Genomic DNA, 57,369 nt, shown 5'->3' with positions numbered 1-57,369 from the left:
GACCCCTGAGCCGGCGCGCCGTCTCCAGCTCACCATCCATCCGAGTTCGGCCTTGTCGCCGACGGGGTAGACCTGCGGCTTAGCTGCGCGCAGTTCTTTGGGGAAGTGGGCTTCGGCGTAGGTACGGGCGATGCGCAGGGCGTCTTGTTCACCCCTGGGCGCGTTGCCGACTCCGGGAACCGGGTAGCTCGCCGACGTGGTCTCGTTGGAGTTCTCCAGGCTGACCGTGAGCTGGTCGGCGTCGGGCCAGGAGAGTTCGGCGAACCCCTGGTCCAGGGTGATGAGCAACTTGTCGGGAACGTCGTCCACTCCGGACTGAAGCTGCACATTACTGATGGCGTATCGGTCACCGAACGCCTTGTGTATGACCTTCTTCGCCGCCGCCTTCTCCTTGCTTCCGGTGAATTGCAAGCTGGTGGCATCCACTGAAATCAAGGTCACCCACGCCGTGCAGACAACACCGGCGACGAGCAGGGCCACCCCAGCGGCGATTGCGCTGCCCCGCGCATGCGTCCGAGCTGGGGCGACCCGGAACTTGGCCAAGTGCAAGATCCCCCACGAGGCCAAGGCGCCGATGATGCCGCCGAGGGCGTTCATCTGGAGGTCGCTGCTGTCGCACCCCCGGCTGACACCGGGCAGCAGGGTCTGCAGCAACTCCGTCGCCAGGGAGAGCAGCACGCTACCGACCAGCACGGGCAAAAGCGTCCGCAGGGCCATCAGCCCAAGGCAGCCGATCGGAAGAAAGAGCAGAAGGTTCAACAACCCCTGCTGCGTGGCGAACGGTTCGGCGAGGTCGCGGTTGATGACGCACATGCTCGACGCGCCCGAGGCTTCTCCCCCGCTCGGCAGGAAGAGAGTCACAGCCAACTCGGCGCCGACGGAAGCTCCGAGGGCCGCGAAGCACCACGGTCGCCCCAAGGTGCGTTTTGCGAGGAGGAAGCAGATCGCAGCCACGGCGAGCACAGCGGCGGACGCGATGACGATGAAGTCTGTCTGACCTTTGAATATGGCAGTAAACACGAAGGACAGCGTCCCAATGCTGAAGAGAACAAAAGGTTGATGCCCTGGCCCGCAGGACCACATCCTTCAGGCCAGGGAACACATGTCAGTGGGTGCAGTCGGCCGGCGGCGTCTGGAAAGTCTGCTGGCCCTCTACATGCAACATCCCGATAGAGGCGGAACAGTACGAAACACCACTCCAGGAGCTGGTCTTGGTCGTTCCACTGCTCTGACCGAACCAGCCACCCCAGTGGTTGGATCCATTGACGCTGTAGCCCAAGCGCGCCCTGATGCTCGATCCCCCGCTCTTCTTGTACCAGGTCGATGCCCTGTCATTGGTGTACTTCCGGTGGAACAATGCCCCACTATCGAGCGAAGTGCACGTGTAGTTGCGGTCAAGCCGACCGTCGCCCGGGCATCCTGCCGCGTAGGCGACCGCATGCCGCTGAGAGGTGGTCGGCGCTGCATGAGCGGTAGTTGCCGTACTGGCTGCAACGAGGGCCATCCCAGCCACCAGGGTGGTGCGTGCGAACTGCGTTATTTTCATGGTGAGTTGTCTCCTCTAGTGAACATGGTTGGTCGCTTCAGAGCGGGTCGCCACCACGAAAGGCCCCAGCAATGAGTTCACTCGTGGCTGTGGAGGGCCTGAAGCGCCGGGTCGGTGACGCCGACACCCTGGGCAGCTACCTCCCCCGTGGGTAGCTGTCCAGGGTGCGGAGGGTCGCCGACATGGGGCGACGACCGTGGAGGCCGGCACTGGGGCGTCGTCGCCTACCGGAACCGGCGAGGCCGGTGGGCGAGGGAAGCCCCAAGAGCTTCGCCCCGTTCAGTCGTTCAGTTCTGCGCGGTTCCGGTCAGGCCTTCGAGCTCCAATACGTTGCCCTTATAGGCCAGAGCGTTGAAGTTGATACGCCGGTTCTCCTTCAGCTCCCCGGAGAAGTCGCAAGCCGTCCAGCCCGCGTCACCGCCCTTGAAGTCCCTGCAGTCGAAGACGGTCTGCGGGTTGCCCGCGTACATGACCCGCATGTAGATGCTCATTCCGTCGGCCCGCATGTCCTTGACGTAGAACTTGTCGCCGTTCGGATCGAAGCACACCTTGCCATGGGTCTTCCTGCCGCCCTCCGAGTAGACGAAGGTGCAGCGAACCGTCCGGCTCGGCTTCGGCACACCGGCGTCGGCCACGTTCTTGGCGTTCTTGACGTAGGTGGCCCATCCCTGACGGTGGGCATCTCCGGCGTGCTGCGCCGCAGCCGTGGAGGTCGAGGCGGCGGTGGGAGCCGAGGCGGCGTGCGCCGTGTCCGCCAGGCCGCCCAGGCCCAGCAGGGCGGCGGTGGCGACGGCTGTGGCAGTGCGTCGGAATGGCAAAGGAGTCCCCCAGGTCGTGGATGGTGCTGCGGCTGGCTGTGCCGTCGGTTGCCCGGCTGGCTGATCGGGCGGCCCGACGTCATCTAGTTCACGGGCCGCCGAGTTGATTCGCACCCCGCCTGACCTGCAGGAATCAATTCGTCATGCGCCGCCCCGTGGAGCGGCCCACTGTTTGCGGGTGGGGTGAGCTGGTCTTTAGGGTGACGAAGCGAATGGGGACGATGAGGGGGAGTGTGTCGCGTGGGTCGTCCGGAGAAGGCCCTCGATCCGCAAGATGGTCCGGTGCAGCGATTGGCCTACGAGCTGCGCAAGCTCCGTGGCGGGGCCGGTGGGCCGGGATACCGGGCCATGGCCCGGCGGGCCGGGTTCTCGGCGGCAGCCCTGTCGAAGGCGGCAGCCGGTGAGCGGCTGCCGAGCCTGCCGGTGCTCTTGGCCTACGTACGTGCCTGCGGGGGCGACGGGGAGGAGTGGCAACACCGCTGGGAGCAGGTGAACGAGGAGCTCTCCGCGCAGCCGCGCCCGGACGAGGAGGACGGCGAACCGCCGTATCGAGGGTTGGCGCGCTTCGAGCCAGGGGACGCGGAACTGTTCTTCGGTCGCGGGGAGGTGACGAGGCGGCTGGAGGAGATGGCCCGTCGGCATCGGGTCAGCGCGGTGGTGGGTGCGTCAGGAAGCGGCAAGTCCTCCCTGCTGCGCGCCGGTCTCATACCCCAGCTGCGCCGTGTCGATCAGGAGGCTGCCCAGATGCCGTCCGCGGTGCGGGTACTGACCCCCGGCGCGCATCCGATGGAGCACACCGATCGGCTCAAGCCGGCCGACGGCCCCGGAGACACCTGGCTGCTGGTGGATCAGTTCGAGGAGCTGTTCACCCTGTGCACCGACCCCGGCGAACGCGAGGTCTTCCTGGAGTGGCTATTGGCCGCCCGGGAGGACAGCAGCCGCCTGCGGGTCGTTCTTGCCCTTCGTGCCGACTTCTTTGGCCGGTGCGCCGAACACCCAGCCCTGACCGCGGCGCTCAACGACGCCACCCTCCTGGTCGGCCCGATGAACTCGGAGGAACTACGTGCAGCCATCGTGCGGCCAGCCGGAGCCTGTGGCCTGAACGTGGAACGTGAGCTGACCGGCCGGATCCTCGAAGAGGTCGCGGACGAGCCCGGTGCGCTGCCGTTGATGTCCCACGCCCTGATGGAGACCTGGCGCCGCCGACGCGGACGGACCCTGACCAGGCAGGCCTACGAGGCGGCCGGCGGCCTGCATGGTGCCATCGCCCGCACCGCCGAGGACGCCTACCACCAGCTCACCCCCGCCCAGGCCGTCCTCGCCCGCCGCATCCTGCTGCGCCTGATAGCCCCCGGCAGCGGCACCCAGGACACCCACCGACCCACACCCCACGCCGAGTTCGCGACCATCGACACCACCGCCGGGTCGGGTATCGATGCCGACACCCATGCCGTCATCAACCGCCTCGCCAGCAGCCGCCTCCTCAGCCTCGACGACGGACACGTCCGCCTCGCTCACGAAGCCCTCATCACCGCCTGGCCCCGGCTCCACGGCTGGATCAACGACGAACGCGACCGCCTCCGCCTACACCGCCGGCTCACCCGCGACGCCACCACCTGGCACGAACTCGACCGCGACCCCGGAACCCTCTACCGCGGCACCCGACTGGCACCCAAGCCCAAGACACCTTCACCGGCCCACACCACAACGAACTCAACGCCCACGGGAGCGGGACTTCCTCCGCGCAGGTTCCCGGATCGAGCGGTCGCGGCGCAGGCGCGCCCGCGGGATGACGGCAACGCTCGCGGTGCTCCTCGTCCTCGCCTTGGGCGCAGCCGTCACCGCCTACCATAAAGCCGACGACGCCGACCGGCAGCGCCTCCTCGCCCAGTCTCGGCAGCGGGCTGTGCAGTCCAGTGACCTTCTTCGGGACGATCCCGAAGCGGCCGCGCTGGTAGCGCTGGACAGCTACCAAATGGCGCATAGTGTGGAGGCCCGGGGCAGCCTGCTCAGCGCCTCCGCCGCCTACCACGCCAATCAGCTCACCGGTCACACCGCCCCGGTGGGCGCGATGGCATACTCGCCCGACGGGCAGACGCTGGCCACCGCCAGCAATGACCACACGGTCAAGCTGTGGGATGCAGCGTCACACCGGATGCTCGCCACCCTTGCCGGCCACACCTCCAGCGTCTATGCAGTTGCCTTCAGCCCCGACGGCCGGACCCTGGCCACTGCCGGTGAGGACCGCACCGTGCGTTTATGGGATCTGGCGTCCCGCCACACCAGAGCGCTCCTCACCGGACATGTGGGTTCCGTGTGGTCTTTGTCGTTCTCGCCCGACGGCCGGACCCTGGCGACGGGAAGCTGGGATCGCACTGTCCGCCTCTGGTCGGTTGCATCCCGACGAACAATCGCCACTCTCAGGGGTCATACCAGCAACGTGATGAGGGTGGCCTTCTCTGCAGACGGCCACACACTGGCAACCGCCGCCAACGACCACACAGTCAAGCTGTGGGACACCACCCAACGCCGTTTGCTCACCACCCTGCCCCTCCCCAGCGGTATCGAGCTGTCCTATGCGATCGCCTTCAGCCCCGATGGTCGGACCCTGGCCACCGCTGGCGGTGGCCGCACCGTCCAGCTCTGGGACACTGCCTCCCGCCGCATCACAGCCGAACTCGCCGGGCACAAAAACAAGGTGGTTGACCTGGCATTCGTCCCGAACGGCCGCAGCCTGGCCACGGTGGAAGAGGGTGGCGCGGTGCAACTGCGCAAGCTCTCCTCCCAACGGCCCACCACCAGGGTCATTGAGCACGCAGACGCGATGAACGCGCTGGCGCTCTCCCCGGACGGCCGAACACTCGCCGCCTCCGGTGGACAAGCCGGCTCGGTGCGCCTGTGGGATCTGGCATCCGGCCGTCCGAAGGCCGCGTTGCCCAGCCTCACAGACAAACGCACGTCAGTAACGTTCTCACCAGACGGCCGAACCGTGGCCACCGATGATGGCTCGGTCACTTTGTGGCAGGCCCGGCCCCCTCGGCAGCTGACCACGCTCGCTGCCCCTGCCGAGTCGGCACGGAAGTTGGCGTTCACTCCCGACGGGCGCACGCTCGCCACTGCGCACACCGACCACACGGTAAGGCTGTGGAATGTGCGAACAGGCCGGCCGACAGCCACGCTCAAAGGTCACACCACAGACATCACAGCACTGGCCATGTCGGCAGACGGAAACACCCTGGCCGCCGTCGCCGGCAACGGCACGGTCCACCTGTGGAACACGGCGACGCACCAAACCACAGCAGTCCTGAGAGGCCATGACGGATCGGCTGCCTCCCTCGCCTTCTCCCCCGACAGCCGCACACTGGCCGTCACCGGCAACGGCGTAGGCGACGACGGTGTTGTGGAGCTATGGGACCTGGTATCGAACCGGCTCACCGGTACATTGCCCACACGCGCACAAGGCATCCTCACCGCCGCCTTCTCACCTGACGGCACACAACTCGTCACTGCTGGAATAGACCACGTCGTACGCCTGTGGGACGTAAAGTCCCGCCGGGCCACTGCTACCTTCGCCGGCCACTCCGGTACCGTCCTGGCCGTCGCCTTCAGCCCCGACGGCCGCACCCTCGTCAGCGCCGGCTACGACAAGACCGTGCGCCTATGGGACGTCACATCACACCTGACAACCGCCGTCCTCACCGGCCATACCGAAGCCGGTGTCATCGGTGTCCTTCAGTTCAGACGGCCGCACCTTGGCCACCGGCAGCTACGACGGATCCGTACGGCTCTGGGACACCGACGCGGAGGCCACCGCCACCCGCCTCTGCGCCCTCGCCCGCGCCAATCACTGGACACGTTTCCACCGGAATCTTCCCCCGGGCGCACCCGAATCCCCCTGCTGACGGGGCCCTCACGCCGAGGCCACGACCTCCCCGGTCGTGACCTGGGGCGGGTTGGGGAGCAGCGACGCGAGCTGGTCCCGCACGAAGTCCACCGCTCTGGAGACCGATTCCTCGGCGCCGGCCTGGTCGCGGAAGACGCTGGTCGAGACCATGACTCCGTTCCCGGCGTCGATCCAGTAGTAGGCCACGAAGCCGGGGACTTCGCGCATGAGCGGTACGAACCCCTCGTTGACGCGGCGTCCCGCCTCGGCTGGATCGGTAACCCCTTCGTACCGTCGGACTGCTGCGTACATGGCCGATCTCCTCGTGCGGGTTCCGGGACGTGACGGGTGGAACGGGGACGTGATTGCTGGAACGCCGTACCCCTGTGGCGGCCGCCCAGCTCGTGCGGGGTCCGGAAATCACCTGAAGGGCCGTCTTCGGTGGTCCGAACGGCGTGCTGGATCGGTGCTGTCATCGTTGGTTGTTCCGGTGCCAACGGACTCCTGTCTGCGGCCCCTGCCTGCCATCAGCTGTGTGCGGTCAGCGCCCCGGCAGCGTCTCCTGCAACCAGTCGAAGACGATGTCGCAGTGCTGCTGCGGGGCCATCGGGGAGCAGTGCAGCTGCGCGCCGGTGGCCGCGGTGAGCTTCACGTAGTCCTTGGGGGAGGTCAGCTGGTCGAACATCCGGCGCGGCTGTCCCGGATAGAACTGCTCGTCCTCGTAGTCAAGGACCAGCATGGGCATCATGATACGGCCCACGACGCCGGTGATGGTCAGTGACTCGACGCGCTTGGCGGGGGTGTAGAAGTCGGTGAAGAGCTTGCCCTGGCGGGCGGCGAGCATCGCGGGGACGGAGAAGGGCTCGAAGCGCTTCTTCAGCGTCGCGGCGTCGGCCGGGGGCAGCTCGGGGGCGACCTCCTTGTTCCAGATGTCGTTGGTCTCCGCCTTGCTCGGGGTGAGGATCTTCCGGACCTCCGGCGGGAAGCCCAGCCAGGGTTCCAGGCATCCCGGCATCGCCACCAGGGCGGCGATCCGCTTCTCGAAGGCCGCGGCCCGCGGGGCCAGGTCACCGCCCATGCTCAGCCCGGTCAGGGCGATCCGGGCGTCGTCCACGTCGGAGCGGGCGACCAGCCAGTCGACGAGCGGCGTGACCACCGTCTCCCAGCGCGGCGTGAAGACCACCCGGTTCACGAAGAGCAGCTGTCCCTGGCCCGGTCCGTCGTACACCAGGGCGTTCCAGCCGCGCTCCAGGGCGGCCGAGACACCATAGGCCCACATGTCGACGTCCTGTCCGTCGCTGCCGTTCGTGAGGATCACGGTGGGGCGCCGCGTGCCGGAGTCGTCCGGGCGGAAGAACCACACCGGCAGCGGGGTCGTGCCGTACGGAACGTTCGCCGTCACCGGCGCCGGGTCGCACAGCTTGCAGAACGTGTCCCAGGCGCCGCGCCCGTCCCTGTAGAGCCGCTCCTCGCTGCCGGGGTCGTCGGAGCCGAGCACGAAGAACAGCGCCTGGGCGTAGTACTGAGCGGCTCGCAGCGCACGGAAGCGCCGGGTCTGCCGGTCGGGCTCGCTGTCCTCGGGGGCCCGCATCAGCTGGTCGCCGAGCTTCTTGAAGGTCTCGACGTACGTCTGCGCCGACAGGCCGGCCTTGTTGATGGTGTTGACGGCGGTGAGCACCTCGCCCACCTCACTTCCGCTGGACCCGGCCCCGCCGAGGGTCCACAGGGCGCTGAAGTTGTACGCCGGGTCCTCGAAGAGCGTCATCACCCCGGGCGTGGCGCCGGCCGCCGACGCCGAAGGGCCGGCGGTGGGGCCCTGTGCGGAGCTGCTGTCCATGGGCATGCAACCGGCAGTCAGCGCGATCCCGGCGCCGCCGACGAGCCCGGTGAGCGCGGTGCGCCGGCTCAGGCCGGAGGCGTCCTGCGATACGTGCGTCATGCCAGCTGACGGTAGGAGCTGCGCCACCCGCACCTTCCGGCACGACACAGCCCGTTCCCCCGAACGGGCAGGCCCGGGGACGAACGGGCAAGCCTGGCCACGTCCGATCAGCGATCACGTGCCGCAATACGGTCGGCGATGACGTTCCGCAATACGGTCGGCGAGCACGGCAAGGGGCACGGTGGCGGCCCAGCTGTAGATCGCAGCCAGGGGCGAGACCGTTGCGATCCCCACCGACAGCAGAAACACGACGGCAGGAACCGGTCGCCGTAGTTCTCCAGGACCTGGGTGGGGAACGGGATCAAGGACACCAGCACCAGGAATGCCACATTGAGCCAGAACAGGGCCGGGTCGAGCGCCCCCGCGTTCCGCAGTGCCGCCCTGCCGCCGCTCGCCTTCGTTCATGGCACCGTCGTAGCACCCACCCCACCCGGGCAACGGCAACCGGGCACGTGTCGTCCGCGTCCTGGAACCGGCGGCCTGACGGGTCGGCGCGCCCGCGGCGTGTGTCAGTGGCCGTAGGGCGGTTCGAAACAGCCCGTCTCCATGTACGGCCCGTTGACCTGGACCTGATAGTTGGTCTTCTGCACGAACGCGGTCACGCAGGCGTCCTTGTGGACGTGGAGGCCGATCCGGGCGCCTTCGGGGGTGACGTAGTGGTCGCTCTCGAAGCGGGCGCTCATGCCCCGCACTTCGAGCTTCCCGCCGAGTTGCTCCCCCTTGGGGCCGGTGCGCAGTTCCTCGTACCCGAGGGCGAGCAGGGCGGTGCGGACGCTCTTGGGGTCCCACTTCCGCTGCTTCCAGAGCCGTTTGAGTACGGGCTCGATGCGGTCGGCTTCCTTTCGAGCGTCCTTCTCGCCGGCAGGGGACATCTCCCCGGAGCGGCGGTAGGCGTTGTTGTCGCCGTAGTGCGGGGCTCCGTCGTGGGCTCCGGGTTCCACGTAGGGGGACGCACCGGCATCGGACGGGCTGGGAGTGGAGCTGGGAGAACCGGGGGCGGAACTGGGGGTCGATCCCGGGGCGCCGGCCGCGACGCGTTGCTGGCCGCAGGCGGTCAGCGGCAGGGCGGCGCTCACCAGCAGTAAGGCGGTAGCGAGGTGTCTTCGCCGTCGAGGCGTTGATATGAGCATGCGGGTTACTCTGCCACGGCGGGCCCTTCTGTATCGGGCTACCGCCGTCAGAGCGCTTCAGCGAGGTGTGCGGTGACCAGTACCGCACCGCGGGGTGAGCCTCGGCCCCGCGCCTCTATGGAAGTGACCGCGGCGCCCTTGCCAGGGCTCCGGTCAGCGGTAGCCGGTGTCGTCGGCGGGGAGGCCGCGGGACTGGACCTCGTCGAGGTAGCGCCAGCAGTCCGGCTGGGTGCCGTCGGTGTCGGTGAAGCCGTAGAGGGGGGCGAGTCGGCCGCTGGAGACGACCTTGCCGCTCCAGCGGGCGACGTCCGGATCGGCGGCGAGTGCGGTCACCGCCCGCGCCACGTAGACCGGGGACTCGGAGATACAGAAGTGCGGCACATCGGCGGTCGCGTCGCGCCAGTTGTCCTCGGTGACGCCGAAGGCCTCCAGCATGTGCTCCGAGCGGAGCCAGCCGGGGGTCACGGCGACAGCAAAGGCCCGGTGCGGGGCGAGTTCATGGCTCTGGGCGAGGGTCATGCGCTGCACGGCGGCCTTGACCAGGTCGTAGTAGAAGCCCTCGTGGTGGCGGTAGGCGGCGTTGTACTCCGCGGTCCCGTCGGTCATTTCGACGACCAGGCCGCCGGGGCGGCGGATGAGCAGCGGCAGCGCGTGGTGGCTGGTGATCGCGTGGGTGTCGATGCCCATGCGCAGTATGCGCAGCCCACCGGCGAGGTCGTGCTCCCAGAGAGTGGTGCCGAACTGGGCGTATCTGTCGCCGCCGAAGATGTCGTTGACCAGGAGGTCGAGACGGCCGTGGTCGCGGTCGATGCGCCGGACGAGGTCGCCGACCTGGTCGCTGTCGAGGTGGTCCACCCGCAGGGCCGTACCGGAACCGCCGGCCGCGACGATCAGGTCACCGGTCTCCTCGATGGTCTCGGGCCGGTTGATCTCCGACCGTCCCGCGGTCCGGCTGCTGCGCCCGGTGGCGTAGACGAAGGCACCCGCGCGGGCGAGTTCCACCGCGATGGCGCGTCCGGCCCCCCGGGTGGCGCCGGCCACCAGCGCCACTCTCCCGTCCAGCGTGCCCGCCGGAGCTTCGTCGTTCGTCATGGGTCAGTCGTTCGTCACGGGTCAAGAACTGAGGTGGTATTGGGCCCAGGGCTGATGCGCGGGTGCGGCCTCCTCGTGCGGGGGTGCGATGGAGCCCCAGGGGGCGAGGGCGTTGTCCCATTCGGAGGCGAGGGCGGTCACGTCGGGGACGCACTCGGTCGAGGGCATCGTGCCGGTGTGCCAGGCCGACGCCATCTGGTGCGCCGAGGGCGCGGCGTTCCAGGCGGCCGTCTGCTGTGCGGGAATGGTGTACTCGCCTTCATGGACATCTCCGGGGCCGCGCCGGTGGCGTCCCGCATGGGATTCCGCCGGGCCTGGATAGAACCGCCCCTGGGCGGACAGTTGTTGGGCACGGGTAACCAGGCGCGTGAGGTCGATCCCGAATTCGGAGGCGAGTTCCCGCAGATCCACACCGGTCTGCCAGCTGCCGATGAGGACCGCGTCCATCGCCGGGGACCAGTTCTGGTCGGACATGCCCATCGTGCCGCTGCCGGTACCGTCGCGGGACGAACCGGTGGAGCGGGTTCCGGCGGACGGGTTCTGAAGGAGTGGCTCGGCCGAGGCATCGGGCGCGGGGGGCACGTCGTCCGGCTCGCTGTGCGGTGTGGCGGCAGGCGAGGAGGCGGCCAGCAGCTTTTCGGCGACGGCACGGGCATCGTCCTTGCCCACGGTGCGCCGGGCGATCCGCACTTCCCGCTCGTTCAAACCGAACAGACCGGCCACCGCGCCGGTACTGCCCACCGTCACCGCGAACGCCGCCAAAACCCGTGACCGGTCGGCCTGCGCCTCGTCGAGCCTGGCCTGCGCCTCCCGCACGCGCTCGTCACCCAAGCAAAACGCTTCCGCCAGAACGGCATTGCGGTCCCACAAGTCTCTAGGATCCATACCCATTCAACGCCTCTTGCGCGGAGGTGTCCCGATCTTGCATAGCAAAGCACACCAAAGCACCCATCGAACCACCAGATGAAAATCACTCCGTGTGTCCGGGTGAGGGGTGCCGCCAAGTCGGGTGAATGACGAATCCGCAGGCCAGCGAAGTGCCGTTGATATTCGGCGTGGATTGTCAGTGCGGTGGGTTACCGTCTTGATCCGTCACATCTTCATAGTTTCGGGTGTCTGTGGGGAGACCATGTCCGATCTTTCGCGTAACTCTTCTTCCGCCGGCTCGCGTTCAGGCGTGCCGCATTCCGGCGCCGCCCAGTCCGGCGTCTCTCCGTCCGGTGCCGGGCGGTCCCGTACGTCGGTCCGGACGCTGGGGGCGCTGCTCGCGGGCGTGATGGTCTGCGGCGGTACGGCGGCGTGTACGGCGACCGGCGGCAAGTCCGCGGCCCGGTCCGGCGGGTCGGGGACCATCAACGCGACGCCGGTCGCCGCGGTGCAGAAGGCGGTCAACAAGGGCGCCAGGCTCAATTCGGGGTCCTATCGCCTCTCGGGCAAGGTCCCGGGCCAGGGGACCGTCGAGGGCAAGGTGTCGTTCAGCCTCCGCCCGCGAGCCATGGACATGCGGATGAAGGCGTCCGGAGGCCGGGAGGAGGGCGAGTTCTCGGTGCGGCTCGTCGGAGGCTCGCTGTATCTGGGTGGCGGCAAGGACGCGGCGGCCGCGATGGGCGGCAAGCGCTGGATCAAGTTCCCCATGAAGCACAAGGACACCGGCCCGGCCGGCGGCTTCGGGGGGATGCGGCGGCAGGCCGACCAGGACCCGGCGGCGCAGGCGTCGTTGCTCCCCCAGTCCGACGACGTCAAGAAGGTCGGCGAGGAGACCGTCGACGGGGTGCGGACCACGCACTACTCCGGCACGGTCGCTGTGGCGGATCTGCTGACGAAGCGGGCCGCCAGGAGCGCGCTGACCGCCGAGCGCCGCAAGAAGGCGGTCGAGCAGTACAGGCAGCTCGGGGTGAACGAGCTGAAGCTCGATATGTGGGTCGGCCCCGATGACCGGATGGTGAAGTTCCGGGAGCGTGCGCGGGCAACGCAGGGCCCGCTCGACGTGACCATACGGTTCTTCGACATCAACAAGCCGGTCCGGGTCCAGGCCCCGCCCGCCTCCGAAACGATGGATCTGGCACAGAAGTTGAAGGAGGCGGGCAGGCAGCGCGCCTAGGCTTTCCGGCCTCCGCCCACCGGACCGACCTCGCCATCCGGCCCCGGCTCATCGGACAGGGCTCAGGGAGCGTCGCTGACGGTGGGCGAGGGCAGGGGTTCGTCGAGGTGCGGGAGCCCGATGGGGTTGGGGAAGGGGAGCACCTCCGCGGCCAGGATGCGTCGGACGACGGGTTCCAGCGCGTGCAGCAGCGCCTGGATCTCCGCTTCGGGCAGGGAGTTCAGCGGCCGGGCGGCCAGCCGGTCGGTGGCCTGCTCGATGCGCTCGCGCTCCCGCAGGCCGTGTTCGGTGGCGCCGCCGCGTGCGTCGACGAGGCCGCGGGAGCGCAGCCGGTCCGCGGCGGCCGCCCACTCCTCCTCGGTCCAGCCTCGATCCTGGCGGATGGTGTCCTCGGGTACGCGACCGGAAGCGGCGGCCAGGACGAGGGCTTCGCAGCCGTCGAGGCCCTCGTCGGCGAGCACGGCGAGGTGCGCATCGCCCCTGAACTCGCGCAGGGTGGTGGTCAGTTGCCACAGTCGCTCGACGGGGTCGGCGTGGTCGCACAGTGCCCGGTTGGCGGCGAAGAGGGGCCGCGCCAGGGCGGGGGCGTCGTCGACGATCTTCTGGAGCGGCGGCAGCAGTTCGGCGGCGCCGCGCTCCAGTTCGGGACCGATCCTGCGCAGGGCGCGGGCGGCCCGGCTGCCGCGCTCGTCGAGGACGTGCGACGGGCCGGCGATGCTCCAGGCGGCCGGCAGGGCACGGGCCACCATTCGCGGGGCGAACACCCCGAGCACGGCCGTGGCGGCCGCGGGATCCACGGCCCCCAACGGAGCGGTGCGGGAGGCGAAATACCCCATCCAGAAGCCCTTGAGGCTGAGCGCCTTGCCCAGGCCGCGGCACTCCTCGTCGAAGTAGCAGACCGCGTGCAGCGGTTCGGTCACCAACCAAAGCGATCGCGCATGCAGCTCCATGAAGATCACGCTACCGCCGCCGCACGTCCGGCGCAGCGCGTCCGGGCGCACCGAAGGGCGCGAACCACCCGTACCGCCCCACCCACCGACCGACCGACCGGAAACGAGGCTCCGCAGCAATGCCCACACCCCTCACCCCCGCACAGATCGTCGACAGTGCCCTGCAGCGCATAGCGCATCACCGTCACGGTGCCGACGGCCCGGACGATCAACGCCGTCACGGGCACCAACCGGGAGGGCGTCGGGGTGCAGCCGGATCGTGCCGTACCGGCCGACCGGGCGCTGGAGGAGGCGTACGAGGACGCAAAGGCGACGCTTGGCCTAGTGGAGGGCCCAGAGGGGGCCGCCGGCGCCGCGGTCGGGCGTCAGCCGTCGGTGCGGCCGCCGGCTCCGAAGCCTGACTGCCAGGTCCACAGGTGGGTGCAGTTGGGGCACTGCAGATGCAGCACGCTGCCGTCGTTCGACAGGAGGTAGCGCCAGTGATCGTGGCAGGTGCGGCCGTCGAGGCAGACTCCGCAGCCCTCGTGGTCCTGGCAGCGGGGGCACGGCACCCAGGCCCGGCGGCCGATATCGGCGGTGGGGTCGAGGGGCAGCATGCTCAAGCCTGCCCGGAGGACGGCAGCACGCCCGCGGCGACCAGCATGTCGTAGGTGGCCTGCTGGTCCGCGTCCAGGCCCGAGTAGAGCAGGCGGTTCGCCTCCGCCTCACCCTCCATGACCGCGATGGGGTCCCAGGTGTCGCCCAGCGCCGCGAGGACCTCGGTCCGCCGGCGGGCCTCGTGCTCAGTGAGGTCGAGCTCGAATATGTGGTGGTCCGAGGTGTTGCGGTCGTTCATGGTGCGCGTCCCATACCACGTGCGGATGATTCGCACGTGTCTATCAAGCGGGACGGCACTGAGGAAGCGTCAGGCGGGGCGGGCGGCCCCCGGGGGCGCGAGAAGAGCGGAAGTGGTGGCGTGGAGCGACGGGGCGTGACGCAGGGCTAGGGGCTTCAAATCGGGCGAAAGTCAATCATGTGGGACTTTTCGGGCACCCAACTGCACTTTCCGGCGGGCACCCCTCCCCCGCCACCCGATATGTGCAGCATCTTCCGGTGTGACGTAATTCATCCTCCGCTATGCCACCTGGCGGTCGCCCCCCCACCTCACCCCGCCCACTCCGCCGCCTCCCCCTGGAATGCCGCGATGAGCAGATCAAGGGACGACTCGACGGCCGAGGCCGCCATGGCGGGGAGGTGCTCGCGCACGCGGTGCAGGCTGGGGAAGTCGTCCGCCGGCAGACCGCCGTACGCGTCCTGCCACGCCTGCTCGTCGGCCGCGCGCTGGGCGGGTGCCAGCCGCAGCACGCCGGCGTCCAGGGCCGCATGGCCAAGGGCGGTGTCGACGAAGGCGTGGTAGTGACGGACGGCGGTGGCGTCGCCGAAGCCGGCCTGGAGCAGCAGCCCGATGCCGGTGTCGACGGCCCGCTGCTCGTGGGGGCGGCCCGTGACGCGAACGGTGCTGAAGGCCGCGATCTGCGGGTGGCGCAGCGCGGAACGGTAGGCACGCATACCGAAGTCCCGCAGGTCGGCCGCCCAGTCGCCGCTGGGCACGAAGCCCTCCATGGACTCCCCGATCAGCCGGTCGGCGAGTGCCAGCAGCAGGTCCTCGGTGTTGCGGAAGTAGCGGTAGACGGCGGACGGATCGGCGCCGAGGGCCGCGCCCAGCTTGCGTACGGTGAAGGCCTGCGCCCCTTGGGCGTCGATCAGCTCGCGGGCGGTGTCGACGATGAGATCGGCCGACAGGACCACCCCTGAACCGGTCGGCCGACGCCGTTTGCGCTCGGCCGGGACCCGCTCGCTCGCCGCCACACCGCACCCCTCCGCTCCGCCTTGGCGCCCGGTCCGGCCCGGTGCGCTCCTGCGCCGTGCCCAGGCCGCGTCAGGGCCCGGTCGGGCCAGTTAATCACCAGGTTACGTCAACACCGTTGACACAAGGATGCGCGGACTGTTTCATCGGCGGACACACGGCCCATCGGGACCGGTCCGGCCCCCCGTCCAAGGAGTCAGTGCCATGCCCTCCGCAGTGCAGCAGCAGGACCCCGGCCCGGCGAGAATGCGCCGCTCACTGGGGGTGAAGGACGGGGTGGCGATCGCCGCGTCGAGCACCGCAGCGACCACCAGCATCGGTATCGGGATGGGGTCGCTGGCCGCGTACGCCGGCCGGCAGACCCCCGCCCTGTTGCTGCTGGCCTTCGTGCCCATCCTCGGCATCGCGTTGTCGTACGCCCGGCTCAACCGCACCGAGCCCAACTGCGGCAGCGGCTACACCTGGGTGGGCCGGTCCATCGGCCCCTGGCCCGGCTTTCTGACCGGCTGGGTCGTGCTGGTCGGCAATGTGATCTTCATGGCCTACACGGGTGCCGTCACCGGGTCCGTCGTGCTCCAGTTCCTCAACAAGCTGGGCCTGTACAGCCTGTTGGGGTTGCGCCTGGATCCGTCCTCCACCGGCATCAGCACGGCCGTCGGCCTGATCGCGCTGGTCGCCGTCACCCTCACCGCCATCACAGGCGTACGGGCCGCGACCCGGCTGCAGCTGTGGCTGCTGGTCTTCGAGTACGCGGTCCTGCTGGTCTTCTGCGGCTACGCCCTGGTCATCGGCGACCAGCCGTTCTCGCTGTCCTGGCTGAACCCCTTCGATATCGCCTCACCGCAGGCGCTGGCCCAGGGCATGGTCATCGCGGTGTTCATCTACTGGGGCTGGGACGCCGCGTTCAGCGTCAACGAGGAGACCCGCGACGCCTCCGACGCGGCCCGCGGCGGAATGATCGCGCTGGTGGCGATGCTCGGTCTGTTCCTGATCGGTGCGCTGGCCTTCCAGCGGGTGATGAGCACCGAGGAACTCATCCGCAACGGCCCGCAGGCGCTCACCTTCCTCGGCGGGAAGCTGGCGCCCGAGCCCTGGGCCTCCCTGCCGCTGGCCGCGCTGATGTGCTCCGCCTTCGCCTCCCTCCAGTCGAGCGTCATCCCCACCGCCCGCGGCGCGCTGGCGATGGCCCGCGACCGGACGCTGGGCACCGTTTGGCAGCGGGTGCACCCGCGCTACGGCTCCCCCGCCGTGGGCACTCTCCTGATCATGGCCCTCGCCGCGCTGCTCGCCGTACTCGCCGTCGGCATCCCCGAGCTCAACGACATGATCCTCACGGCGGTCAACTCGATCGGCCTGACCGTGGCCCTCTATTACGGACTGACCGCCCTGGCCTGCGCGGTGCGCTTCCGCGGCAGCCTGCGCCAGGGGCCGGTCCGGGCGCTGCGGGACGTGGTCGTCCCCGCGGCGAGCGCGCTGGCGCTGTTCGGACTCGGCGGCTACCTCGTCCGGTACTACGCGACGCTCAGCGACCGCTTCGAGCCGAGCCCGGACAACGGCTGGTTCATGCTGCTGCTCCCCTCGCTGTTCATCCTGGCGGGCCTGGCGACCGCGGCCTGGGCCAAGTGGGTACGCCGCGCGCCGTACTTCACGACCGGCCGGGGCACCGACGCCGACGCGATCACCTTGCCGATGGACGGCGAAGCGGCCCCGCTGCCCCGCGCGTAGGCGAGCCGACCGCACCGCGACATGACGGGCCCCGGACCGCGGCCCGCCACGTCCCGCAGCACGCCGCCCCCGACCTCCCGAAACGCGGCCGGACCCCTGCCGCACCCACACCACACCCCCGCATCACACACCCCACGCGACTGGAGCACCTGCCAGATGGACCTCAGCACCACCGTCGAGCCCGAGCCGACCCCGGACACCACCACCGCCTCCGGATCCCCGGCCGACCTCGTCTTCCTCTCCGGCCCCGTGCACACCGTCGACGCCGCGCGCAGCCGAGCGGGCGCGGTGGCGGTGCGCGGGGACCGTATCGTCGCCGTCGGACACGAGCCGGAGGTACGCGACCTGATCGGGCCGGGTACGGAGGTGGTCGATCTGGGCGGCCGGCTGCTGATCCCCGGCTTCCAGGACGCGCATGTCCATCCGGTGGGCGGCGGCATGGAGTTGGCCCTGTGCGATCTGAGCGCGGCGGAGACGGCGGACGCCTACCGCGAGCTGATCGGCCGCTATGCCGCCACGCATCCGGACGTGCCGTGGATCACCGGCGGCGGCTGGTCGCTGGAGGCGTTCCCCGGCGGGATGCCGACCCGGGAGTTCCTGGACGCCCTGGTGCCCGATCGCCCGGTGTTCCTCGTCAACCGCGACCACCACGGCGGCTGGGCCAACTCCCGTGCGCTGGAGCTGGCCGGGCTCACGGCCCGTACGCCCGACCCCGCCGACGGGCGGATCGAGCGGGCGGCCGACGGCCGGCCCTCCGGCATGCTGCAGGAGGGCGCCATGCGGCTGGTGGCCGAGCTGATTCCGGCGGCGGGCCTCGACGAGCAGATCGCCGGTCTGCTCAGGGCGCAGCGGCTGCTCCACTCCTACGGAGTGACCGCCTGGCAGGACGCGATGCTGGGCGACGGCCCCGGTACGGTCGACGCCGTTCCCGCGTACCTGGCCGCCCGGCAGGACGGGAAGCTGACCGCACGGGTGACGGGGGCGCTGTGGTGGGACCGGGCCCGGGGCGTCGAGCAGATCCCCGAACTCATCGCGAAGCGCGCCGAGTTGACCGGCGGGCGGCTGCGCGCGACCAGCGTGAAGATCATGCAGGACGGGATCGCCGAGAACCACACGGCCGCGATGCTCACCCCCTACCTCACCGCCTGCGGCTGTGCGTCCGACAACAGCGGCATCTCCTTCATCGACCCCGAGGAGCTGCGGGCCTACGTGACCCTGCTGGACGCCGAGGACTTCCAGGTGCACTTCCATGCGCTGGGCGACCGGGCCGTACGCGAGGCGCTGGACGCGGTGGAGGCGGCCCGGCGGACGAACGGCCGGCGCGACACCCGGCCGCACCTGGCCCATCTCCAGGTGGTGCACCCCGATGACGTCCCGCGGTTCCGCCGGCTGGGCGCGACGGCGAACATCCAGGCGCTGTGGGCGGCCCATGAACCGCAGATGGACGAGCTGACGATTCCCTTCCTGGGTGCCCAACGGGCGGCCCGGCAGTACCCGTTCGGCGATCTGCTGCGCGCGGGCGCCACCCTCGCGGCGGGCAGCGACTGGCCGGTCAGCTCCCCCGACCCGCTCGCCGCGCTGCATGTCGCGGTCAACCGCCGTACGCCGGAGGCCCCGTCCTCGGTGCCGGTCTTCCTGCCCGAGCAGCGCATCGATCTGGGCTCGGCGCTCGCCGCGTACACGGCCGGCAGCGCCTACGCCAACCACCTCGACGACACCGGCTCCATCCAGCCCGGAAAGCTGGCCGATCTGGTCGTCCTGGACCGCGATCCCTTCGACGGCCCCGACGAGGAGATCGCCGAAACCCGTGTCCTGCAGACGTTCGTCGGGGGGCGGCGGGTGTACGCGGCCGAAAACGCCTGAGGCCGGGCGCGGCGCGGGCGCTCTTGGGCGTTCCTCCACATGCGGCGGGCTTTCCGCGGCGTCGTTTCGGATGACGTGCGGATGGCCCGGCGACCGGGACCGCGGGTCTACTGGGGCGAGTTGCTCGTTCGGGGGGATGCGGTGTCTGCGGTGAACGGTTTTCGTGCGGTGTTCTCCGTCGCGGGTCCCTGGCTGCCGGTGCTCTCGTTCCTGGCGCGGCTGCCCGCTGCGCTCTGCCCGATCGGCACGCTGATGATGCTGACGGAGCTGGAGGGTATCGCGCGGGCCGGGGTGGTCGCGGGGATGCTGTGGCTGGGGCAGGCGGTGGGCGGTCCGCCGATCGGGCGGCTGGCCGACCGGTGCGGGCACCGGCCGGTGATCCTGGTGGCCGCGCCGGCGAACGCGGTGGCCGCCGTGGCACTGGTCGGGTCGGTGCTCGGCGGGCTTCCGGTGGCGGCGTCGGCGCTGCTGGCGGGGCTGGTCGGGTTGACGATGCCGCAGGTGGGGCCGCTGTCGCGGACGCGGTGGATCGCGCTGACCGCATCCCGCCCCGAGGGGAAGGAGTTGACCGCGCGTGCGCTGTCGTTGGACACCACGATCGACGAGATCAGCTTTATGGCGGGGCCGGCGCTGGCGGCGACGGTCGTGGTGGTGTGCCACCCCTCGGCGGCGCTGCTGCTCGCGGCCCTGCTCAGCGCCGTGTGCGGGGTGCTGTTCGGGCTGCATCCGACGACTCCGGGGCCGGTGCGGTCCGGGCCGGGGACGGCGGCCGGGGTGCGGTTGGCGTCGCCCGCCCTGATCGTGCTGTGTGCGATGGCGCTGGCGCAGGGGCTCATCTGGGGCGGCGCCAACGCCGGTGTCAGCGCGCTGTCCGAGCATCTGGGCGATGCCGGCATGGCCGGGTTCGTGTGGGGCGCGATGGCGGTGACCAGTGCGCTTGCGGGGTTGGTGGCGACGGCGCGGCCGGGGAAGCGGGATCTGACGGTCCGGCTCCGGCTCGCGATCGTGGCGCAGACGCTGCTGGTGCTGCCGCTGCTCGCGGTGTCCGGGTTCGCCGGTACGACGCTGGTCATCGCCGGGATCGGCGCGGCGGTGGCGCCCCATCTGATCGCGGTGTTCGGGCTCGCCGAGCGGGTCGCGCCGGCTGTGCGGATGGGCGAGGCGATGACGCTGCTGGGGTCCGGGCTGATCGTCGGGCAGGGTGTGGCCGCGCTCGCGGCCGGTCCGCTGGCCCAGGCGTACGGGTTCCGGGCCGCGTTCGGGGTGAGCTGTGCGGCGGGGCTGGCCGCCTGTGCGGTGGCGCTGGTACTGGTCCGGGGGCGGCGGTTCACCCCGGTGTCCGCCGGGTCCGGGCGTCCAGCACCGTCCGCCACCCAGGTGTCGCCGCCGGCTCCGGAGCCCGCGCCGGCCGCCGACCGCCGCGCTTGAGGAAGTCCGCCAGCGGCAGTGTCGCCGCGCCGACCGTGACGGCGTCGGGACCGAGCAGGCCCAGGCCGATGGTGACGCGGCCGGCGGGGTGGGCGAGGGCGTAGGCGGTGGCGTGGGTGCGGACGGCGGGCAGGAGGTGCGGGCCGAGCCGGAGGCCGACCCAGCCGCCGATGAGCACCCGTTCCGGGCTGAAGAGGTTGATCAGGTCGGAGATGCCGGCTCCGAGGTATTCGGCGGTCTCGTCCAGGACGCCGCGGGCGATCGGGTCGGGGGCGCTGCCGTACGGGGGGAAGGCGGCGTCGGCCAGGGCGGTGATCGCGGTCTCCTCGTCGACGTCCGCGGGCGGCCGGCCACCCGCCTCCCGCCAGCGCCGCAGCAGCGCCTCGGATCCGGTGTACGCCTCCAGGCAGCCGCGGGCTCCGCAGCGGCAGCGCCGGCCGCGGACCTGGACCGTCAGATGGCCCCATTCGCCCGCGCTGTCGCGGGCCCCGCCGTGGACGGCGCCGCCGGTGACGATGCAGGCGCCGACGCCGGAGCCGAGGAGCACGACGACCGCGTCCTGGGCGCCGCGTCCGCCGCCGAACCACATCTCCGCCTGGCCGAGCGCCTTGGCGCCGTTGCTGATGAAGAGCGGTACGCCGGCAGGGAGTTCGACGGCGTCGCGGAGCAGGTCCTCCAGCGGTACGGCGTCCCACCCGATGGTCTGGCCGTGGACGACCGCGCCACCGGGGCCGGCCCGGTCGACGATGCCGGGGACGCCGACACCGACGCCGAGCAGCCGATCCGGGTCGGTACCGCTCTCGCCCAGCACGGTGGCGATGCCCTCGGCGATATGCCGGGTGATGACTTCCACGTCGTAGCGGCGCTCGCTCAACGGGAGTTCGGCGCGGGCGAGTTCGGCCAACGAGAGATCGAAGAGCTCGATCCCGACCCGGGTCTCGCCGACGTCCACGCCGATGAGCCGGCCGGCCGACGGGGCGATGCGCAGCAGGGTGCGCGGCCGGCCGCCGTCGGAGCCGACCACGCCGGCCTCCTCCAGCAGTCCGTCGTCGACGAGTTCGGCGACCACATTGCTGACGGAGCCTGAACTGAGGCCCGTCGCCGGACCGAGTTCCTGCCGGCTCAACGGGCCGTCGAAATACAACCGTTGCAGAACCGCGGAGCGATTGGCCCGGCGCAGGTCACGCACGGTCCGTTGGGTGTGCTCTGCCATCTGGTCCCCCTCCCGCCCGCAATCTACCGGGGTGCGGTCCCTTGACGCGCCCTTCTCTCGGGCTTTAACTCACACTCTAAGTTAAGCCATGAGGCCGTTCAGGAACTGAACATGGCCGACCTCGGACTCCTCAGAGAGAGGCGTATCCGTCATGCGCAGACTCCGAGCCGCGACCCTCACCGCCACCGTCACCGCGCTCGCCGCCGTGGCCTCCGGATGCGGCGGCGGGACGAGCCCCGGCGGCGGGGGCAGCAACGACTCCCCCAAGACGCTGACCTACTGGGCGTCCAACCAGGGCCCGAACGTCGAGGCGGACAAGCGGATCCTCGGCCCCGAGCTGAAGAAGTTCGAACGGCGTACCGGGATCAAGGTCGAGCTGGAGGTCATACCGTGGCCCGACCTGCTCAACCGGATCCTGGCCGCCACGACTTCGGGGCAGGGGCCGGACGTCCTGAACATCGGCAACACCTGGTCCGCCTCGCTCCAGGCCACCGGGGCGCTGCTCCCCTGGGACAAGCGGAACTTCGACGAGATCGGCGGACGCGACCGGTTCGTGGCACCGGCGCTGGGCGCCACGGGGGCCGCGCACCAGGATCCGGCCGCGGTCCCGCTGTACTCGCTGACCTACGCGCTCTACTACAACAAGCGGATGTTCAAGGACGCCGGGATCAGCCGACCCCCCGGCACCTGGGACGAGTTGGTCGCGGCCGGCAAGCGGATCTCCAAGGACGGCAAGTGGGGCCTGGGCGCCGAGGGCGGTCAGCTGGCCAACAACATCCACCAGGCCTTCGTCCTCGGCAAGCAGCACGGCGCCGACTTCTTCGACGGCGCCGGCAAGCCGACCTTCACCTCCGACGGCGCGGTGGCGGCGGTCAAGCAGTACGTCGACTTCATGGCCAAGGACAAGATCATCGCCCCGGGGAACGCCGAGTACGGGCAGAACCAGTCGCTCAGGGACTTCGCCAAGGGCAAGACCGCCATGGTGCTGTGGCAGGCCGCGGCCACCACCTTCGCGGCCGACGGGATGAAACCCGAGGACTGGGGCGTCGTCCCGGTGCCCGTCGCGGCCGGCACCCCGGGCGGCGGCCGGCAGACCAACTCCATGCTCGCCGGCATCAACATCGCCGTCTTCCGCAACACCGACAACCTCGACGGCGCCCGGAAGTTCGTGAAGTTCCTGACGAGCGACGCCGAACAGCGGCTGCTCAACAAGACCTACGGCTCCGTACCGCCGGTCAGGGCCGCCCAGCGGGACGCGGCGTTCAACCGGCCGGACACCAAGGTGCTGCGCGAGACGCTCACCAGGAGCGCGGCGCCGCTCCCGCAGGTCACCGACGAGGCGCAGTTCGAGACGTCCGTGGGCACGGCGATCAAGGATCTGTTCGCCGACGCGGCGGCCGGCCACCCCGTCACCACCGAGTCGGTCAGGGCGCGGCTGGCCAAGGCAGAACAGCAGATGGCGAGGTGAGGCGGCTGCCCGTCCGGTTGCGCCGCGCCGGACTGCCCTATCTGCTCCTGCTGCCCGCGCTGGTGCTGGAGCTGCTGGTCCATCTCGTGCCGATGGTCATCGGCATCGTGATGAGCTTCAAGGAGCTGACGCAGTTCCACATCGGCAACTGGGGCCTGGCCCCCTGGAAGGCGCTGGGCAACTACCGGGTCACCGTCGACCTCGACGCCCCGGTCGGCGCCGCGCTGCTGCACTCGTTCTGGATCACCTGCGCGTTCAGCGTGCTGTCGGTCGGGCTGTGCTGGCTCCTCGGCACCACGGCCGCGATCATGCTGCAGGAGAACTTCCGGGGCCGCGGCCTGCTGCGCGCCGTCTTCCTCACCCCGTACGCCCTGCCCGTCTACGCCGCGGTGATCACCTGGGCGTTCATGTTCCAGAAGGACAACGGCCTGGTCAACCACGTCCTGCACGACCAGTTGGGGCTCACCGACGGGCGGCCGTTCTGGCTGCTGGGCGGCAACAGCTTCCTGGCGCTGCTGGTGGTCGCGGTCTGGAAGACCTGGCCGTTCGCGTTCCTGGTCGTGATGGCCGGGCTGCAGAACATCCCCAAGGACCTCTACGAGGCGGCGGCGCTCGACGGCGCGGGCATGATCCGGCAGATCCGGCGGATCACCCTGCCCTCGCTGCGGCCGGTCAACCAGGTGCTGGTGCTGGTGCTGTTCCTGTGGACCTTCAACGACTTCAACACGCCGTATGTGCTGTTCGGCAAGGCCGCTCCGGAGGCCGCGGACCTGCTGTCCATCCACATCTACCAGTCCTCGTTCGTCACCTGGAACTTCGGCACCGGATCGGCGATGTCCGTCCTGCTGTTGCTCTTCCTGCTGGTGGTGACCGCCGGCTACCTGTTGGCCACCTCGCGAGGAAGGAGATATGCCGATGGCTGACCGCTCCCCCACTGCCCGCGGGCGCACCCCGGCCCCCCACCGGCGCTCGCCCACCGCGCCGCCCCGGTCGTTCCTCTGGATCCGCCGGATCTTCCTCGCTGTGCTGACCGGCTTCGTCCTGCTCCCCGTCTACGTCATGCTCAGCAGCTCCCTCAAACCGCTGGAGGACGTCTCGGGCACCTTCCACTGGCTGCCCAGCGAGCTGACGGTCCGTCCGTATCTCGACATCTGGCACACGGTCCCGCTGGCCCGCTACTTCACCAATTCGCTGATCGTGGCGGGTTCGGCCACCGTCTGCTCGGTGCTGATCGCGGTCTTCGCGGCGTACGCGGTCAGCCGCTACCGCTTCCGCGGCAAGCGGGTGTTCACGGTGACGGTGCTGTCGACGCAGATGTTCCCTGGCATCCTCTTCCTGCTGCCGCTGTTCCTGATCTACGTCAACATCGGCAACTCCACCGGCGTCGCCCTCTACGGCTCCCGCGGCGGCCTGATCCTGACCTATCTGACGTTCTCGCTCCCGTTCTCGATCTGGATGCTGGCCGGATACTTCGCCTCCGTGCCGCGGGAGCTGGACGAGGCCGCCTACGTGGACGGCTGCGGACCGCTCGGCGCGCTCTTCCGCGTCGTGGTCCCGGCCGCGCTGCCCGGCATCGTCGCGGTCGCGGTGTACGCGTTCATGACGGCCTGGGGCGAGGTGCTGTTCGCCTCCGTCATGACCAACGACACCACCCGCACCCTGTCGGTCGGACTGCAGGGCTACGCCACCCAGAACGACGTCTACTGGAACCAGGTCATGGCCGCGTCGCTGGTCGTCAGCGTCCCCGTGGTCGCCGGGTTCCTGCTGCTCCAGCGCTATCTGGTCGCCGGGCTCACCGCCGGGGCCGTCAAATGAACCGTGCCGAGAGGCCTCCTACAGAAAGCGGTGCCGTGACCGACCGGATCGACTTCGCCGCCCTGCCGGACGACTTCGCCTGGGGCGTGGCCACATCGGCGTACCAGATCGAGGGGGCGGTCGCCGAGGGCGGTCGCGGGCCCTCCATCTGGGACACGTTCTCGCACGCCCCGGGCCGGACCCACAACGGCGACACCGGCGACCGGGCCTGCGACCACTACCACCGCTGGCGCGAGGACATCGGCCTGATGCGGCAACTGGGCGTCGGCGCCTACCGGTTCTCGATCGCCTGGCCGCGGATCGTGCCGGACGGCGACGGCAAGGTCAACGCCGAGGGCCTGGCGTTCTACGACCGGCTGGTCGACGGTCTGCTGGAGGCGGGCATCACCCCGTCCGCCACCCTCTACCACTGGGATCTGCCGCAGGCGCTCCAGGACCGCGGCGGCTGGACCTCGCGGGAGACCGCCGAGCACCTGGCGGCGTACGCCTCGGCCGTGGCCGGGAAGCTCGGCGACCGGGTCCGGCAATGGGCCACGCTGAACGAACCGCTGTGCTCGGCCTGGATCGGCCATCTCGAAGGCCGGATGGCGCCGGGCCTGCGCGACCTCACCGCGGCGGTGCGCGCCTCGTACCATCTGTTGCTCGGGCACGGCCTGGCGACGGCGGCGATCCGCGCCGGGGCCACCGACCCCGAGGTCGGCATCGTCAACAACCTCAGCACCGTCGAGCCCGCCACCGGATCACCGGCCGATGCCGCCGCGGCGGTGCGGATGGACGGGCACACCAACCGCTGGTGGCTCGACCCCGTCCACGGCCGCGGCTTCCCGGCGGACATGCGCGAGGTGTACGGGGTGGAGCTGCCGGAGCGCCCCGGTGACGCGGAGACCATCGCCCAGCCGCTGGACTGGCTGGGGCTGAACTACTACTTCCCCGCCGTGGTCGCCGCCGAGCCGGACGGCCCGCCCCCGTTCGCCCGCCAAGTACGCCGCCCGGGCGTCCCGCGTACGGGCATGGACTGGGAGATCGACGCCGGCGGCATCGAGGCCCTGCTGCTGCGGCTGACCCGGGAGTACGCGGCGCGCAAGATCTACGTCACCGAGAACGGCTCGGCCTACCCGGACGTGGTCACCGAGGACGGAACCGTCGAGGACCCCGAGCGCACCGACTACCTGCATCGGCACATCGCCGCGTGCGCCCGCGCGGCCCGCCGGGGCGCGCCGCTGGCCGGATACTTCGCGTGGTCCCTGATGGACAACTTCGAGTGGGCCTACGGGTACGACAAGCGCTTCGGCCTGTTCCACGTCGACTACGCCACCCAGGCCCGCACCCTCAAGGACAGCGGCCGGCACTATGCCGAGCTGATCGGGAGCCGTCCGCGCCGCGGCACTCCGCCCGCGGCCTGACGGCCACCTCGCCGGCACGGCCCTCGGCCGGCCTCCGCGACGGGGCCGGCCGGAGGGCGGGCGGGTTACTCGACGACCAGCTCGACGTCGATGTTGCCGCGGGTGGCCTTGGAGTACGGGCAGAACTCGTGGGTCGCCTCGACCAGACGACGCCCGGTCTCGCCCGCGAGGGCGTCCGGCAGCTCCACCCGCATGACGACGGCCAGGCCGAAGCCGGTGGCGTCCTTGCCGATCGAGACCTCGGCGGTGACCGAGACGTCCTTGGTGTCGAGCTTCATCTGGCGGCCGACATTGCCCATCGCGCTGGCGAAGCAGGCCGCGTATCCGGCGGCGAAGAGCTGCTCCGGGTTGGTGCCGGCGCCGTTGCCACCGAGCTGCGGCGGCATGGCCAGCGCCAGGTCGATCTTGCCGTCGGAGCTGACGGCGCGGCCTTCCCGGCCGTTGGCGGTGGCGACAGCGGTGTACAGCGCGTCCATGAGGGGTCCCCTTCGTTAGCGCGGCGGCCGTCTCCCGACCGCCCGACGGCATCGACGATCGCACACTTTTGAATTGCGCGCAACTAAGTTGTGCACAACCAAATCGCCCGCAGGGGGCTACCCTGGATGCCATGACCACGACTCCCGTGCCCGACGCCGAACTACTCCGCCTGGACCACCAGGTCTGCTTCTCCCTGCACGCCGCGTCGCGCGCATTCGGCGGCGTCTATCGGGACGCCCTGAAGGACCTGGGCCTGACCTACCCCCAGTACCTGGTCATGCTGGTCCTGTGGGAGCACGGCCCCCAGCCGGTCAAGGCCATCGGAGAGCAGCTCCGGCTGGACTCCGGCACCCTCTCCCCGCTGCTCAAGCGGCTGGAGGCGGCCGGCCTGGTCCGCCGCGAGCGCAGCGCCGAAGACGAGCGCTCGGTCACCATCCACCTCACCCCCGACGGCGATGACCTGCGCGAACAGGCCCTGCCGGTCCCCCGCAGGATGCTCGCCGCCACCGGGTTGACCATCGAGGAACTCCGGACTCTGCGAACCCTGTTGGGGCGCGTGACCAGCGCACTCGACGAGGCCTGACCTCGACTTCCGACGCGACTTCGACGCGCTTCCCGGCCGCGCCTCTCACCGGTTGACCGGATCAGGACCGTAGGCTTCTCGCCGTCACCGCAACGCGGGGCGCGCCCCTCTGTCGCGCCCTGCCGCGCCATCACCCCATTGAGCGACCAATGTTGGGGCGAAATCGGGACGAAGGCGTATAAAGGGTGGCTAAACCAGCCGGGGTCGCCGGCGAACACCCGTGCAGGACGCGGATGGCAGCACGCCTACGACAAGCGGAGGAGCGCCACGTGAATGCCGCAGAAGTTGTCAACGCCTTGCTCGTCCAACGATTCGGGGTCCGGGCGATCGACGTCGCCGACGAGACCCCGCTGCGCGATCTGCGCATCGACTCCCTGGCCCTGGAAGAACTCCGCGTGATGATCGAGGACCGGCTGGACGTCGACCTCGACGACGTGACGCTGACCTCGCGGGACACCGTGGGCCAGCTGGTGGCGGCGGTCGACCGTCTGGTTCCGGCGTGACGGGCGGCCACCAGCCGTTCTCCGCGGCCGTAACGGGACTGGGCATGGTGACGGCGGCGGGCGTCGGGGCGAAGGCGACCTGGCACGCCGTCACCGAGGAGACGAAGCCGACCGGGGTACGGCACCACGAGGAACTCGCCGACCTGCCCTGCGACTTCATGTACACCTCGGACCTGGACACCACCGAGCAGCTCGGTGTGGCCGCCCAGCGACTGATGGACCGCTTCGCGCAGCTCGCGGTGATCGCCGCCCGCGAGGCGGTCGCCGACGCCGGGCTGGACACCGAGGACTGGGACGGCAGCCGGGTCGCGGTGGTCATCGGCTCCGCGCACGGCGGACTCCCCTTCTACGACGAGCAGCACACCACGATGCTCGAACGCGGCGCACGGCGGGTCTCCCCCAAACTCGCCCCGCTGACCGTCGTCAACGGGGCGGCCAGCAGCGTGTGTATGGACCTCGGCGCCCGGGGACCCAGCCTGGGCGTGGCGACGGCCTGCTCCTCGGGGACCGTCGCGCTGGGCACCGCACACCAGTTGCTGCGCGCCGGGGCCTGCGACATCGCCATCGCCGGCGGTGCCGAGTCCCCCGTCTCCCGGCTGCTGATCGCCAGCGCCTGCCGGATGAAGGCGGCCTCCACCCGCCGGGAGGATCCGGCGGCTGCCTGCCGCCCGTTCGATGCCGCCCGCGACGGTTTCGTCGTCGGTGAGGGCGCCGGCCTCCTCGTCCTGGAGCGGCCCGAGCACGCCGCGGCCCGCGGGGCCACCGTCCGTGCGCGGCTCCGCGGATACGGCGCCTCCAGCGACGCGTATGCGGCCGTGGCCCCGGACCCGGACGGCACCGGCATCGAGCGGGCGCTGCGCAGCGCGCTGGCGGACGCGGGGGTGCAGGCCGGCGATGTCGGCCATGTGAACGCCCACGGCACCTCGACCGTGGTCAACGACATGATCGAGGCCACCATGCTGCAGCGGGTGATCGGCGACCACGCACTGGTCACCTCCACCAAGGCGATGACCGGGCACGCGCTCGGCGCCGCCGGCGGCATCGAGGCCGCGCTCACCGTGCTCGCGCTGGAGGAGCAGCTGGTACCGCCGACCGCGAATCTCGACGTCCCCGATCCGCGGATCCCCCTGGAGATCGTCCGCGGGCGGTCCCGACGGGCGTCCTTCGACTGCGCGGTCAAGACCTCGCTCGGCTTCGGCGGCCACAATGCCGCGCTCGTACTGACCCGCTAGACCGGCGGACGCCGAACCGGCCGGTCCCGCCGGTCTCTCCGATAAGGAAGCAGAGATGTACGAGGAAACGATCCGGTCCTTGTCGGTGCGCGGGGTGTCCTTCGCCTACCGGCGGCTGCGGCAGCCGGAGCGGATCACCGAGCCCGTCATGGTGCTGGGCGGCGCGCTGCAGGGGATGCTCGGCTGGCCGCAGATGGAGGACCAGGTGGGGCCGGTGGCGGATGTGGTGACCGCCGACCTGCCCGGGATGGGCAGCGCCGACCCCCTGCCGCCGGGGCCGAGCAACGCCCTCATGTGCGCCGCGATCGAGCGGATCATCGACGACCTGAACGTCCCGCGGGTCAATCTCTTCGGCTTCTCCTACGGGGCCGGCCTCGCCTACGGATGCGCCCGGCACCTGCCCGGGCGCATCGCGCGGCTCGCCCTCGGCGGGGTACCGGCGCACATCGGCCCCGCGCAGCTGGAGCTGTGGCGGCGAGCCGCCGACCAGCTCGCACACGGCAACACCGAGTCGTTCGCCACGCTGGTGACCGAGGGCCTGATGTGCCTCGACGACCGCCGGCACGTCGTCGGCCGGACCCTGGCGTACCGCTATGTCCGGCGCTCGATGGTGCACGCCGCCCGGCACTCCCGGCACGCCCTCGAATCCCTGCGCCGCGCGCTGTCGGACCGCCCGGACTTCTCCGGCGAGCTGCTCGACGTCCCCACCCTCGTCTTCAGCGGCGAGCACGACACGGTGACCTCGGCGGACCGGCAGCGGGACTTCGCGGCCACCATTCCGGGCAGCCGCTTTCTGACCATCCCCGACGCCGATCACTGGGTGGTGCTCGAACGGGCCCAGGACGTCGCGGACTTGGCGGCCCGGTTCTTCACCGACGGTCCGCTGGGTTCGGCGCCCGCGCTCGCGCCGGTCCTGCGCGAGGGACTGCCGGCGACCGGTTCCGCGGCGTGCGCGACGCACCGGACGGTGGTCACCACGGCGGCGGACGCCCTGGTGTGAGGAGGCGGCTCCGGCCGCGCCACGGTGACCCATCACCCTTCTGTCACATTCCCTTGTAGTTATATAACTCAGGAGGCATACTGAGGCATGCCCCTACCGTTCGATGTACTCGCAGAGCCGAGCCGGCGCCGGATCCTCGATCTGCTCCTGGAGCGCCCCCGGCTGGTCGGCGAGCTGACCGACCAGCTCGGGCTGAGCCAGCCCGGCACGTCCAAGCACTTGCGGGTGCTGCGCGAGGCCGGGCTGGTCCGGGTCCGGCAGGACGCCCAGCGCCGCTGGTACGAGCTGCGGCCCGAGCCGCTCGCCGAGCTGGACGCCTGGCTCGCGCACTACCGGCATCTGTGGACCGGGAGCCTCGACGCTCTGGAACGGCACCTCGACGCCACGAAGGACGACCCCCGATGAACCCGCACTCCGACACCCTCACCACATCCGACGGACGCCATGCGCTGCGCATGGAGCGCAGACTCGCCCATCCGCCCGCGAAGGTCTGGTCGGCGATCACCGACCCGGCGCAGCTCGGGCAGTGGTTCCCCTCCGAGGTCACGGTGGAGCTCCGGCCCGGCGGGGCGATGACCTTCGCCATGCCCGGTGTGAGCGACGTCGCCATGACCGGTACGGTCACCGACGCCGAAGAGCCCTGGCTGTTCGCCTTCACCTGGGGCGAGGACCATCTGCGCTGGGAGATCGCCCCGGACGGCGACGGCTCGCTGCTGACCTTGGTGCACACCTTCGGCGACCGGTTCGGCGGCGCCAGCTTCGCCTCCGGCTGGCATCTGTGCGTCACCGCGCTGTCGCAGCTGCTCGACGGCGAGTCGACGGCCGTGGAGCCTGACACGGGCGAGCTGCACGAGGCGTATCTGGAGCAGTTCGATCTCGGGCACGGCACGGTCGAGGACGCCGCCGACGGCCCGCGCATCCGCTTCGAGCGCCAGCTCGTACGGCCCGCCGAGACCGTCTGGGCGGTGCTGGCCTCGGGAGACGAGCCCGTGGCGGGCGCGCCCGCGCCGGCCGGCTTCACCACGCAGAAGGTGCCGGACGGGCCGGTCACCGAGGTGCGGGCCCCGTCGGTGCTGGCCTATCGCTGGGATCCGGACGGCGAGGTCCGCTGGGAGCTGGGCAGCGGCACCGGCCAGGGCGCCCGGCTCGTCCTCACCCAGACCGGCCCGCGGGGCTTCGACACGGACGCCGCGCTGGACGCCTGGCACGACCGGATCGAGCATCTCGCGGCACGGCTGCTGGAGGACTGACTCCCGCGCCGCGCCGCCACACACCCGTGCCCCCTGCGGACTCCGTGGGGGGCACGGGTGCGCCCGATGCCGTTCAGAGGCGCTCGCCGGCAGTGGCGCCGCGACGTCCGACGCGCCGTTTCACCGCTTCCACGGTGTGAGCCAGGCAACTTCGCGGGGGCCGGAGAGGGGGTCCGGAAGCCCTCTCCAGGTGATGCGGGGCACGCGACCTACGTCACGTACGACCTCCGCTAGTCGACGCCGTTCCGGGTACACAGCGCGAAACCAGGTGTTTATAACGGGCATATCGCCCCAACTCACGAAGATGGGTAGTACAAGGCACCTTTGCCACCATCCAGGGCGCTCGCTAAACATGTTCCGGGTAGCACCGAGAACGAGCCGGCGAACTCAGCCAGAGCGGCGAGCGCGGCAATGACCCTCGGTTCTCACGCGCCGACCGAAGGCCGCTCCCCCCGCCACCAAAGCCCTGGAAGAGGTCACCTCGCATGCCCAGCTTCACCCTGCCCCGCCCTGCCCGCATCACCCGCACGCACAAGATCTCCGCGGCGCTGGTGGCCTCCGCGAGCTGCGCCGCCGCCCTGGCGTTCGCCGCGGCACCGAGCGATGCCGCGACCACGTCCGCGGCGTCGGCCACCGTCAAGCCGGTGAGCGCCAACGGCCTGCCGCTGACCGCGAAGGACCGGGCCGACGACGGCAAGAAGAGCAAGCTGGTCGCCTCGTCCGTGAGCGACCGCCTCAAGGTCACCGCCGTCGAGAAGCAGGGCCACACCGCCAAGCAGGCCGCCAGCCGTTCCGTGGAGCGCAAGGCGATAGCCACGCCGAAGGCCGCCCCCAAGAAGGCGCCGAAGGCCGCGCCCAAGCGCTACACGAACACCCTGGACGGCTGGATCCGCGAGTCGCTCGACATCATGAAGGCCAAGGGCATCCCCGGCTCCTACGACGGACTGCACCGCAACATCATGCGCGAGTCCAGCGGCAACCCCAACGCCGTCAACGACTGGGACATCAACGCCATCAACGGCATCCCCTCCAAGGGCCTGCTCCAGGTGATCCAGCCCACCTTCGACCGCTACCACGTCGCCGGCACCCCCCACAACCTCGTCGACCCCGTAGCCAACATCACCGCCGCCGCCAACTACGCGGCCGACCGCTACGGCTCCATCGACAACGTCAACTCGGCCTACTGAGCCGGGTACGGCGGCCTCCGGCGCGGCCGGAGCGGACCTCGCGGAGTGTTGCGGCGCGACACTCCGACATGGCAACGGCATTGGCCCTGCCCGCACTTCGCGGGTGGGGCCGTTGCCGTTGCCTGTGCCTTTCTCCGGCGTGGGTGTCAGAAGCCGGCGTTGCGCGCAGTGCTGCTGCCCAGCAGACGGTCGAGCACCGCGCCGGCGAGGCCGAAGCCCTCCTGGTCCTGAGCGGTGAGGTTGCGGCTGTCATCGACGGACTTCGCCGGGGCGCGGCGCTCCTCCTCAGCAGTGGTGGGCGCCGGAGCGCGGCGGCCCTCCTCAGCAGTGGTGGGCGCGGGAGCGCGACGGTCCTCCTCAGCGGTCGTGGGCGCCGGAGCGCGGCGCTCCTCCTCAGCAGCCGTGGGCGCCGGAGCGCGGCGCTCCTCCTCAGCGGTCGTGGGCGCCGGAGCGCGGCGCTCCTCCTCAGCGGCGGCCGGCGCCGGAGCGGGGTGACGGTCGCGGTCCTCGCTGGCGGGCGCGGGGGCGGGGTGACGGTCCGCATCGACAGACGCCGCGGTGGCGGCGCCCGTCGCGAGGAAACCCGAGACGAGAAGACCGCTGAGAACAACGGCAGTACGACGGAACATGAGCACTTCCTTACGATGAGTGACTACTGCGTGCGGTGCCACTTTCGGGGAGCCGAAGCCCGTAGTCATGCAACAGCCCCGGGCGCTGCTGCGAACGGACCAGCGACACCGCCGTATCGACGTATCGCGGCGCTCCCAACGGCCCAGCCGGCTTCCCGCGCCGTACCGTGCGACGCCGCACACCGGCCGTTTTCCGCCCGTTGCCCCGGCAAGTGAATTGGGGCACAAATGCCGCCCTTTTGGCCTCGTCAGAAGTGCCCCCCACCACATTTGAGCAATCCCCCGGGACGCCCTCGGACAGCCGGGCGGATGAATCCCCTCCGATACGCGTATGAAGTGGCTCCGCGGAGCGGTAATTCCGGTGTGAGCCAGACAACTTAAGGGCCCCGGCAGCGGGGGCTTTACGGCCGCTATCAAGTGATGCGGGGCACGCGATGTACGTCACTTACGAACGCACTTAGTCGAATGTCCCGCACTCGTTCCCGGCCGTCACGGAGAGAACCGTCCATTACCTCGGCGTTCAGGGTCTAACTCACGAAGATGAGTAGTACAGAGCACCATTGCCTCGATTCCGGTCCGTCGCTAAACATGGATTCCGACGCACCGAGAGCGAGCTTGCGACTTACGCCCCCCACAGCGAGCGCAGCAATGACCTCCGGTGAATCACGCGCCGCCCTAAAGGCCGCCTCCCCGTCCCCGTACCTGGAAGAGGTCACTCTGCATGCCCAGCTTCAACCTGTCCCGCGCTGTCCGTGTCACCCGCATCACCCGCACCCACAAGGTCGCCGTGGCCGTTCTGGCCGCCGCGGGTGCCACCTCGGGCCTGGCCATGGCCTCGGCCCCGGACACCGCACAGGCTGCTTCTGAGCACGCCCCGGCAGCGGTCCAGCCCGTCAACGCCAACGGGATGCCGAAGAAGGCCGACGAGGCCAAGACCGCCCGCCCGGTGACCGCCTCGGTCGCCGACCACGTCAAGATCACCGCGGTGGCCAAGCAGCACACCGCCCATCAGGCCGCCAACCGCTCCGCCGAGCGCAAGGCCGTCAAGGAGTACCCGAACACCCTGGACGGCTGGATCCGCGAGTCGCTCGACATCATGAAGGCCAAGGGCATCCCCGGCTCCTACGACGGACTGCACCGCAACATCATGCGCGAGTCCAGCGGCAACCCCAACGCCGTCAACGACTGGGACATCAACGCCATCAACGGCATCCCCTCCAAGGGCCTGCTCCAGGTGATCCAGCCCACCTTCGACCGCTACCACGTCGCCGGCACCCCCCACAACCTCGTCGACCCCGTAGCCAACATCACCGCCGCCGCCAACTACGCGGCCGACCGCTACGGCTCCATCGACAACGTCAACTCGGCCTACTGAGCCGACGGAGCGGAAGAGCCGTCACGCCGGCGCACACAGGCCGGCCCCGGGTGAGGCCAGGGACAGGACGGACACCACACACGAGCCGACCGGCTCGGCATGAGGCAGCTCGCGAAGCGGCGGAATGGCGCGTTCGCCGCTGCGCAGCGAAAGCGGAGCGGGTCCCGGCACTGCCGGGGCCCGCTCCGCTTTCGGTTCGGCGGGCGCCGAGGCCGGTCCGGGAGCATGGTCACCCCGGCCCGGGCCCGGGTGACCACTTCTGACGGCCGGACGGGTGAGATGCGCAGCCGGTCGGCGGACTGACGGCCTGTTGGGTCATAGAGTCGGGCAGTTCTGCGTATAAGTCTTTTATCGGCAGAACTCTGCTCAAAAGCTGCCGAACGTGACTCAACTGAAGGCCTCGGAGGCATGCGATGCCCTTGCGCAGATCCGGTCCGGCCCGCCGCACAGTCTCCCTCGCGGCCGGAACGCTCGTTTCTCTCCTCTCCGTGCTCGCTCTGCCCCTCGCGCTGCCCGGCTTCGCCACGGCGTCGGACGCCGGAAAGAGACCCACCCACCCCGAGCAGGACTGGATGGGTTCCACCATCGCCGCCCACGAGGGCGTCGACCGGGCCGGCGGCGGCCTCGAACCACAGGCGACGCACAGCAAGGCGGTGTCCGGCGTCGACGTCTCCAGCCACAACCACCACGTCAGCTGGTCGGCGCTGCGTAAGTCGGGGGTGCGCTTCGCGTACGTCAAGGCCACCGAGGGGAACAACTACACCAACCCGTACTTCGCACACCAGTACCGGGGCTCCTACTCGGCCGGCATGATCCACGGTGCGTACCACTTCGCACTGCCCGACCACTCCAGCGGCAGCACGCAGGCGCGCTACTTCGCCGACCACGGCGGCGACTGGTCCAGGGACGGCAGGACGCTGCCCGGGGCGCTCGACATGGAGTACAACCCCTACGGCGCGACCTGTTACGGCAAGAGCTCCAGGGCGATGGTCAACTGGATCCAGGACTTCGTGGAGACCTACCGGGAGGAGACCGGCCGCGACGCGGTCATCTACACCTCCACCAACTGGTGGAAGCGGTGCACGGGCAACTCCGGCAGGTTCGGCCACAGCAACCCGCTGTGGGTCCCGCGCTACGGCTCCTCCGTCGGCGCACTGCCGGCCGGCTGGCGCTACCACAGCATCTGGCAGCACACCTCCTCGGGCCACCCGGTCGGCGACCGCAACCGCTTCAACGGCAGCTTCGGTCGCCTGAAGGTCTTCGCCAACGGCCACTGAGCCCGCCCGTTCCGACCCGCACACCCCGGCCGGTCCCCGGCGCCGCAGCAGGCGCCGGGGACCGGCCGCGTGTCGCCCCCGCGCCGTCGCCGTCCTCGACAACTCGATTCGAACAATGGGGAATTCACGCCCGGGTACAACCATCCACCGCCGAGCGCCGTCCAACACTGCGAAACGACCACGCGACGCACAGCACCCGACGGGGGTATTCCCATGAAGCGTTCACGTGCCATCGCAGGATCCGCCGCACTCGCCGTGGCCGGCCTCGCCACAATGGCGACGGCCACCACCGCCTCCGCCGCTCCGACCGCCGCCGCGTACAACGGGGCCTGCGGCAGCGGCTACAGCGTAGTGAATTCCGTACCGGTCACCGGAAAGGGGACCGTGTACCTGACGTACAGCGCAAGGACCGGAAAGAACTGCGTCGTGACGGTACGGAACAGCCCCGGCAGCCCGGTGTACATGTACACCTATCTCACGGCCACCGACGGCAGTTCCGACTGGGTTTACGACAGCGGTAATTACACCTCCTACGCCGGCCCGGTCTACCTGCCCGCGAAGGGCCGTTGCGTGGACTGGGGCGGCACGATCGAATCGGTCAGCGTCAGCGTTTCCGGCTCCAACTGCGGCCGTATGGCGGCCGGGGTCGTCACGCACCACTGACCTCGCACCGACGGACCGCCGACCGGCCGTCACCTGTCCTAGGGCGGCGGGGTTCCAGGTGCGCCCCCTGGAGCCCCGCCGCCGTGGCCTGTCTGCTCCCGGGGCGGCGGCTCGTCCTCTTCGCACTCGCCCTGGACGGTCGTTTCTCCCGGTCCTAGCGGTCCAGGCCCAGCGCCCTCAGCGCGGAGCGGGCCGCGTTGTGGCCGCTCATCCCGTGGGCGCCGGCGCCCGGCGGGGTGGACGCCGAGCAGAGGTACACACCGGGGACGCCCGTGCGGTAGGGGTCCAGGGCGATGCGCGGCCGCATCGTCAGTTGGAGCGGGATGTTGGCGCCGCCGATGATGTCGCCGCCGACGAGGTTGGCGTTGCCGCGTTCCAGGTCCGCGGTGGTGGTGGCGGTGGCGGCGACGATGCGCTCGCGCGTGCCGGGCGCGAAGCGCTCGAACTGCGCCAGCATCGCGGCGGTGGCGTCGCCGCGGTAGCCATGGGGCACATGCGCATACGCCGAGACGGGGTGGATCTCGCCGGCGGAGCGGCCGGCGTCGGCGAGGTACGACTGGGAGACCAGGAGGAACGGCCGCTGTGGCATCCGCCCGCGGTAGACCTCGTGCTCCGCGTACGCGATCTGCTCGAAACCGCCGCCCAGATGCACGGTCCCGGCCCGCCGGCATGCCTCGGCGCGCCAGGGAATGCCGCCCTCGACCGCCAGGTCGAGCTTGAACGCGCCGGGGGCGTGCCGGTAGCGGGTGTAGGCGCGGCGCACCCGGGGCGGCAGCCGGTCGCCGATCACGGCTGCCGCGGCGGCCGGGGCCAGATCCAGCAACACCGTGGCCGCGGGCGGCAACTGGTCGAGGGAGCGGATGCGCACTCCGGTCTCGATGCGGCCGCCCTCCGCGACGAGCAGGGCCGCCAGTGCGTCGGCGATCGCACGGGAGCCGCCCTTGGCGACCGGCCAGCCGTACCGGTGCCCCGCCGCGATGATCATGACTCCGACGGACGCGGTGACCGGCCGGGTCAGCGGCCCGAAGAGATGGGCCGCCACCCCGCCGAAGAGGCCGCGTCCGGCTTCCGTACGGAAGCGGCGGGCGACCAGGGTGGCGGGCTGAAGGGCGTGCAGGCCGAAGCGCGCGAGCTGGAAAGGGTGCCGGGGCACCGTGACGAGCGGCCGCATGACCGCGTCGGTCAGCACCTCGGCATCCGCGGCCAGCGGTCCGAACATCCGTCGCCAGGCGGGCCCGTCGGCGCCCAGGGCGTGCGCCGTCCGCCCGACCGACCGGTACAGCGCCCCGGCTTGCCCGCCGTCCACCGGATGGGCGAGATCGATCTCGGGCCAGCGCCATTCCAGCCCGTGTGCGGCGAGGTCCAGCGTGCGCAGATACGGGGAGCCGGCGCCCATCACATGGGTCGAGGAGCAGTGGTCGAAGAGCACGCCCGGTACGGACAGCTCGCCGCTGCGGACCCCGCCGCCGATCTCGTCGGCCGCCTCGAACACCGTGACCCGCAGCCCGCCGCGGGCCAGGGTGACCGCCGCGGCCAGCCCGTTCGGTCCGGCGCCCACCACTACCGCTTCCTCGCGCTCCCGCCCTGCCCGTAACGTCATGCCCTCAGCATCCCAAGGAATCAGGGGCGCGTCGGGGCGGGGTGGGAGTGGAGCGAGAGCCCGGAGCCCGCGTCAGCCGGCGGGACAGGGGCCGGTGCTCTCGCGGGCCTCCAGGTGCGGCTGTTCGCCCTGTACGGTGCGCGGTGGTCCGCCGTCGAGGACGGTGAGGAGTTCCTGGGCGGCGAGGCGTCCGAAGCCGGGGGTGTCGCGGACCAGTGCGGTCAGCCGGGGGTGGGTGACGCGGCAGAGCGCCGAATCGTCCCAGGCCACGATCGACAGCCGGTCGGGGACGGGGATGCCGCGCCCGGCGGCGACCGAGGCGCCGGCCACGGCCATCACGTCGTTGTCGTAGATGATCGCGGTGGGCGGCTCGGGGGCGTCGAGGACGCGGCGGGTGGCGTTGGCCCCTTCGGCGTCGGAGTAGTCCGTGGTCACGGAGCGGACCCGGCGTGCGTCGAGGCCGCGGCGGGCCGCTTCGGTACGCAGTGAGCTGATGCGGCGTTCGGTGTGGGCGAGGCCCGGCAGGCCCGCCACATGCACGATGCGGCGGTGTCCGAGGCCGTGGAGGTGGTCGAGGACCCGGGCCATGGCCTCGGAGTCGTCGGCCCAGACCGTGGAGAGCGGGGGCTGCGGGTGGGCGGCGGTCGGCTCGGCCGTGGCCGGGCCGGGGGCGGCCGGGCCGCCGATGACGACGGCCGGCAGGCCGAGTGCGGCGAGCAGCTCCGGTCGCGGGTCCTCCGTGCGCGGGTCGACGACCAGGACGCCGTCCACCCGGCGTTCGGCCCACCAGCGGCGGTAGAGCGCGCACTCGGCGTCGAGGTCCTCGACGACCTGGAAGAGCAGCGCGATCCTGCGTACCGAGAGCACTTCCTGGATGCCGGAGACGAGCTGGAGGAAGAAGGACTCCACGCCCAGGGTCTGCGCGGGCCGGGCGAGCACCAGCCCCAGGGCGCCGGCGTGCTCGCCGGACAGTGCGCGGGCCGCGCTGTTGGCCTGCCAGCCCAGTTCCTCCGCGACGCGCCGTACCCGGGCGCGGGTGTCCTGGGAGACGCCCGGCCGGTCGTTGAGCGCGAAGGAGACGGCGCTCTCCGACACCCCGGCCCGGCGGGCGATGTCCTTGATCGTCGGTCGGCGCGCCGGTTTGCGGCGGGCGGCCTCACCGGGCGCTGTCATGGCGGGCTCTCCTCGACCTAAACCGCATTAGTGCGCCCAGTCTGATCAGGCGTGAGTGCCGTGTCAAACCCTGCGTGGTCGGCCGCTGCGAACGTCCGGATGACGGCGCCCCACCGGCGCGGGACGAGGTTGTTCATGGTCGGGGTGTTGACACCTACTAAAACGCATTAGTAGCGTCTGCCGCATCGTCGCCCGAGGATCGGCGAAAAAGCCCGGCGGAGTGGTCAAGAAATCCACCTTCCGCCTTCCGCCCTCCGCTTTCCTTGGCAGCACCACTGGTTTCACCGCACCACTGGTTTGCTTTTCAGCCACTGATTCATCTGGTCCGGCGCGGCGGTCTCACCGGTGTCTGGTTCGAGCGAATTCGAGCAAAGGAGCCCCCAGCCATGCGTTTTCCCCGTCGAGCGGCTGCCACGACGGCAGCATGGGTCATCCCGGTGCTCGCCTTGACCGCATGCGGGGCCTCCGGGGGCTCCGACGGGGCGGACAGCGCCTCGGGGAAGGTCGAGGGGCAGGTCACGTTCCAGACCTGGAATCTCAAGGCGAATTTCAAGGACTACTTCGAGGGCGTCATCGCGGATTTCGAGAGGAAGTATCCGGATGCCAAGGTGAAGTGGGTGGATCAGCCGGCCGAGGGATACCCGCAGAAGTTGAGTGCGGATGCGGCGGGCGGGACACTGCCGGACGTCGTCAATGTTTCGCCGGATCTCGCCTATCCGCTGGCCAAAGCGGGGCTGGCGCTCGATCTGGAAAAGGCCGCGGGGAAGTACCGCGGAGAGTATCTCCCCGGCGCCTGGCAGAGTCATGAGATGCCGGGGCTGCCGGGGGTCTATGCCTTTCCCTGGTATCTGAACACCGGGCCGATGTTCTACAACAAGGACCTCTTCAAGAAGGCCGGGCTCGATCCGGAGAAGCCACCGACCACCTACGACCAGCTCTTCACGGACGCGGTCGCGATGGCGAAGAAGAGCGGGCGGAAGATGGCGATGCTCGCCAGTACACCGTCGATCGAGGACTTCGGACGGTACGGCGTACGGCTGATGAACGCCCGCGGCACGGAGTTCACGTTCAACGAGCCCAAGGGCGTGGAGCTGCTGCGGCACTACAAGGAGCTGTATGCGTCCGGGGCGCTGGACTCGCAGGCGCTCACCGCGCAGGCGGAGTCGTCGGGGCGGAAGTTCCAGCAGCAGTCGGTGGCGATGAATCCGGGCAGCGCGCTCGATCTGGAGAACTTCAAGAAGGAGGCGCCGAGCCTCTATCGGCATATCGGTATCACCGACGCGGTCAACAACACCGGTAAGGCCAACATGTACGTCCAGGGCCTGATGGTGAACGCGCAGAGCGAGGTCAAGCCGGCGGCGGTCGCGTTCGCGCACTTCGTCACCGACAAGAAGAACCAGATGGCCTTCGCCAAGAAGGTCACCATCTTCCCCAGCACCAAGGGCTCGCTGGACGATCCGTACTTCACCAAGGAGGACGGCACCGACGCGACCCGGGTGCGGGTGGCGTCGGCCAAGTCACTGAAGACCGCGGTGAATTACACCCCGGTGCTGCTCAGCGACCAGATGAAGACCGTGCTGCGCAATGCGGTCGCCAGGGCCGTGCAGGGCAAGCAGTCCCCCGAGGCGGCGCTGGACGGTGCGGTCGCCGAGTGCAACCGCCTGCTGAAGACCGGCTGAGGCCGGGCGCCCCGTGAAGACGCACAAGCCGGCCAGTCCCTGGCTGTTCCTCGGTCCCGGGCTGCTGGTCGTGGCCACGTTCGGCCTCTATCCGTTCCTCAGCACGGTGGCGCACTCCTTCACCGATGCCCGCACGCTCACCGCGGGTCGGTTCGTCGGTGGCGCCAACTACCAGGAGCTGATCCATGACGCGATGTTCTGGACGGGGCTGCGCAACAGCCTGCTCTACGTCCTGGGGGTCGTCCCGCTGCTGGTGATCCTGCCGCTGCTGCTGGCCATGCTGGTGCAGCGGCAGATACCCGGGATCGCGTTCTTCCGGGCCGCGTTCTACACGCCGGTGGTCGCCTCCGTGGTCGTGGTCGGTCTGATCTGGGTGTGGCTGCTGGACGACCGGGGGCTGATCAACGCCCTCCTGGAGGGCCTGGGCTTCGGCAAGGCGGGCTTCCTCAGCGACCCCTGGCTGCTGCTGCTCAGCGCGATGGCGGTCACCGTCTGGAAGGGCCTCGGCTACTACATGATCATTTATCTGGCGGCGCTGGCGAACGTGCCGCGGGAGCTGCACGAGGCGTGCGCGGTCGACGGCGCGGGGGCGGTGCGCCGCTTCACGACCGTCACGGTGCCCGCGGTGCGCGGCACGATGGTGCTGGTGGCCGCCCTCTCCGCGGTCAGCGCCTTCAAGGTGTTCTCCGAGGTCTATCTGATGGCCGGCCCGACCGGCGGCCCCGGCGGGGAGGACACCACCTTGGTGATGCTCGTCCAGCAGGCCGGAACCGGCCTCAGCGGCCGCGTCGGCTACGCCTCCGCACTGTCCGTCGTGGTCTTCGTGATCACGCTCGGGCTGATGCTGCTGGTGCTGCGCGCCGGCCGTAGGGAGGAGGCGTGAACGCCGCGGGGGCCGTCGCGCCACGGCGGCGGCGCGACCGGCGACGGCGGCTGCGGTGGTGGCGGTTGCCGCTCCGCTACCTCCTGTTGCTCGCCGTGCTGGCGCTGACCATCGGGCCGTTCCTGTGGCAGCTGTCCACGTCCCTCAAGGGGCCGGGCGAGGACATCTACCGCTATCCGCCGAGCCTGATCCCGCAGCACGCCACCCTGGCCAACTACGCCGGCGTCGCGGAGATCATCCCGGTCTGGGACTTCGCGCTGAACTCACTGAAGGTCGCCACCGCCAATGTGGTCACCAACTGCGTGGGCGCCGCGCTCGCCGGCTACGCACTGGCCCGGATGCGCTTTCGGGGCCGCAAGGCCGCACTGGTCGTCTTCATCATGGCGATGCTGGTGCCGGTCGAGAGCATCATGATCGCCCAGTTCGTGACGATGCGGGAACTGCAACTCAACAACACCCTGCTCGGTGTGGTTCTGCCCGGCTGCATCGGGGCGATGAACGTGCTGCTGATGCGGAACGCCTTCGCGGGTCTGCCGTACGAGGTCGAGGAGGCGGCGTTCGTCGACGGGGCCAACGCCTGGCAGCGGTTCGTACGGATCGCGCTGCCGTCGGTCAAGGGCACCCTCGCGGTCGTGGCGATCTTCTCGTTCATGGGCGCCTGGGACGACTTCCTGTGGCCGCTGATCGTGCTGAGCGACCAGTCGAAGTTCACCCTGACCATCGGACTGAACTTTCTGCACGGCACCTTCGCGGACAACCAGCGGCTGGTCGCGGCCGGCACCGTCATCGCCGTCGTCCCGCTGATCGTGCTGTTCGCCTGTCTCCAGCGTTACTTCTTCCGCGGCGTCGGCGAGGGCGCCGTCAAGGGCTAGGGGTGTCCGATGGGTCAGGGTCGGACCCGGCCATGACCCATCGGACACGCCCTAAGCCGCACCGGCCCGCCCGATTCCCGCCCGTACCCATAGGAGCCCTATGCGATTCGGCGCCAACTACACCCCCACCCGAGGCTGGTTCCACCACTGGCTCGACTTCGACCTGGACGCCGTGCGCGCCGACCTCGACTCGATCGCCGCCCTCGGCCTGGACCACATCCGGGTCTTCCCGCTCTGGCCGCTCTTCCAGCCCAACCGCACCCTGATCCGACCGCGCGCCGTGGAGCAGCTGGTGCGCCTGGCGGACGCCGCGGCCGAACGCGGCCTCGACGTCAACGTCGACGGGCTGCAGGGCCATCTGTCGAGCTTCGACTTCCTTCCCGCCTGGACCCGGACCTGGCACCGCCGGAACATCTTCACCGACCCGGAGGTACTGGCGGGCCAGGAGGAGTATCTGCGGACACTGGCGGCGGCGCTCGCCGACCGGCCGAACTTCCTCGGGATGACGCTCGGCAACGAGATCAACCAGTTCTCGGACGGTCCGCACCCCGATCCGGACCGGATCACCGACGAGCAGGCCGCGGCCTGGCTGACGCGGATGCTCGCGGCGTGCGAGCGGGGCGCGCCGGGCCGGATGCATCTGCACGCCGCGTACGACGCCGCCTGGTACCGCGACGGCCACCCCTTCACACCCGCGCAGGCCGCCCGGCTCGGCGCCGTCACGGCCGTGCACTCCTGGGTGTTCAACGGCACCGCGCAGCGGCACGGGCCGACCGGCAGCGCCACCGAGCAGCACGCCGCGTACCTCGTCGAGCTGTCCAAGGCCTGGGCCGAGGACCCGCACCGCCCGGTGTGGCTCCAGGAGGTCGGCGCCCCCGCCCCGCACATCCCCGAGGAGGGCGCGGCACGCTTCACCGAGGCCACCGTCGCGGCCGCGCTGGACTGCCCCGACCTGTGGGGCGTGACCTGGTGGTGTTCGCACGATGTGGCGCGCTCGCTCGCGGACTTCCCCGAGCTGGAGTACGGCCTGGGCCTGCTGCGCGACGACCGTACGGTCAAGCCGGCGGGCCGGACGATCGCGGCGCTGGTCGAGGAGTACCGCGGCCGGGCGCACCGGCCGCCGGTGCGCAGCACCGCGCTGGTCGTCGATGCCGGCGATGCGACGGCGGCGCCACGGCGTTCGGTGTGCGCACCCGGCGGCCCGGTCTTCGAGGCCTGGGCGGAGCTGGCCGCCCAGGGGGCCCGGCCGGCGCTCGTACTTTCCGAACTCGCCAACGACACCGCACATCTGACGGCCCGTGGGATCACCGAGGTCCGCACACCCGACGAGGTCGGTCCCGCGCGCCGCCCGTCGCCATCCGTCCCCCATCGGAGGAGCACCTCATGAACCGGCAACCGCCGCCCGTCCCCCGCCGCCGTGTGCTGCTGGCCGGGGCCGGCGCCGCGGCCGCGCTGCTCGGGCCGTCCCTCGGGGGCGGCTCGGCGCTGGCCGCCGGCCGCCCCGGGGCCCGTGCCGCGGAGTCCCTGCAGCCGTACGCGTCGTACTGGTTCCCCGACTCGCTGCCGTCGGGCACGCCCGGCGAGGGCATCACCTGGCGGAGCCTTACGGACTGGCGCCCCGAGACCGACCGGGACCTGGCGTTCAACACGGCGACGGTGCCACTGGCCGAGCGCTTCACCCCGGTCCCGGCGAACACCACGGCGCGCGCCGACCAGGCCCGGATCAGCGCGCTGGCGGCCTTCGACCACACCGCGGGCAACCCCTCCCAGGGCTCGGCGACTGCGGACTACTACGCGCCGACCCACTGGGCGTACCTCGACGAGCTGGTCTTCTGGGGCGGCTCCTCCGGCGAGGGCCTGATCCTCGCCCCGAACGCCCCGGTCGTCGACGCCGCGCACCGCAACGGCGTCCCCGTCCTCGGCACCGTCTTCCTCCCGCCGGCCGCCTTCGGCGGGCAGCTGCGCTGGACCCGCGATCTGGTGCGCAGGGACGCCTCCGGGCGCTTCCCGCTCGTCGCCAAGCTGGTGCAGGTGGCGACGGTGTACGGCTTCGACGGCTGGTTCGTCAACGCGGAGACCGAGGGCGGCGATGCCGCGCTGGCCGCCGACATGCAGGCGTTCCTGCGGGCGCTGCGGGCCGCGGGCGCCCCGCGCGGTCTGCGGATCACCTGGTACGACGCGATGAACACCACCGGCCGGGTCGGCTGGCAGGGCGCGCTCAACGAGCTGAACCGGCCGTTCTTCCAGGACGCGGCGGGACCGGTCGCCGATTCGCTGTTCGTCGACTTCCGCTGGAGCGCGGGGCGGCTGGCGGACTCGGGGCGCCTGGCGGACCGACTGGGCCGCAGCCGCTACGAGTTGTGGGCCGGGGTCGACGTGGAGTCGGCGGGCTGGGACACCCGCACCGACTGGGACGCGATCATCCCCGCCGACCGCGACCATGTCGTGTCGTACGGCTTCTACCGTCCCGAGTGGACGCTCTCGCATCTGCCCGCGGGGCGTACGCCGGGCCAGTTCCACGCCGCGGACGACCGGTTCTGGTCCGGTGCGGGCCTCGATCCGACCAGGCCCGGCGGCAGGGGCGGCGGCTGGCGGGCACCGGCCACCGCGGTCGCGGACCGTGCGACGCTCAGCACGCTGCCGTTCGCCAGCACCTTCAACACCGGGCACGGTCTGCGCTGGTACGAGGACGGCGCGGTCGCCTCCGACACGCCCTGGAACCATCTCGGGCTGCAGGACCGGCTGCCGCCGAGACGCTGGGCGGTATGGACGAAGGGCCGGCGCCCGGACGTGTCGCTGGACTTCGCCGACGCCTGGCGCGGCGGCAGCAGTCTGCTGGTGCGCGGCGCCCTGGACGCACCGGCCACACTGGAGCTGTTCCGGGCCCGGCTGCCGGCCGGTGCCGCGACGGTCCTCGACCTCACCCATCGCCTCGATCCGTCGTCGGGCCCGGTGGACGTCGAGGTCGCGGTCGCCCTGCGGGAAGCGCCGGCACCGGGCGCGCCCGCCCCGTACGGGTATCTGCCGGCCGGCACCCTGGAGCCGGGCGGCGGCTGGCGCACCGACACGGTGCGGCTCGGCTCGCTCGGCACCGGCCCGGTCCGCGCCCTGGGCGTGCGGCTGACCGGCCGCGGCGGTGCGCCGGCGGCCTGGCGGCTGGGGGCGCTGGCGGTCCATGACGGCGTCACCACCCCGGCCCCGCCCAGCGGGCTGGAGATCACCGACACCGACACCGCCGACGGAGCGGCCTCGCTGCGGCTGCGCTGGCGGCGCGCCGCCGGTCCGGTGCGCCACTACGAGCTGCACCGCCGGCTCCCGGACGGCACGCGCCGGTTCCTCGGCGGCACCTGCGGCACGGCCTTCTACCTACCGGGCCTGCGGCGCGCGCAGAACGAGCCGGCCGCCCGGCTCCAAGTCCGCGCCGTGCAGGAACTGTTCACCGTCTCGGAGCCCGCCGAGACCGAACTCCCCTGGTAGGGACGGTTGTTGGGGGCTGTCCCTGCCTCCCGTACCCCTCGACGCTATGGAGTCATCGCCATGCATGACGATCGCGCACTGATCGAAGCCCGTCTTCAGCGGGTCCTGGACGAGCGCATCCGGCCCGCGCTGTATCCGGAATCGGTTCCCCTGGAGGTCTCGGCGTGGGTCGCACCGGGTGAGCCCGTGCCGGTCGCGGAGGGCCTGGCCGCCGCGCACACGCCGGTGGCGGTAGGCGATGCCTGGGGCGCGCCCTGGGGCACGACCTGGTTCAAGGTGGTCGGCGAGGTGCCCGCGCGGTGGGCCGGCCGCACCGTGGAGGCCGTGCTGGATCTGGGTTTCGACGAGCGGATGCCGGGCTTCCAGTGCGAGGCGCTGGTCCATCTGCCCGACGGCACTCCGGTCAAGGCGATCAATCCTCGCAACCAGTGGGTGCGGGTGGGCGCGCCGGTCCGTGGCGGCGAGCACGTCGAGTGGCATCTGGAGGCCGCGTCCAACCCCGTCATCCTCGACGTCCACCCGTTCCAGCCGACCTTGTTGGGCGACCGGGAGACCGCGGGCAGCGAGCCGCAGTACCGGCTGGCGCGGATGGACCTGGCGGTGTTCGACACCGAGGTGTGGGAGCTGATCTTGGACCTGGAGGTGCTGGGCGAGCTGATGGTGGAGCTGCCGGTGGACGCCCCCCGGCGCTGGGAGGTGCTGCGGGCGGTCGGCCGGGCGCTGGACGCGGTGGACCTGCAGCGGGTCAACGCGACGGCGGGGGCGGCGCGTTCGGAGCTGACTGCGGTGCTGGCGGCGCCCGCGGGGGCGTCGGCGCACCGGATCAGCGCGGTGGGGCACGCCCATATCGATTCGGCGTGGTTGTGGCCGCTGCGCGAGACCGTGCGGAAGGTGGCCCGTACGACGTCGAACATGACGGCGCTGCTGGAGGACGAGCCGGAGTTCGTCTACGCCATGTCGCAGGCGCAGCAGTACGCCTGGATCAAGGAGCACCGGCCCGAGGTCTACGCCAAGGTCAAGAAGGCGGTCGCGGAGGGGCGGTTCGTCCCGGCGGGCGGGATGTGGGTGGAGTCGGACACCAACATGCCCGGCTCGGAGGCGATGGCCCGGCAGTTCGTGCACGGCAAGCGGTTCTTCCTGGAGGAGTTCGGCGTCGAGAACGACGAGGCGTGGCTGCCGGACACCTTCGGTTTCGCCGCGGGGCTGCCGCAGATCATCAGGGCGGCGGGGTCGAAGTGGCTGCTGACACAGAAGATCTCCTGGAGCCAGGTCAATGCGTTTCCGCACCACACCTTCCGTTGGGAGGGCATCGACGGCACCCGGATCTTCACGCACTTCCCGCCGGTGGACACCTACAACTGCCGGATGGCGGGTGACGAGATCGCGCATGCGGCACGGAACTTCAAGGACAAGGGGGTGGCCCGGCACTCGCTGGCGCCGACCGGCTGGGGCGACGGCGGCGGGGGCACCACCCGCGAGATGATCGCCAAGGCTCGCCGGCTGCGCGATCTGGACGGTTCGGCCACGGTGGAGTGGGAGCGGCCGGCCGACTTCTTCGCGAAGGCGGAGGCGGAGTATCCGCATGCTCCGGTGTGGGTGGGCGAGCTGTATCTGGAGCTGCATCGCGCGACCCTCACCAGCCAGGCCAGGACCAAGCGAGGTAACCGGCGCAGCGAGCAGCTGCTGCGGGAGGCCGAACTGTGGTCGGCCACCGCCGCCGTGCTGGCCGGGCACCCCTACCCCTACGCCGAGCTGGACCGGATCTGGAAGACGGTGCTGCTCCATCAGTTCCACGACATCCTGCCCGGCTCCTCCATCGCCTGGGTGCATCGCGAGGCGGCGAAGACGTATGCGTCGGTCGCCGCCGAGCTGGAGGGGATCATCGGCGCCGCGCTGGCGGCGCTGACCGGCGACGGCGGCGCGGAGCTGGTGGCGAACTCCGCGCCGCACGCCCGCGGCGGGGTCGCGGCCGGTGCGGTGGCGCCCGCGGTGGCCGAGGGGCCGGAGGTGTCCGCCGCGGCCCGGGACGACGGCGGGTGCACGCTCACCAACGGCCTGCTGCGGATCGTGATCGACGGCCGCGGCCTGGTGGTCTCCGCGTACGACCGGCGGGCCGACCGTGAGGCGGTGGCCCCGGGGGCGGCGGCGAACCTGCTGCAGATCCACCCGGACTTCCCCAACATGTGGGACGCCTGGGACGTGGACGCGTTCTACCGCAACGTCGTCACCGATCTGACGGACGCGGACGAGGTCGTGCTCGGCGAGGTGTCCGGGGACGCCGCGACGGTGCGGGTGACGCGTACCTTCGGCGGTTCGCGGGTGGTGCAGTCGCTGACGCTGGCGCGCGGGCAGCGGCGCCTGGACATCGACACCGAGGTCGACTGGCACGAGACCGAGAAGTTCCTCAAGGCCGCGTTCCCGCTGGACGTGCACGCCGAGCGCTATGCCGCGGAGACCCAGTTCGGGCACCTCTACCGGCCCACCCACACCAACACCAGCTGGGAGGCGGCCAAGTTCGAGGCGTGCGCGCACCGGTTCGTGCATCTGGAGGAGCCGGGCTGGGGCGTGGCGCTGGTCAACGACGCGACCTACGGCCATGACGTCACCCGTACGGTCCGGGACGACGGCGACCGGGGCACGACCACGACCGTACGGCTCTCCCTGCTGCGCGCACCGCGCTTCCCGGACCCGGAGACCGACCAGGGCGTGCACCGCTTCCGCTATGCGCTGGTGCCCGGCGCCGCCATCGGCGACGCGGTGCGCGAGGGGCACCGCCTCAACCTGCCCGAGCGCCGGATCACCGGCGCGCGGCCGGTGCCGCCGCTGATCACGGTCGACAACGACGCGACGGTGGTCACCGCGGTCAAGCTCGCCGACGACGCGAGCGGCGATGTGATCGTGCGTCTCCACGAGGCGCACGGTGGGCGGGCGGTCACGTCGGTGACGGCCGGCTTCGAGGTGGCCGACGCCGTCACCACCGATCTGCTGGAACGGCCGACCGACGACGGCCCGGCGATCGAGCGGGACGGCGGCACGGTCCGGATGCGGCTCCGCCCGTTCCAGATCGTGACCCTGCGGCTGCGCCGGGCGGGGGATCTCTGAGCGGCGTCCCGCCGATCAGGCGGTGGGCGGGCCCGGGGCGGACGTCAGGTCCTGGGCCCGCCCGAGCGTGACCTGGCGTCGCGGCAGGTGTCGCGGCGCTGCTCGGCGCGCCGCTCGCGCCCGGCGCCGCGCCCGGCCCGCCGGCCACGGCCGGTCCTGGGGTCGGGGCCCGGCTCCTGGCCGCATGGCTCCTGGCCCGGGTCCCGGCCCGGATCCAGGCCCAGCATGTCCATCAGCAACGTCAGATCGTGCGCGTCCCGCGCCCGGCCGGCCAGCGCCTTCCTGGCAAGCCGTCGTTCCTCGTCACCCGGCACGGCGCGCGGCACGGTGTGGTCGGCACTGCGGTGTTCATCGCTCACCGCTGCATTCTCGGCCGGACCGCGGCGCGGTGCCCGTCGAGCGGGCCGAGCGAGAACCGCCGAGGGGGGACTACGCCGAACGGGTGAGCCGGGGTCGGGACCCGTCCCGCGACGAGGGGGCCGACGAGGGAACCCCGGCAGCCGGTTTTCCCTCTATATGAGCACTTGTACTTGATCACCCCGTCGCGGAGTCACCGTTGAAACATCGCTACGCCGTCGCGCTCACGGCCACCCTCGTCGCCTGCTGCACGCTGCTCGCCGGCTGCTCGGACGCCGGAAACCCGGTCGACTTCAACGCCGGCGCCAAGGACGGGGGCGACGCGCGGGTCAAGCCCGCGGACGCCGACACCCTGCTGCCCACCGGCCCCAAGAGTGACTTCCGGATCACCCGCACGCTGGATGACGGCACCCACATAGCGCGCGCGACGCTCAAGGGCGCGAAATCGGGCGTCACCGGCAGCGTCTGGGTCTGGGCCCCGAAGGAGTACCAGGACCCGAAGTACGCCAAGAGCGGCTTTCCGGTGCTGATGGCCCTGCCGGGCGGACTGGGCAGCCCGAAGGAGCAGGGCGGTGTCACCAACTACTGGGTCGGCGGCGATATCGCGCTGCAGGAGAACATCACGAAGTGGACCGCGGAGGGCAAGAGCCTGCCGTTCATCGTGGTGATGCCGATGCTCAACCCGGACACCCAGTACCACGACGGCAGCGACATCCCCGGGCAGCAGAAGATGGGGACCTGGTTGACCGAGGACGTCGTCAACCTCACCAAGGCCAATTTCCGCACCTACAAGTCGCGGGACGGCTGGGCCTTCATGGGCTCGTCCTCCGGTGGTTTCGCGGGACTGAAGTCCGTACTGAAGTACCCGGAGAGGTTCAAGGCGGCGATAGCCAGCGGCCCGGACATCGTGCCGGACTCGCCCCTGTGGGCGGGGCACCAGGCGGAGAAGGACGCCAACAACCCGGAGAAGCTCGCCCAGCGCCTCCTCCAGAAGGGCGGCCCGGACGTCTACCTCGCCTTCCAGGCCGGCAGCCGGGAGTCCTCATCCGTCTCCGCCTCGATAGAGAAGTTCCGCCGGACGTACGGCAAGGGTCCGATACACACCTCGATGCAGCTCATACCCGGCGGCCGGCACAACGCCTGGGACTACCAGAAGGGCATGGCGGACGGCTCGATCAAGTTCATCAGCGACCAGCTGAAGGGGCCGGTGGCGAGCGGCTCCTGATCCGGGGCGACGGCGGCCCGGGGGCGGGGTGCGGCGCCCCCGGTGCGCGGATGCAGATCGCCTGGTGGGGGGCGATGCTGGAGTCGTGGGGGACCGTGGTGAGGAGGACGACTCATGTCCATGCTGGACAAGATCAAGCACATGCTGAAGGGCCACGAATCCCAGACGGAAAAGGGCATCGACAAGGCCGGCGACATGGTCGACGAGAAGACCCAGGGCAAGTACACGGGCCAGGTCGACACCGGCCAGGACAAACTCAGGGACGAGTTCGGCGGCGGGCAGGGCAAGGAGCGGCCGCCGCAGGCCTGAAGCCGGCGGTTCTCCCCGGGGCGCTGCCGGGCCACCGCCTCGCCCGTACGCTGTACGGATGATCTCCGCGTCGTCCGTCCGGCTCGCGTCCGACGTCCTGATGCGCCCGGCGGCGCCCGAGGACGCCCCCGGCCTCGCCCGTTCCTACCGGCGGAGTCGTGATCATCTGCGCCCCTGGGGGCCGGACCGGGACGAGGTCTTCTTCACCCCCGCCGGGCAGGCGGCGCGGCTGCGGGAGTCGCTCGCGGAGCGCAGCGCCGGGCGGTCGATGCCCTGGGTGCTGGTCTCTTCCAGAAGATCCTCAACGACCGGCGCCCCTGAGGGCCGGTGACGCCGCCCGCGGCCGATCGGGGGAGGCCGGGGCCCGTTCCGCACGGCGGCGCCCGCCCCCGAGTCCGGGAGCGGGCGCCGGTGCCGTTGCGGCCGCGCTCACGCCAGTTTGATCTTCTCCGCCTGGGGCCCCTTCTGGCCCTGGGTGACCTCGAAGGTCACCTTCTGGCCCTCCTGCAGCTCACGGAAGCCGGTGGCGTCAATGTTGGAGTAGTGCGCGAAGACGTCGGCGCCGCCGCCGTCCTGGGCGATAAAGCCGAAGCCCTTCTCCGAGTTGAACCACTTCACCGTGCCGGAAGCCATGTACGTCTCCTTCGTTCAATGGGCTTTGCGTCGGCTTCCGCGCGTACCGCGGAAACCGGAGGTGATCGCCTTGGCCCGGACACGCACCGCACAGCAAGAACGCCCGTGAATGCGACACGGGCGCCCGGTACTTCGGAACCACGACAGCTGATCAGGACGCTACACCGAGCGACGCCCGGTGGGCGGTACAACCGTTGCTGACGCGTCGCCCATCACCAGGAAGGCCAGTCGCCGTCCCCCGTACCCCTGACGCATCGGACTGATGTACGACGATCGGCGGTGCGGCAACCGCCTCAGTCCGACTCCCCGTCACCGGCCTCGCGCGGCGCCCGCCGACGCCACCACAGCGCGGTGCCGAGCCCGGCGACGGCCACGGCGCCGACGCCCCCGGCGGCCGACAGCAGCCACCGGTGCCGCGCCTCGGCATCGGATGCGACCTGGACCGCGACCGCGGCCTTGTGCGGTGCGGTGGACGGGTGCGGCCGGTGCACGACGTGCTCCGGCCTCTCCTGCCGCTCCCCCGGCGCCATCGTGGGCAGCATGCCGACGGCCGCGGCCCGCGGAGCCGCCTCGAAGCCCCAGTCCAGCAGGGCGCGGGCCTCCTCGTAGACGGCGTTGCGGCCGCCTGACCGCGGGTTCATGACGGTGACCAGCAGCCTGCGGCCGTCCCGCTCGGCGGCGGCGATCAGGGTGTTGCCGGCGTGCGACGTGTAGCCGTTCTTCACCCCGATCAGGCCGTCGTACGGGCGGACGCCGTGCGAGCCGACCAGCAGCCGGTTGGTGTTCTGCATGTCGGAGGCGTCCGGGGCGCCCTCCGGGACCTCGGCCCACTTCGTCGAGGCGAAGTGGGCGAAGTCGCGGTTGGTCAGGCCGGCCTGTCCGAACAGCGAGAGGTCGTACGCCGACGAGTACTGCCCCGGCGTGTCGAAGCCGTCCGCGGACTCCACTCTGGTGTCACGTGCGCCCAGGCGGCGCGCCATCTGCTGCATATCGTCGATGGTCTTGTCCCAGCCACCGTTCATACCGGCCAGGGTGTGCACCGCGTCGCTGCCCGAGCGCAGGAACACGCCGTACCAAAGGTCCGCGACGCGGTACGGCATCTCCTGCTTCAGGCCCGCGAGCGAGCTGCCCGCCTCGATGCCGGTCAGGTCGGCGGCGGAGACGGTGTGCACCTCCCGCTGGGAGAACCTCGGCAGCACGGTCAGCGCGAAGAGGGCCTTGAGCGTGCTGGCGGGCGGCAGCGGCCGGTGGGCGTTCCGAGCCGCCAGGATCTTGCCGCTCTCCAGGTCGGTCACCATCCACGACAGCGCGGAGACCTTCGGCGGCGCGGACACGTCCCGCCGGGGCAGGAACTGCAGGCCCCGGTGGTCGAGCCGGTTCCCGGGGCCGCCCGGTCCGACGGCGTGCGCGCCGGCCCGCAGGTCGTCGACGCCGTACGGACCATCGGCGCGCGCCGGCCCGGTCGCGGCCAGCAGGCTCGCGGCACAAGCCGACAGCGCGGTCACGACTCTGACGGGGACCCACCTCACGCTCGACATGAGGCCACGCTATGAACGCCCCCTGCCGCGCGCCGGTTGGCCTACTCCATCCGATGCCCGGCGGCCGGGCGCCGTGGCGCGCCGGGCCGACCCCGGCGCGCCACGGCCGACCCCGGCCCGATTGCGGTTACCAGATCTCGTTGACCCACTCGGGGTGGTCGATGAACGGGTTCCGGTTGTGCTGGTACTTGTCGAAGATCACCTGGTTGCGGCGCTTCTCGAAGTCGGACGGCGGGTCCTGCCGGCTCCACTCCTTCAGGACCGAGAGCCGGCCGAGGTACGGCTGGCTGCCGTTGTCGACCTTGTCGTTGGGCTCCAGGTCCGGGAAGCCGTCGTCGCCGTCGTAGCGGACGGCCATGTAGAGGATCATTCGGGCGACATCGCCCTTGTCCGCGTCGCGGGGCTCGAAGGAGTCGCCGTCGGTGTAGTTGCCCGGCGCCTCGCCGACCTCCGTACCGCCGTCGTCGAAGTCCTTGTTCCCGCGGGTGCTGTTGACGGACACATCCGCCGGCCGCAGATGGTGGATGTCGGTTCCGGGGCCGGTGGCGGTGCCGAAGTCGCCGTGGGACTTCGCCCACACGTGCTCGCGATTCCAGTCGTCCGGATTGCTGCCGTTGGAGTTCTTGCTCTGGGACTTTCCGGTGTACAGCTGAATGATGTTCGCGCTGTTGGCCGGGTCCTGGTCGGTGTCCTTCAGGGCGTCCCAGACCTGGGAATAGGTCAGCTTTCCGGTCTGGGTCTCGCTGATGATCCGGTGCAGCGCGGCCTTGAGCTCCGGGCCGGTCTTGCCCATGGCGTCTTCGTAGTACGTGTCGTCATAGGCGGTGACGGATCCGCGCGGCGCGGCCGGGGTGGCCGTCGCGCTGGCCGTGATCTGCGCGGCCACCGCCACCATGACGGTGGTGGCGGCGATGGCCAGCACGCGGCCACGGCGAATTATGTGGGTCTTGTCCACGAAGGGTGTCCTCTCCCCGAATTGTGGTACCAGGCCGTGAAATGTGTGGGGCACGACCGGCACCGGCCGTTGGGAATACGGCCACTTGGAAGCCTTCCATCGCGGTAATCACCACAGTGTGAACACCAGGGGAGAGTTATGTGTCCACCCCGTGGCAATCACCGAATTCCCCCCGAAAGGGTGGCGGAATTCGTCGATCCGCCGTCAGGACCGTGCCGCGCAGGCCCCCTTCGGCTCGGCGGCGGGCACCTGGACCGGCGGCGCGGGGGCTCCGGCCGAGGTCGTCGGCTCCGCGCCGGGACGACGGCGCAGGTCGGGCAGCAGCGTGGCGATCCCGATGGCGGCCAGCGCGGCACCGAGCCACAACGGAGCACGCAGCCCGAAGGAGTCGATCGCCAGACCGCCGACCGAGGAACCCACGATGACGCCGAGGGTGATGAAGGACGAGTGCACGGTATTCACCAACGGGCGGGCGTTTCCGGTGCGTTGCACACGGGTGGCCATCGCCGGATTCATCGTGACACCGACCAGACCGATTCCCATCAACATGACCACCGCCGGCACGGCGAGATGAGCCAGCAGCGCGAACCCGGCCAGAAAGACGAAATTCAGTGCCAGACCGGCGAGTTGGACACCGACCGTGAACCGGTCCGCCAGTCGCCCCACGACGGTATTGCCGATGACGGTGGCGGCGCCGTATCCGATCAGCAGCAGCGGCACGGTTCCGGTACTGAATCCCGTGACCTCGGTCAGAATGGGGTTGACATAGCTGAACGCGGAGAATGTCGCACCGATGATGAGGGTGCTGGTGGAGAACACCAGCCACAGCCGGGGATTTCGGAAGACGACCAGCTCTTCCCGGATGTTCCCACCACCGTCGGCGCGCCCCAGCCGGGGAACTCCGGCGAGCGTGGCGAGCGCGGCCAGCACCGCGATCCCGGAAATGACCCAGAACGCCACCCGCCAGCCGAAGCGTTCACCGACGACCGTCGACAACGGCAGCCCCAGCAGCGTGCCGAGCATCAGCCCATTCATCAGCACCGCGATGGCGCGGCCGCGGACCTCCGGCCGGGTCAGCTGGACACAGATCGACATCGCGACGCCGAAGAACGCCTGCGACGCGACCCCGGTGACGATCCGCGCCACCAGCATCACCCCGTAGTCCGGCGCGAGCGCGGCGAGCACATTGCCCGCGAGGAATATCCCGAACAGCACCATCAACGCGAACTTCTGACGGAGCCTCACCACGGCGACGGTGAGGAGCGGCCCACCGGCCGCCATGGCCACCGCGAAGGCGGTGATGAGATAGCCGATCCGCGGTACGCCCACCCCCAGTCCGCCCGCCATCTGCGGCATCAGCCCGGCCACCACGAACTCACTGGTCACCATGGCGAAGATCCCGACGGCCAGCACATACACGGCACGCGGCACGGCCCGACCTCCCTTTCCCATCCGATCGATCCCCAACTAGGCAGGCGAAGACCCCCGGACTTCCGGGCGGCCATGCGACAGGGGGCGGCACGACAGGCCTCGACAGCCCCCACCTCGCCCGCCCCGAGGACGATACAGCATTTTGGATCGCACGTTCCAAAACCGTGTCGAACGGGCACCCGTCCATGCTCCCATCGGGTGAACCCGCGCCCTTCTCGCAACCGAAGCCGCACCGGACGGCCTCCGAAAGACCAACGCATCGTTCCCCGGAACCGCCCGGATCCCCCCGAACCGCCCGGCGCTCCCCCGGAACTGACGCGCCCTTCGCCGAACCCCCCGAAACCCTTGCCGAACCCCTTCGGACCACGCTGGAGGCCCCGATGTCGCCGTACCACCCCGCTTACCCGCCGTACGGCGCGACACCGGACTACGCCCTCGCTCCCCCGCGCGCCGAGGACCGGCTCGACACCCGTGCGCTGCCCCTGGACCTCCTCCTCCCGCCGCCCCGCCCGGAGGACCGGGTGCCCGTCCTGCCGTCACACCCCGATGACCTGCCACTCCCTCCCCCGCGCCCGGAGGAGCGGCTGCAGGCCCCGGTGGCGCTGCCCGACCGCCGGCGACTGGACCTCCAGGTGGCGCTCACCGCCGCCGGGGTCGCACCGGCGGCCGGGGACCAGGCCGCGGTGGCGGAGCTGGCCGGGCTGAGCGACGCCGCGGTGCAGGCCGTCATCGGCTGGATCGAGGCCGCGGCGCGGGCGTCCTGGCCACGGCCGCACGCGGTCTGAGCGCACCCGCCGCCCGGCTCAGCGCAGTCCGGGCAGGGTGCGCAGCTCGCCGACCTTCAGTACGCGGGCCAGACCCAGGAAGATCAGGGCCATCGTCAGGCCCCCGGCGACCAGGGCCAGGGCGGGCGTCCAGCCCTCCGGGACCGGGACCACGGAGCAGACCCGGGCCGCCAGCCAGCCGACCGCTCCGGCCGCGGCCGCGGCCCCGGTCAGCTTGCCGTACGTACGGCACAGGCGCCGGCCGTCGAGGCGCCCGTCGAGCCGTCGGCGCAGCAGCCGCGCGGTGACCAGCAGTCCGATGCCGTACGCGACGGTGTAGGCGGCGGCCATCCCGGTGACCGACCAGCGGGCCGGCAGCAGCAGATAGCAGGCGGTGGCCAGGGCGACGTTGACGGCGCTGGTCCAGAAGGCCATCCAGAACGGCGTACGGGTGTCCTCGAAGGCGTAGAAGCCGCGCAGCAGCAGGTACTGGGCGGAGAAGGGGATCAGGCCGAGGCCGAAGGCCTGGAGCATATGTCCGGCGGGCGCTGCCGAGGCGGCGTCCACGGTGCCGTGCGCGAACAGCAGTTGGGCGGTCTGCGGGCCGAAGGCCAGGAAGAAGAAGGCCGCCGGAACGATGAGGACGCCGCTGACGCGCAGGGCGCGGGAGAGGTCGCCGCGCAGATCGTCCAGACGGCCTTCGGTGACCGCGCGGCTCATCCGCGGCAGCAGCGCGGTCACCAGCGAGACGGTGACGATGGACTGCGGCAGCATCCAGATGCCCTGGGCGTAGTTGTAAGCGGTGTACCCCACGCCCGCGGTGGGGAGTTGCTGGTCGACGGCGCCCGCGTAGTGCGTGACGACGGTCATCGCGACCAGGTTGGCGAGGACGAACAGCAGGGTCCAGCGGGCGGCCGCGATGCTCTTGCGCAGGCCGCTGCCGCGCCAGTCGAAGCGCGGCCGGAAGCGGAAGCC

The 57,369-nt window shown here is 70.8% G+C and carries 51 protein-coding genes and 1 pseudogene (2 of these 52 running past the window's edge); 31 read left to right on the top strand and 21 right to left on the bottom strand.

Annotation, left to right across the window (positions count from 1 at the left end):
* Together WAB15_RS36435 and WAB15_RS36430 are read right to left on the bottom strand one after the other, a co-directional pair.
* A protein-coding gene (locus tag WAB15_RS36435) for a VanZ family protein (protein WP_407288915.1) crosses the window boundary here: on the bottom strand, positions 1-1,020 show its 5' portion. The gene continues 387 nt to the left of window position 1, outside the view; only the first 1,020 of its 1,407 coding nucleotides appear in the window; its start codon is at positions 1,018-1,020; the stop codon falls past the left edge of the window.
* An 813-nt stretch (positions 1,021-1,833) separates the two neighbouring features.
* A complete protein-coding gene (locus tag WAB15_RS36430) occupies positions 1,834-2,364 on the bottom strand; it encodes a hypothetical protein (RefSeq protein WP_399147333.1) in 531 nt (176 codons plus the stop codon).
* A 282-nt stretch (positions 2,365-2,646) separates the two neighbouring features.
* On the opposite strand from WAB15_RS36430, the gene WAB15_RS36425 reads away from it, so the two are divergent.
* The 3 genes and pseudogenes from WAB15_RS36425 to WAB15_RS36415 all read left to right on the top strand — a co-directional run bounded on the left by WAB15_RS36425 (position 2,647) and on the right by WAB15_RS36415 (position 6,266).
* Entirely contained in the window at positions 2,647-4,218 is a 1,572-nt protein-coding gene (locus tag WAB15_RS36425; RefSeq protein WP_407288914.1) for a helix-turn-helix domain-containing protein, read from the top strand.
* A pseudogene (locus tag WAB15_RS36420) lies at positions 4,154-6,019 on the top strand (WD40 repeat domain-containing protein); the annotation flags it as partial. The gene WAB15_RS36425 and the pseudogene WAB15_RS36420, both read left to right, overlap by 65 nt.
* 61 nt (positions 6,020-6,080) lie before the next feature.
* Positions 6,081-6,266 carry a hypothetical protein gene (locus WAB15_RS36415; protein ID WP_407289353.1) on the top strand — a complete coding sequence of 62 codons (186 nt, stop codon included), beginning with the start codon at positions 6,081-6,083 and terminating at the stop codon, positions 6,264-6,266.
* A gap of 522 nt (positions 6,267-6,788) precedes the next feature.
* Here WAB15_RS36415 and WAB15_RS36410 read toward each other — a convergent pair.
* From WAB15_RS36410 to WAB15_RS36395, 4 genes are all read right to left on the bottom strand, one after another.
* A complete protein-coding gene (locus tag WAB15_RS36410; RefSeq protein WP_407288913.1) occupies positions 6,789-8,186 on the bottom strand; it encodes an alpha/beta hydrolase family protein in 1,398 nt (465 codons plus the stop codon).
* Between the two features lie 509 nt (positions 8,187-8,695).
* Positions 8,696-9,262: a hypothetical protein gene (locus WAB15_RS36405; RefSeq protein ID WP_407288912.1), complete on the bottom strand. Its 567-nt coding sequence runs from the start codon at positions 9,260-9,262 to the stop codon at positions 8,696-8,698.
* A 207-nt stretch (positions 9,263-9,469) separates the two neighbouring features.
* Positions 9,470-10,408, bottom strand: coding sequence for an SDR family oxidoreductase (locus WAB15_RS36400; RefSeq protein ID WP_407288911.1), 939 nt, complete (start codon positions 10,406-10,408; stop codon positions 9,470-9,472).
* A 21-nt stretch (positions 10,409-10,429) separates the two neighbouring features.
* A complete protein-coding gene (locus tag WAB15_RS36395; RefSeq protein WP_399147339.1) occupies positions 10,430-11,239 on the bottom strand; it encodes a hypothetical protein in 810 nt (269 codons plus the stop codon).
* Positions 11,240-11,585: 346 nt separating this feature from the next.
* Here WAB15_RS36395 and WAB15_RS36390 point away from each other — a divergent pair, with 346 nt between their 5' ends.
* A complete protein-coding gene (locus WAB15_RS36390; protein ID WP_407288910.1) occupies positions 11,586-12,509 on the top strand; it encodes a hypothetical protein in 924 nt (307 codons plus the stop codon).
* 62 nt (positions 12,510-12,571) lie between these two features.
* On the opposite strand, the gene WAB15_RS36385 is transcribed toward WAB15_RS36390, so the two are convergent.
* From WAB15_RS36385 to WAB15_RS36370, 4 genes are all read right to left on the bottom strand, one after another.
* Entirely contained in the window at positions 12,572-13,459 is an 888-nt protein-coding gene (locus tag WAB15_RS36385) for an SCO6745 family protein (protein WP_407288909.1), read from the bottom strand.
* A 365-nt stretch (positions 13,460-13,824) separates the two neighbouring features.
* Positions 13,825-14,055 carry a hypothetical protein gene (locus tag WAB15_RS36380; RefSeq protein ID WP_399147342.1) on the bottom strand — a complete coding sequence of 77 codons (231 nt, stop codon included), beginning with the start codon at positions 14,053-14,055 and terminating at the stop codon, positions 13,825-13,827.
* 2 nt (positions 14,056-14,057) lie between these two features.
* Positions 14,058-14,294: a DUF6400 family protein gene (locus tag WAB15_RS36375; RefSeq protein WP_399147343.1), complete on the bottom strand. Its 237-nt coding sequence runs from the start codon at positions 14,292-14,294 to the stop codon at positions 14,058-14,060.
* 308 nt (positions 14,295-14,602) lie between these two features.
* Complete coding sequence (locus WAB15_RS36370; protein ID WP_407288908.1) at positions 14,603-15,307, bottom strand: helix-turn-helix domain-containing protein; 705 nt, start codon at positions 15,305-15,307, stop codon at positions 14,603-14,605.
* Positions 15,308-15,509: 202 nt separating this feature from the next.
* Between WAB15_RS36370 and WAB15_RS36365 the strand changes: the two genes are divergently transcribed.
* From WAB15_RS36365 to WAB15_RS36355, 3 genes are all read left to right on the top strand, one after another.
* The gene (locus WAB15_RS36365) at positions 15,510-17,030 is read left to right on the top strand and encodes an APC family permease (protein WP_407288907.1); all 1,521 of its coding nucleotides are present in this window, start codon (positions 15,510-15,512) and stop codon (positions 17,028-17,030) included.
* 156 nt (positions 17,031-17,186) lie between these two features.
* The gene (locus tag WAB15_RS36360) at positions 17,187-18,893 is read left to right on the top strand and encodes an amidohydrolase (RefSeq protein WP_407288906.1); all 1,707 of its coding nucleotides are present in this window, start codon (positions 17,187-17,189) and stop codon (positions 18,891-18,893) included.
* 150 nt (positions 18,894-19,043) lie between these two features.
* Entirely contained in the window at positions 19,044-20,321 is a 1,278-nt protein-coding gene (locus WAB15_RS36355; protein WP_407288905.1) for an MFS transporter, read from the top strand.
* On the opposite strand, the gene WAB15_RS36350 is transcribed toward WAB15_RS36355, so the two are convergent.
* A complete protein-coding gene (locus tag WAB15_RS36350) occupies positions 20,221-21,534 on the bottom strand; it encodes an ROK family protein (RefSeq protein ID WP_407288904.1) in 1,314 nt (437 codons plus the stop codon). The two genes, WAB15_RS36355 and WAB15_RS36350, sit on opposite strands and share 101 nt — an antisense overlap.
* Positions 21,535-21,685: 151 nt before the next feature.
* Here WAB15_RS36350 and WAB15_RS36345 point away from each other — a divergent pair, with 151 nt between their 5' ends.
* From WAB15_RS36345 to WAB15_RS36330, 4 genes are read left to right on the top strand one after another with little or no spacing between them, the layout of a single operon-like run.
* Complete coding sequence (locus WAB15_RS36345) at positions 21,686-23,002, top strand: ABC transporter substrate-binding protein (protein WP_407288903.1); 1,317 nt, start codon at positions 21,686-21,688, stop codon at positions 23,000-23,002.
* Complete coding sequence (locus WAB15_RS36340; RefSeq protein WP_407288902.1) at positions 22,999-23,925, top strand: carbohydrate ABC transporter permease; 927 nt, start codon at positions 22,999-23,001, stop codon at positions 23,923-23,925. The genes WAB15_RS36345 and WAB15_RS36340 overlap by 4 nt, the downstream gene beginning before the upstream one ends.
* Positions 23,918-24,817, top strand: a complete 900-nt coding sequence (locus WAB15_RS36335; protein WP_399147351.1) for a carbohydrate ABC transporter permease — start codon at positions 23,918-23,920, stop codon at positions 24,815-24,817. Before WAB15_RS36340 ends, WAB15_RS36335 begins: the two co-directional genes overlap by 8 nt.
* Complete coding sequence (locus WAB15_RS36330; protein WP_407288901.1) at positions 24,814-26,220, top strand: GH1 family beta-glucosidase; 1,407 nt, start codon at positions 24,814-24,816, stop codon at positions 26,218-26,220. Before WAB15_RS36335 ends, WAB15_RS36330 begins: the two co-directional genes overlap by 4 nt.
* 65 nt (positions 26,221-26,285) lie before the next feature.
* On the opposite strand, the gene WAB15_RS36325 is transcribed toward WAB15_RS36330, so the two are convergent.
* On the bottom strand, positions 26,286-26,696 hold the full coding sequence (locus WAB15_RS36325; RefSeq protein ID WP_407288900.1) for an organic hydroperoxide resistance protein: 411 nt from the start codon (positions 26,694-26,696) through the stop codon (positions 26,286-26,288).
* Between the two features lie 131 nt (positions 26,697-26,827).
* Between WAB15_RS36325 and WAB15_RS36320 the strand changes: the two genes are divergently transcribed.
* The 7 genes from WAB15_RS36320 to WAB15_RS36290 all read left to right on the top strand — a co-directional run bounded on the left by WAB15_RS36320 (position 26,828) and on the right by WAB15_RS36290 (position 32,452).
* Entirely contained in the window at positions 26,828-27,280 is a 453-nt protein-coding gene (locus WAB15_RS36320) for a MarR family winged helix-turn-helix transcriptional regulator (protein ID WP_399147354.1), read from the top strand.
* 269 nt (positions 27,281-27,549) lie between these two features.
* The gene (locus WAB15_RS36315) at positions 27,550-27,783 is read left to right on the top strand and encodes a phosphopantetheine-binding protein (protein WP_399147355.1); all 234 of its coding nucleotides are present in this window, start codon (positions 27,550-27,552) and stop codon (positions 27,781-27,783) included.
* Positions 27,780-29,015, top strand: a complete 1,236-nt coding sequence (locus WAB15_RS36310) for a beta-ketoacyl-[acyl-carrier-protein] synthase family protein (RefSeq protein WP_399147356.1) — start codon at positions 27,780-27,782, stop codon at positions 29,013-29,015. Before WAB15_RS36315 ends, WAB15_RS36310 begins: the two co-directional genes overlap by 4 nt.
* A gap of 55 nt (positions 29,016-29,070) precedes the next feature.
* Positions 29,071-30,015, top strand: coding sequence for an alpha/beta fold hydrolase (locus WAB15_RS36305; RefSeq protein WP_399147357.1), 945 nt, complete (start codon positions 29,071-29,073; stop codon positions 30,013-30,015).
* A gap of 87 nt (positions 30,016-30,102) precedes the next feature.
* The gene (locus tag WAB15_RS36300; RefSeq protein WP_399147358.1) at positions 30,103-30,420 is read left to right on the top strand and encodes an ArsR/SmtB family transcription factor; all 318 of its coding nucleotides are present in this window, start codon (positions 30,103-30,105) and stop codon (positions 30,418-30,420) included.
* A complete protein-coding gene (locus WAB15_RS36295) occupies positions 30,417-31,265 on the top strand; it encodes an SRPBCC family protein (RefSeq protein WP_407288899.1) in 849 nt (282 codons plus the stop codon). Before WAB15_RS36300 ends, WAB15_RS36295 begins: the two co-directional genes overlap by 4 nt.
* A gap of 485 nt (positions 31,266-31,750) precedes the next feature.
* Positions 31,751-32,452 carry a transglycosylase SLT domain-containing protein gene (locus tag WAB15_RS36290; protein ID WP_407288898.1) on the top strand — a complete coding sequence of 234 codons (702 nt, stop codon included), beginning with the start codon at positions 31,751-31,753 and terminating at the stop codon, positions 32,450-32,452.
* Positions 32,453-32,598: 146 nt separating this feature from the next.
* On the opposite strand, the gene WAB15_RS36285 is transcribed toward WAB15_RS36290, so the two are convergent.
* Complete coding sequence (locus tag WAB15_RS36285; protein WP_407288897.1) at positions 32,599-33,081, bottom strand: hypothetical protein; 483 nt, start codon at positions 33,079-33,081, stop codon at positions 32,599-32,601.
* A 721-nt stretch (positions 33,082-33,802) separates the two neighbouring features.
* Here WAB15_RS36285 and WAB15_RS36280 point away from each other — a divergent pair.
* From WAB15_RS36280 to WAB15_RS36270, 3 genes are all read left to right on the top strand, one after another.
* On the top strand, positions 33,803-34,456 hold the full coding sequence (locus tag WAB15_RS36280; RefSeq protein WP_399147362.1) for a transglycosylase SLT domain-containing protein: 654 nt from the start codon (positions 33,803-33,805) through the stop codon (positions 34,454-34,456).
* A gap of 413 nt (positions 34,457-34,869) precedes the next feature.
* A complete protein-coding gene (locus WAB15_RS36275; RefSeq protein WP_407288896.1) occupies positions 34,870-35,733 on the top strand; it encodes a lysozyme in 864 nt (287 codons plus the stop codon).
* Positions 35,734-35,946: 213 nt separating this feature from the next.
* Complete coding sequence (locus WAB15_RS36270) at positions 35,947-36,396, top strand: spore-associated protein A (protein WP_399147364.1); 450 nt, start codon at positions 35,947-35,949, stop codon at positions 36,394-36,396.
* Between the two features lie 154 nt (positions 36,397-36,550).
* On the opposite strand, the gene WAB15_RS36265 is transcribed toward WAB15_RS36270, so the two are convergent.
* Positions 36,551-37,996 carry a phytoene desaturase family protein gene (locus tag WAB15_RS36265; protein WP_407288895.1) on the bottom strand — a complete coding sequence of 482 codons (1,446 nt, stop codon included), beginning with the start codon at positions 37,994-37,996 and terminating at the stop codon, positions 36,551-36,553.
* Between the two features lie 72 nt (positions 37,997-38,068).
* Entirely contained in the window at positions 38,069-39,169 is a 1,101-nt protein-coding gene (locus tag WAB15_RS36260) for a LacI family DNA-binding transcriptional regulator (protein ID WP_399147366.1), read from the bottom strand.
* 386 nt (positions 39,170-39,555) lie between these two features.
* Between WAB15_RS36260 and WAB15_RS36255 the strand changes: the two genes are divergently transcribed.
* The 6 genes from WAB15_RS36255 to WAB15_RS36230 all read left to right on the top strand — a co-directional run bounded on the left by WAB15_RS36255 (position 39,556) and on the right by WAB15_RS36230 (position 49,182).
* Positions 39,556-40,848: an ABC transporter substrate-binding protein gene (locus WAB15_RS36255; RefSeq protein WP_399147367.1), complete on the top strand. Its 1,293-nt coding sequence runs from the start codon at positions 39,556-39,558 to the stop codon at positions 40,846-40,848.
* Between the two features lie 13 nt (positions 40,849-40,861).
* The gene (locus tag WAB15_RS36250; protein WP_407288894.1) at positions 40,862-41,731 is read left to right on the top strand and encodes a carbohydrate ABC transporter permease; all 870 of its coding nucleotides are present in this window, start codon (positions 40,862-40,864) and stop codon (positions 41,729-41,731) included.
* Positions 41,728-42,603: a carbohydrate ABC transporter permease gene (locus WAB15_RS36245; protein WP_399147369.1), complete on the top strand. Its 876-nt coding sequence runs from the start codon at positions 41,728-41,730 to the stop codon at positions 42,601-42,603. The genes WAB15_RS36250 and WAB15_RS36245 overlap by 4 nt, the downstream gene beginning before the upstream one ends.
* A 100-nt stretch (positions 42,604-42,703) precedes the next feature.
* The gene (locus tag WAB15_RS36240) at positions 42,704-43,990 is read left to right on the top strand and encodes a glycosyl hydrolase (RefSeq protein WP_407288893.1); all 1,287 of its coding nucleotides are present in this window, start codon (positions 42,704-42,706) and stop codon (positions 43,988-43,990) included.
* Entirely contained in the window at positions 43,987-46,080 is a 2,094-nt protein-coding gene (locus WAB15_RS36235) for an endo-beta-N-acetylglucosaminidase (protein WP_407288892.1), read from the top strand. Before WAB15_RS36240 ends, WAB15_RS36235 begins: the two co-directional genes overlap by 4 nt.
* A gap of 60 nt (positions 46,081-46,140) precedes the next feature.
* Positions 46,141-49,182, top strand: coding sequence for an alpha-mannosidase (locus tag WAB15_RS36230; protein WP_399147372.1), 3,042 nt, complete (start codon positions 46,141-46,143; stop codon positions 49,180-49,182).
* A gap of 44 nt (positions 49,183-49,226) precedes the next feature.
* Here WAB15_RS36230 and WAB15_RS36225 read toward each other — a convergent pair whose 3' ends face one another.
* The gene (locus tag WAB15_RS36225) at positions 49,227-49,541 is read right to left on the bottom strand and encodes a hypothetical protein (RefSeq protein WP_399147373.1); all 315 of its coding nucleotides are present in this window, start codon (positions 49,539-49,541) and stop codon (positions 49,227-49,229) included.
* 197 nt (positions 49,542-49,738) lie between these two features.
* Here WAB15_RS36225 and WAB15_RS36220 point away from each other — a divergent pair, with 197 nt between their 5' ends.
* The 3 genes from WAB15_RS36220 (at position 49,739) to WAB15_RS36210 (ending at position 51,404) form a co-directional block, all read left to right on the top strand.
* Positions 49,739-50,764, top strand: coding sequence for an alpha/beta hydrolase (locus tag WAB15_RS36220; RefSeq protein WP_399147374.1), 1,026 nt, complete (start codon positions 49,739-49,741; stop codon positions 50,762-50,764).
* A gap of 114 nt (positions 50,765-50,878) precedes the next feature.
* Complete coding sequence (locus WAB15_RS36215; RefSeq protein ID WP_407288891.1) at positions 50,879-51,073, top strand: antitoxin; 195 nt, start codon at positions 50,879-50,881, stop codon at positions 51,071-51,073.
* 58 nt (positions 51,074-51,131) lie between these two features.
* A complete protein-coding gene (locus tag WAB15_RS36210; protein ID WP_407288890.1) occupies positions 51,132-51,404 on the top strand; it encodes a hypothetical protein in 273 nt (90 codons plus the stop codon).
* 98 nt (positions 51,405-51,502) lie between these two features.
* On the opposite strand, the gene WAB15_RS36205 is transcribed toward WAB15_RS36210, so the two are convergent.
* The 4 genes from WAB15_RS36205 to WAB15_RS36190 form a co-directional block, all read right to left on the bottom strand.
* Complete coding sequence (locus tag WAB15_RS36205; RefSeq protein ID WP_399147377.1) at positions 51,503-51,706, bottom strand: cold-shock protein; 204 nt, start codon at positions 51,704-51,706, stop codon at positions 51,503-51,505.
* Positions 51,707-51,999: 293 nt separating this feature from the next.
* On the bottom strand, positions 52,000-53,244 hold the full coding sequence (locus tag WAB15_RS36200; RefSeq protein WP_407288889.1) for a D-alanyl-D-alanine carboxypeptidase family protein: 1,245 nt from the start codon (positions 53,242-53,244) through the stop codon (positions 52,000-52,002).
* A 127-nt stretch (positions 53,245-53,371) separates the two neighbouring features.
* Positions 53,372-54,199 (bottom strand): endonuclease I family protein, encoded by an 828-nt coding sequence (locus WAB15_RS36195; protein ID WP_399145572.1) that lies wholly within the window; start codon positions 54,197-54,199, stop codon positions 53,372-53,374.
* A gap of 204 nt (positions 54,200-54,403) precedes the next feature.
* Complete coding sequence (locus tag WAB15_RS36190) at positions 54,404-55,630, bottom strand: MFS transporter (protein WP_407288888.1); 1,227 nt, start codon at positions 55,628-55,630, stop codon at positions 54,404-54,406.
* A gap of 380 nt (positions 55,631-56,010) precedes the next feature.
* Here WAB15_RS36190 and WAB15_RS36185 point away from each other — a divergent pair, with 380 nt between their 5' ends.
* Positions 56,011-56,415 (top strand): hypothetical protein, encoded by a 405-nt coding sequence (locus WAB15_RS36185; RefSeq protein ID WP_399145570.1) that lies wholly within the window; start codon positions 56,011-56,013, stop codon positions 56,413-56,415.
* A gap of 18 nt (positions 56,416-56,433) precedes the next feature.
* On the opposite strand, the gene murJ is transcribed toward WAB15_RS36185, so the two are convergent.
* On the bottom strand, positions 56,434-57,369 hold the 3' portion of the coding sequence (murJ, locus tag WAB15_RS36180) for a murein biosynthesis integral membrane protein MurJ (RefSeq protein WP_407288887.1). The gene runs 768 nt beyond the window's last position; the window shows 936 of its 1,704 coding nt (coding positions 769-1,704); its start codon lies beyond the right edge, outside the window; it ends in the stop codon at positions 56,434-56,436.

It is taken from the genome of Streptomyces sirii (assembly GCF_045690365.1).
GTDB classification, from domain to species: Bacteria; Actinomycetota; Actinomycetes; order Streptomycetales; family Streptomycetaceae; genus Streptomyces; species Streptomyces sirii.
This window is presented reverse-complemented; position numbering and strand designations above follow the sequence as displayed.

What these genes read in the sequence shown, in the direction of transcription:
- WAB15_RS36410 (WP_407288913.1), bottom strand. Translation starts at nt 8,186, where the DNA reads ATGACGCACGTATCGCAGGACGCCTCCGGCCTGAGCCGGCGCACCGCG.
- WAB15_RS36400 (WP_407288911.1), bottom strand. Translation starts at nt 10,408, where the DNA reads ATGACGAACGACGAAGCTCCGGCGGGCACGCTGGACGGGAGAGTGGCG.
- WAB15_RS36385 (WP_407288909.1), bottom strand. Translation starts at nt 13,459, where the DNA reads ATGGAGCTGCATGCGCGATCGCTTTGGTTGGTGACCGAACCGCTGCAC.
- WAB15_RS36380 (WP_399147342.1), bottom strand. Translation starts at nt 14,055, where the DNA reads ATGCTGCCCCTCGACCCCACCGCCGATATCGGCCGCCGGGCCTGGGTG.
- WAB15_RS36375 (WP_399147343.1), bottom strand. Translation starts at nt 14,294, where the DNA reads ATGAACGACCGCAACACCTCGGACCACCACATATTCGAGCTCGACCTC.
- WAB15_RS36365 (WP_407288907.1), top strand. Translation starts at nt 15,510, where the DNA reads ATGCCCTCCGCAGTGCAGCAGCAGGACCCCGGCCCGGCGAGAATGCGC.
- WAB15_RS36360 (WP_407288906.1), top strand. Translation starts at nt 17,187, where the DNA reads ATGGACCTCAGCACCACCGTCGAGCCCGAGCCGACCCCGGACACCACC.
- WAB15_RS36350 (WP_407288904.1), bottom strand. Translation starts at nt 21,534, where the DNA reads ATGGCAGAGCACACCCAACGGACCGTGCGTGACCTGCGCCGGGCCAAT.
- WAB15_RS36345 (WP_407288903.1), top strand. Translation starts at nt 21,686, where the DNA reads ATGCGCAGACTCCGAGCCGCGACCCTCACCGCCACCGTCACCGCGCTC.
- WAB15_RS36335 (WP_399147351.1), top strand. Translation starts at nt 23,918, where the DNA reads ATGGCTGACCGCTCCCCCACTGCCCGCGGGCGCACCCCGGCCCCCCAC.
- WAB15_RS36330 (WP_407288901.1), top strand. Translation starts at nt 24,814, where the DNA reads ATGAACCGTGCCGAGAGGCCTCCTACAGAAAGCGGTGCCGTGACCGAC.
- WAB15_RS36325 (WP_407288900.1), bottom strand. Translation starts at nt 26,696, where the DNA reads ATGGACGCGCTGTACACCGCTGTCGCCACCGCCAACGGCCGGGAAGGC.
- WAB15_RS36320 (WP_399147354.1), top strand. Translation starts at nt 26,828, where the DNA reads ATGACCACGACTCCCGTGCCCGACGCCGAACTACTCCGCCTGGACCAC.
- WAB15_RS36305 (WP_399147357.1), top strand. Translation starts at nt 29,071, where the DNA reads ATGTACGAGGAAACGATCCGGTCCTTGTCGGTGCGCGGGGTGTCCTTC.
- WAB15_RS36300 (WP_399147358.1), top strand. Translation starts at nt 30,103, where the DNA reads ATGCCCCTACCGTTCGATGTACTCGCAGAGCCGAGCCGGCGCCGGATC.
- WAB15_RS36295 (WP_407288899.1), top strand. Translation starts at nt 30,417, where the DNA reads ATGAACCCGCACTCCGACACCCTCACCACATCCGACGGACGCCATGCG.
- WAB15_RS36290 (WP_407288898.1), top strand. Translation starts at nt 31,751, where the DNA reads ATGCCCAGCTTCACCCTGCCCCGCCCTGCCCGCATCACCCGCACGCAC.
- WAB15_RS36285 (WP_407288897.1), bottom strand. Translation starts at nt 33,081, where the DNA reads ATGTTCCGTCGTACTGCCGTTGTTCTCAGCGGTCTTCTCGTCTCGGGT.
- WAB15_RS36280 (WP_399147362.1), top strand. Translation starts at nt 33,803, where the DNA reads ATGCCCAGCTTCAACCTGTCCCGCGCTGTCCGTGTCACCCGCATCACC.
- WAB15_RS36275 (WP_407288896.1), top strand. Translation starts at nt 34,870, where the DNA reads ATGCCCTTGCGCAGATCCGGTCCGGCCCGCCGCACAGTCTCCCTCGCG.
- WAB15_RS36270 (WP_399147364.1), top strand. Translation starts at nt 35,947, where the DNA reads ATGAAGCGTTCACGTGCCATCGCAGGATCCGCCGCACTCGCCGTGGCC.
- WAB15_RS36265 (WP_407288895.1), bottom strand. Translation starts at nt 37,996, where the DNA reads ATGACGTTACGGGCAGGGCGGGAGCGCGAGGAAGCGGTAGTGGTGGGC.
- WAB15_RS36260 (WP_399147366.1), bottom strand. Translation starts at nt 39,169, where the DNA reads ATGACAGCGCCCGGTGAGGCCGCCCGCCGCAAACCGGCGCGCCGACCG.
- WAB15_RS36255 (WP_399147367.1), top strand. Translation starts at nt 39,556, where the DNA reads ATGCGTTTTCCCCGTCGAGCGGCTGCCACGACGGCAGCATGGGTCATC.
- WAB15_RS36240 (WP_407288893.1), top strand. Translation starts at nt 42,704, where the DNA reads ATGCGATTCGGCGCCAACTACACCCCCACCCGAGGCTGGTTCCACCAC.
- WAB15_RS36235 (WP_407288892.1), top strand. Translation starts at nt 43,987, where the DNA reads ATGAACCGGCAACCGCCGCCCGTCCCCCGCCGCCGTGTGCTGCTGGCC.
- WAB15_RS36230 (WP_399147372.1), top strand. Translation starts at nt 46,141, where the DNA reads ATGCATGACGATCGCGCACTGATCGAAGCCCGTCTTCAGCGGGTCCTG.
- WAB15_RS36215 (WP_407288891.1), top strand. Translation starts at nt 50,879, where the DNA reads ATGTCCATGCTGGACAAGATCAAGCACATGCTGAAGGGCCACGAATCC.
- WAB15_RS36210 (WP_407288890.1), top strand. Translation starts at nt 51,132, where the DNA reads ATGATCTCCGCGTCGTCCGTCCGGCTCGCGTCCGACGTCCTGATGCGC.
- WAB15_RS36205 (WP_399147377.1), bottom strand. Translation starts at nt 51,706, where the DNA reads ATGGCTTCCGGCACGGTGAAGTGGTTCAACTCGGAGAAGGGCTTCGGC.
- WAB15_RS36200 (WP_407288889.1), bottom strand. Translation starts at nt 53,244, where the DNA reads ATGTCGAGCGTGAGGTGGGTCCCCGTCAGAGTCGTGACCGCGCTGTCG.
- WAB15_RS36185 (WP_399145570.1), top strand. Translation starts at nt 56,011, where the DNA reads ATGTCGCCGTACCACCCCGCTTACCCGCCGTACGGCGCGACACCGGAC.